The sequence below is a fragment of the Stagnimonas aquatica genome (genome assembly GCF_003730135.1).
GTDB lineage: Bacteria > Pseudomonadota > Gammaproteobacteria > Nevskiales > Nevskiaceae > Stagnimonas > Stagnimonas aquatica.
Genome location: NZ_RJVO01000005.1, coordinates 56508 through 112733, shown reverse-complemented (window position 1 = coordinate 112733; position 56226 = coordinate 56508). Strand labels below are relative to the sequence as shown.

General features: G+C 68.5%; 51 protein-coding genes (2 of these 51 running past the window's edge). 22 read left to right on the top strand and 29 right to left on the bottom strand.

Features of this window, described 5'->3' with window-relative positions:
• The 11 genes in view from nuoL to ndhC are tightly spaced (at most 55 nt apart) and all read right to left on the bottom strand, a layout consistent with a single transcriptional unit that may run on beyond the window.
• Positions 1 to 571: the start of an NADH-quinone oxidoreductase subunit L gene (gene nuoL, locus ED208_RS11820; protein ID WP_123212114.1), read on the bottom strand. 1340 nt of this gene lie to the left of the window's left edge; only the first 571 of its 1911 coding nucleotides appear in the window; it begins with the start codon at positions 569 to 571; its stop codon lies off the left edge, out of view.
• Between the two features lie 4 nt (positions 572 to 575).
• A complete protein-coding gene (gene nuoK, locus ED208_RS11815; protein ID WP_123212113.1) occupies positions 576 to 893 on the bottom strand; it encodes an NADH-quinone oxidoreductase subunit NuoK in 318 nt (105 codons plus the stop codon).
• A gap of 4 nt (positions 894 to 897) precedes the next feature.
• Positions 898 to 1392: an NADH-quinone oxidoreductase subunit J gene (nuoJ, locus tag ED208_RS11810; RefSeq protein ID WP_123212112.1), complete on the bottom strand. Its 495-nt coding sequence runs from the start codon at positions 1390 to 1392 to the stop codon at positions 898 to 900.
• Between the two features lie 10 nt (positions 1393 to 1402).
• The gene (nuoI, locus tag ED208_RS11805; RefSeq protein WP_123212111.1) at positions 1403 to 1948 is read right to left on the bottom strand and encodes an NADH-quinone oxidoreductase subunit NuoI; all 546 of its coding nucleotides are present in this window, start codon (positions 1946 to 1948) and stop codon (positions 1403 to 1405) included.
• 55 nt (positions 1949 to 2003) lie between these two features.
• Positions 2004 to 3017, bottom strand: a complete 1014-nt coding sequence (gene nuoH, locus ED208_RS11800) for an NADH-quinone oxidoreductase subunit NuoH (protein ID WP_366512234.1) — start codon at positions 3015 to 3017, stop codon at positions 2004 to 2006.
• A 17-nt stretch (positions 3018 to 3034) separates the two neighbouring features.
• Positions 3035 to 5734: an NADH-quinone oxidoreductase subunit NuoG gene (nuoG, locus tag ED208_RS11795; protein ID WP_123212109.1), complete on the bottom strand. Its 2700-nt coding sequence runs from the start codon at positions 5732 to 5734 to the stop codon at positions 3035 to 3037.
• Positions 5735 to 5747: 13 nt separating this feature from the next.
• Positions 5748 to 7136, bottom strand: coding sequence for an NADH-quinone oxidoreductase subunit NuoF (gene nuoF / locus ED208_RS11790; protein ID WP_199720605.1), 1389 nt, complete (start codon positions 7134 to 7136; stop codon positions 5748 to 5750).
• Positions 7133 to 7651 carry an NADH-quinone oxidoreductase subunit NuoE gene (nuoE, locus tag ED208_RS11785; RefSeq protein ID WP_123212108.1) on the bottom strand — a complete coding sequence of 173 codons (519 nt, stop codon included), beginning with the start codon at positions 7649 to 7651 and terminating at the stop codon, positions 7133 to 7135. The genes nuoF and nuoE overlap by 4 nt, the downstream gene beginning before the upstream one ends.
• A gap of 3 nt (positions 7652 to 7654) precedes the next feature.
• Entirely contained in the window at positions 7655 to 9457 is a 1803-nt protein-coding gene (nuoC, locus tag ED208_RS11780) for an NADH-quinone oxidoreductase subunit C/D (RefSeq protein WP_123212107.1), read from the bottom strand.
• 4 nt (positions 9458 to 9461) lie between these two features.
• On the bottom strand, positions 9462 to 10136 hold the full coding sequence (locus ED208_RS11775) for a NuoB/complex I 20 kDa subunit family protein (protein WP_123212106.1): 675 nt from the start codon (positions 10134 to 10136) through the stop codon (positions 9462 to 9464).
• A 3-nt stretch (positions 10137 to 10139) separates the two neighbouring features.
• The gene (gene ndhC, locus ED208_RS11770; protein ID WP_366512233.1) at positions 10140 to 10577 is read right to left on the bottom strand and encodes an NADH-quinone oxidoreductase subunit A; all 438 of its coding nucleotides are present in this window, start codon (positions 10575 to 10577) and stop codon (positions 10140 to 10142) included.
• A 144-nt stretch (positions 10578 to 10721) separates the two neighbouring features.
• Between ndhC and ED208_RS11765 the strand changes: the two genes are divergently transcribed.
• The 6 genes from ED208_RS11765 (at position 10722) to ED208_RS11740 (ending at position 15615) form a co-directional block, all read left to right on the top strand.
• Positions 10722 to 11900, top strand: a complete 1179-nt coding sequence (locus ED208_RS11765) for a class I SAM-dependent rRNA methyltransferase (protein WP_123212105.1) — start codon at positions 10722 to 10724, stop codon at positions 11898 to 11900.
• Between the two features lie 5 nt (positions 11901 to 11905).
• A complete protein-coding gene (gene lgt, locus ED208_RS11760) occupies positions 11906 to 12694 on the top strand; it encodes a prolipoprotein diacylglyceryl transferase (protein WP_123212104.1) in 789 nt (262 codons plus the stop codon).
• 4 nt (positions 12695 to 12698) lie between these two features.
• Entirely contained in the window at positions 12699 to 13493 is a 795-nt protein-coding gene (locus ED208_RS11755; RefSeq protein WP_123212103.1) for a thymidylate synthase, read from the top strand.
• Between the two features lie 10 nt (positions 13494 to 13503).
• Complete coding sequence (locus tag ED208_RS11750) at positions 13504 to 14019, top strand: dihydrofolate reductase (RefSeq protein WP_123212102.1); 516 nt, start codon at positions 13504 to 13506, stop codon at positions 14017 to 14019.
• A complete protein-coding gene (locus ED208_RS11745) occupies positions 14000 to 15283 on the top strand; it encodes a BamA/TamA family outer membrane protein (RefSeq protein ID WP_123212101.1) in 1284 nt (427 codons plus the stop codon). Before ED208_RS11750 ends, ED208_RS11745 begins: the two co-directional genes overlap by 20 nt.
• Before the next feature lie 65 nt (positions 15284 to 15348).
• The gene (locus ED208_RS11740) at positions 15349 to 15615 is read left to right on the top strand and encodes an acyl-CoA-binding protein (RefSeq protein ID WP_123212100.1); all 267 of its coding nucleotides are present in this window, start codon (positions 15349 to 15351) and stop codon (positions 15613 to 15615) included.
• 166 nt (positions 15616 to 15781) lie between these two features.
• On the opposite strand, the gene ED208_RS11735 is transcribed toward ED208_RS11740, so the two are convergent.
• The gene (locus tag ED208_RS11735; RefSeq protein ID WP_123212099.1) at positions 15782 to 16222 is read right to left on the bottom strand and encodes a hypothetical protein; all 441 of its coding nucleotides are present in this window, start codon (positions 16220 to 16222) and stop codon (positions 15782 to 15784) included.
• Between the two features lie 186 nt (positions 16223 to 16408).
• On the opposite strand from ED208_RS11735, the gene ED208_RS11730 reads away from it, so the two are divergent.
• Entirely contained in the window at positions 16409 to 19099 is a 2691-nt protein-coding gene (locus ED208_RS11730) for a protein kinase domain-containing protein (protein ID WP_123212098.1), read from the top strand.
• A gap of 10 nt (positions 19100 to 19109) precedes the next feature.
• Here the strand turns inward: ED208_RS11730 and ED208_RS11725 are convergent, their stop codons facing one another.
• Positions 19110 to 19883: an ATP-binding protein gene (locus tag ED208_RS11725; protein ID WP_123212097.1), complete on the bottom strand. Its 774-nt coding sequence runs from the start codon at positions 19881 to 19883 to the stop codon at positions 19110 to 19112.
• Between the two features lie 194 nt (positions 19884 to 20077).
• Here ED208_RS11725 and ED208_RS11720 point away from each other — a divergent pair, with 194 nt between their 5' ends.
• Together ED208_RS11720 and yedA are read left to right on the top strand one after the other, a co-directional pair.
• Complete coding sequence (locus tag ED208_RS11720; RefSeq protein ID WP_123212096.1) at positions 20078 to 22447, top strand: purple acid phosphatase family protein; 2370 nt, start codon at positions 20078 to 20080, stop codon at positions 22445 to 22447.
• Between the two features lie 58 nt (positions 22448 to 22505).
• Positions 22506 to 23408, top strand: a complete 903-nt coding sequence (gene yedA, locus ED208_RS11715) for a drug/metabolite exporter YedA (protein ID WP_123212095.1) — start codon at positions 22506 to 22508, stop codon at positions 23406 to 23408.
• A 49-nt stretch (positions 23409 to 23457) separates the two neighbouring features.
• Here yedA and ettA read toward each other — a convergent pair whose 3' ends face one another.
• Positions 23458 to 25122 (bottom strand): energy-dependent translational throttle protein EttA, encoded by a 1665-nt coding sequence (gene ettA, locus ED208_RS11710; RefSeq protein ID WP_123212094.1) that lies wholly within the window; start codon positions 25120 to 25122, stop codon positions 23458 to 23460.
• 124 nt (positions 25123 to 25246) lie between these two features.
• Here ettA and ED208_RS11705 point away from each other — a divergent pair, with 124 nt between their 5' ends.
• The 3 genes from ED208_RS11705 to ED208_RS11695 are packed head-to-tail and all read left to right on the top strand — an operon-like array spanning position 25247 to position 27404.
• Entirely contained in the window at positions 25247 to 25735 is a 489-nt protein-coding gene (locus ED208_RS11705) for a DUF4124 domain-containing protein (RefSeq protein ID WP_123212093.1), read from the top strand.
• Positions 25732 to 26967, top strand: coding sequence for a threonine ammonia-lyase (locus tag ED208_RS11700; protein ID WP_123212092.1), 1236 nt, complete (start codon positions 25732 to 25734; stop codon positions 26965 to 26967). The genes ED208_RS11705 and ED208_RS11700 overlap by 4 nt, the downstream gene beginning before the upstream one ends.
• Positions 26967 to 27404 carry a hypothetical protein gene (locus ED208_RS11695; RefSeq protein WP_123212091.1) on the top strand — a complete coding sequence of 146 codons (438 nt, stop codon included), beginning with the start codon at positions 26967 to 26969 and terminating at the stop codon, positions 27402 to 27404. The genes ED208_RS11700 and ED208_RS11695 overlap by 1 nt, the downstream gene beginning before the upstream one ends.
• Positions 27405 to 27555: 151 nt before the next feature.
• Here ED208_RS11695 and ED208_RS11690 read toward each other — a convergent pair whose 3' ends face one another.
• Positions 27556 to 28689, bottom strand: a complete 1134-nt coding sequence (locus ED208_RS11690) for an acyl-CoA dehydrogenase family protein (protein WP_123212090.1) — start codon at positions 28687 to 28689, stop codon at positions 27556 to 27558.
• Between the two features lie 49 nt (positions 28690 to 28738).
• Positions 28739 to 30109, bottom strand: a complete 1371-nt coding sequence (gene xseA, locus ED208_RS11685) for an exodeoxyribonuclease VII large subunit (RefSeq protein ID WP_123212089.1) — start codon at positions 30107 to 30109, stop codon at positions 28739 to 28741.
• A 91-nt stretch (positions 30110 to 30200) separates the two neighbouring features.
• On the opposite strand from xseA, the gene guaB reads away from it, so the two are divergent.
• From guaB to tadA, 4 genes are all read left to right on the top strand, one after another.
• Positions 30201 to 31664, top strand: coding sequence for an IMP dehydrogenase (gene guaB, locus ED208_RS11680; protein WP_123212088.1), 1464 nt, complete (start codon positions 30201 to 30203; stop codon positions 31662 to 31664).
• Positions 31665 to 31719: 55 nt separating this feature from the next.
• Positions 31720 to 33291 (top strand): glutamine-hydrolyzing GMP synthase, encoded by a 1572-nt coding sequence (guaA, locus tag ED208_RS11675; RefSeq protein WP_123212087.1) that lies wholly within the window; start codon positions 31720 to 31722, stop codon positions 33289 to 33291.
• 718 nt (positions 33292 to 34009) lie between these two features.
• On the top strand, positions 34010 to 35449 hold the full coding sequence (locus ED208_RS11670; protein ID WP_123212086.1) for a GGDEF domain-containing protein: 1440 nt from the start codon (positions 34010 to 34012) through the stop codon (positions 35447 to 35449).
• 69 nt (positions 35450 to 35518) lie between these two features.
• The gene (gene tadA / locus ED208_RS11665; RefSeq protein ID WP_366512227.1) at positions 35519 to 36040 is read left to right on the top strand and encodes a tRNA adenosine(34) deaminase TadA; all 522 of its coding nucleotides are present in this window, start codon (positions 35519 to 35521) and stop codon (positions 36038 to 36040) included.
• Positions 36041 to 36077: 37 nt separating this feature from the next.
• On the opposite strand, the gene ED208_RS11660 is transcribed toward tadA, so the two are convergent.
• Complete coding sequence (locus ED208_RS11660) at positions 36078 to 36734, bottom strand: ankyrin repeat domain-containing protein (RefSeq protein WP_123212084.1); 657 nt, start codon at positions 36732 to 36734, stop codon at positions 36078 to 36080.
• A 101-nt stretch (positions 36735 to 36835) separates the two neighbouring features.
• Here ED208_RS11660 and ED208_RS11655 point away from each other — a divergent pair, with 101 nt between their 5' ends.
• The 4 genes from ED208_RS11655 (at position 36836) to ED208_RS11640 (ending at position 40449) form a co-directional block, all read left to right on the top strand.
• Complete coding sequence (locus ED208_RS11655; protein ID WP_123212083.1) at positions 36836 to 37318, top strand: hypothetical protein; 483 nt, start codon at positions 36836 to 36838, stop codon at positions 37316 to 37318.
• A gap of 27 nt (positions 37319 to 37345) precedes the next feature.
• The gene (locus ED208_RS11650) at positions 37346 to 38134 is read left to right on the top strand and encodes a crotonase/enoyl-CoA hydratase family protein (RefSeq protein ID WP_123212082.1); all 789 of its coding nucleotides are present in this window, start codon (positions 37346 to 37348) and stop codon (positions 38132 to 38134) included.
• Positions 38135 to 38267: 133 nt separating this feature from the next.
• A complete protein-coding gene (locus ED208_RS11645) occupies positions 38268 to 38834 on the top strand; it encodes a hypothetical protein (protein ID WP_123212081.1) in 567 nt (188 codons plus the stop codon).
• A gap of 10 nt (positions 38835 to 38844) precedes the next feature.
• On the top strand, positions 38845 to 40449 hold the full coding sequence (locus ED208_RS11640) for a GMC family oxidoreductase (RefSeq protein WP_123212080.1): 1605 nt from the start codon (positions 38845 to 38847) through the stop codon (positions 40447 to 40449).
• A 202-nt stretch (positions 40450 to 40651) separates the two neighbouring features.
• Here ED208_RS11640 and ED208_RS11635 read toward each other — a convergent pair whose 3' ends face one another.
• Positions 40652 to 41182 (bottom strand): GNAT family N-acetyltransferase, encoded by a 531-nt coding sequence (locus ED208_RS11635; RefSeq protein ID WP_123212079.1) that lies wholly within the window; start codon positions 41180 to 41182, stop codon positions 40652 to 40654.
• A gap of 123 nt (positions 41183 to 41305) precedes the next feature.
• Between ED208_RS11635 and ED208_RS11630 the strand changes: the two genes are divergently transcribed.
• The gene (locus ED208_RS11630) at positions 41306 to 42769 is read left to right on the top strand and encodes an amidase (protein WP_123212078.1); all 1464 of its coding nucleotides are present in this window, start codon (positions 41306 to 41308) and stop codon (positions 42767 to 42769) included.
• Here ED208_RS11630 and ED208_RS11625 read toward each other — a convergent pair.
• The 5 genes from ED208_RS11625 to ED208_RS11605 form a co-directional block, all read right to left on the bottom strand.
• Positions 42766 to 43518: a ferritin-like domain-containing protein gene (locus tag ED208_RS11625; protein ID WP_199720604.1), complete on the bottom strand. Its 753-nt coding sequence runs from the start codon at positions 43516 to 43518 to the stop codon at positions 42766 to 42768. The two genes, ED208_RS11630 and ED208_RS11625, sit on opposite strands and share 4 nt — an antisense overlap.
• 26 nt (positions 43519 to 43544) lie before the next feature.
• On the bottom strand, positions 43545 to 44171 hold the full coding sequence (locus ED208_RS11620; RefSeq protein ID WP_123212076.1) for a fumarylacetoacetate hydrolase family protein: 627 nt from the start codon (positions 44169 to 44171) through the stop codon (positions 43545 to 43547).
• 56 nt (positions 44172 to 44227) lie between these two features.
• Complete coding sequence (locus ED208_RS11615) at positions 44228 to 46018, bottom strand: alpha/beta hydrolase family protein (RefSeq protein ID WP_123212075.1); 1791 nt, start codon at positions 46016 to 46018, stop codon at positions 44228 to 44230.
• A gap of 165 nt (positions 46019 to 46183) precedes the next feature.
• Positions 46184 to 47992 carry an amidase gene (locus ED208_RS11610; protein WP_158608530.1) on the bottom strand — a complete coding sequence of 603 codons (1809 nt, stop codon included), beginning with the start codon at positions 47990 to 47992 and terminating at the stop codon, positions 46184 to 46186.
• 120 nt (positions 47993 to 48112) lie between these two features.
• Positions 48113 to 49705: a phosphoenolpyruvate carboxykinase (ATP) gene (locus ED208_RS11605; protein ID WP_233575055.1), complete on the bottom strand. Its 1593-nt coding sequence runs from the start codon at positions 49703 to 49705 to the stop codon at positions 48113 to 48115.
• 312 nt (positions 49706 to 50017) lie between these two features.
• Between ED208_RS11605 and ED208_RS11600 the strand changes: the two genes are divergently transcribed.
• Positions 50018 to 50344, top strand: a complete 327-nt coding sequence (locus ED208_RS11600) for a hypothetical protein (RefSeq protein WP_148044746.1) — start codon at positions 50018 to 50020, stop codon at positions 50342 to 50344.
• Here the strand turns inward: ED208_RS11600 and ED208_RS11595 are convergent.
• The 6 genes from ED208_RS11595 to ED208_RS11570 all read right to left on the bottom strand — a co-directional run.
• Positions 50338 to 52305 carry a methyl-accepting chemotaxis protein gene (locus tag ED208_RS11595; RefSeq protein ID WP_123212071.1) on the bottom strand — a complete coding sequence of 656 codons (1968 nt, stop codon included), beginning with the start codon at positions 52303 to 52305 and terminating at the stop codon, positions 50338 to 50340. The two genes, ED208_RS11600 and ED208_RS11595, sit on opposite strands and share 7 nt — an antisense overlap.
• 3 nt (positions 52306 to 52308) lie before the next feature.
• Positions 52309 to 52677 (bottom strand): response regulator, encoded by a 369-nt coding sequence (locus ED208_RS11590; protein ID WP_123212070.1) that lies wholly within the window; start codon positions 52675 to 52677, stop codon positions 52309 to 52311.
• 79 nt (positions 52678 to 52756) lie between these two features.
• Positions 52757 to 54019: a dihydroorotase gene (locus ED208_RS11585; protein ID WP_123212069.1), complete on the bottom strand. Its 1263-nt coding sequence runs from the start codon at positions 54017 to 54019 to the stop codon at positions 52757 to 52759.
• Positions 54016 to 54966: an aspartate carbamoyltransferase catalytic subunit gene (locus ED208_RS11580; RefSeq protein ID WP_123212068.1), complete on the bottom strand. Its 951-nt coding sequence runs from the start codon at positions 54964 to 54966 to the stop codon at positions 54016 to 54018. Before ED208_RS11580 ends, ED208_RS11585 begins: the two co-directional genes overlap by 4 nt.
• Positions 54963 to 55373, bottom strand: a complete 411-nt coding sequence (gene ruvX / locus ED208_RS11575) for a Holliday junction resolvase RuvX (protein ID WP_123212067.1) — start codon at positions 55371 to 55373, stop codon at positions 54963 to 54965. Before ruvX ends, ED208_RS11580 begins: the two co-directional genes overlap by 4 nt.
• Before the next feature lie 3 nt (positions 55374 to 55376).
• Positions 55377 to 56226 carry the 3' portion of a DUF3667 domain-containing protein gene (locus ED208_RS11570; protein WP_158608529.1) on the bottom strand. 287 nt of this gene lie beyond the right edge of the window, so the window shows 850 of its 1137 coding nt (coding positions 288–1137); its start codon lies off the right edge, out of view; the stop codon is at positions 55377 to 55379.

Here is a 56226-nt window from a genome sequence, read left to right as displayed (position 1 = left end):
AGAGGATGAACAGGCCGATGGCCATGAAGGTGTCGCCGACACGGGTGATGACGAAGGCCTTGCGGGCCGCCGCGCCATTGGCCGGGTCCTGATACCAGAAGCCGATCAGCAGGTAGGACGCGAGGCCGACGCCCTCCCAGCCGAAGTACAGGAACAGCAGGTTGTCGCCCAGCACCAGGAACAGCATGCTGGCGACGAACAGGTTCATGTAGCTGAAGAAGCGCCCGTAGCCCTCGTCGCCGCGCATGTACCAACTGGCGAACAGGTGGATGAAGAAGCCGACGCCGGTGATCACGCCCAGCATGGTCAGCGACAGCGCGTCCAGCCGCAGTGCGAAGCTGGGGGTGAACTGGCCGACGCTCATCCACTGCCAGAGGTGCTGGGTGTAGGCGCCACCCTCGGGCATGTGGTGCAGAAAGTCCCAGCCGACGATGGCGGTGGTCAGCGCCGAGATGCCCACCGAGCCGACGCCGACGACCGCCGCCGCGTTCTCGGAAATGCGTCCGCGCGCAAAGGCGAGGATCAGGAAGCCGAGCAGCGGCGCGAGGAAGGTGAGGAAAAGAAGGTTCATGTGCTTAGCCCTTCATGGTGCTGGCGGCGTCGATGTCCAGCGTCTTGAAGCGGCGGTAGAGCTGGATCAGCAAGGCCAGGCCCACCGAGGCTTCGGCGGCCGCCAGGGTCAGTACCAGGATGAACATGATCTGCCCATCCGGCTGCGCCCAGCGCGCGCCGGCGACCACGAAGGCGAGCGCGGCGGCGTTGAGCATGATCTCCAGCGACATCAGCATCCACAGGATGTTGCGGCGGGTGAGCAGGCCGAACAGGCCCAGGGCGAACAGCGCGGCGGCCAGCAGCAGGCCGTGTTCCATCGGGATGGCTTGGACGGTGTTCATGGCTTCAGTCGTCGTGGCGGCCGAGGTGGTAGGCCGCGACCAGGCCGGCCAGCAGCAGCATGGAGGCCAACTCCACCGCCAGCAGGTAGGGGCCGTAGAGGGCGATACCGACCATCTTGGGAGTGACTTCCTGCAGGCCGGCGGCGGTGATGTAACCGCGTGGCCAGAGCTGGGTGCCCAACTGCCAGAGCAGTACCGCCGACAGCGCCGCCGGCAGGACCATCGCCGGTGCCGACAGCCAGCGGCGTTCCTGGTCTTCGGTCTTGGCGCCGAGGTTGAGCATCATCACCACGAACACGAACAAGACCATGATCGCGCCGGCGTAGACGATCACTTCGAGCGCGGCGGCGAAGTGCGCGCCGAGGGTGAAGAACACGGTCGCCACCGACAGCAGCGACAGCACCAGGTAGAGCAGGGCGTGCACCGGGTTGGTGTTGATCACCACCATGATGGTCGCGAACAGCGCGATGGTGGCGGCGATGTAGAAGGTCAGATCCATGGTGGCGGCCTCAGGGCAGCAGCGACTTGACGTCGACCGGTGCCGATTCGTTCTGCGCCTCGCCCTTGGCCTTGTTTTTGATGGCCATGCCCGACACGCGATAGAAGTTGTAGTCCGGGTACTTGCCAGGGCCGGAGATCAAGAGGTGCTCCTTCTCATAGACCAGGTTCTGGCGGTTGTACTCGGCCAGTTCGTAGTCGGGGGTGAGCTGGATCGCGGTGGTCGGGCAGGCTTCCTCGCAAAGGCCGCAGAAGATGCAGCGCGAGAAGTTGATGCGGAAGAACTCCGGATACCAGCGGCCGTCTTCCTTCTCGGCCTTCTGCAAGCTGATGCAGCCGACCGGGCAGGCGACCGCGCAGAGGTTGCAGGCCACGCAGCGCTCTTCGCCATCGGGGTCGCGGGTCAGCACGATGCGACCGCGATAGCGCGGCGGCACGTAGGGCTTCACCTCGGGGTAGGGCACCACGTCGCGCTTGGCGAAGCTGTGCATGAAGACCAGGTAGATGCTGCGCAACTGGGTGTAGATGCCGTGGAGCACGGCCTTGAACTGGTTCATAGGACTTCCCATGGCGCATGGCGCCATCCGGTACGGATGAAACGGGGTTTCATCCTTAGGCTCCCGCACGCCAGAGCACGACGGCCCCGGTGATCAGCAGGTTGATGAGGGCGATCGGCAGGCACCACAGCCAGGCGGCGCTCATGATCTGGTCGTAGCGCGGGCGGGGCAGGGCGGCGCGCACCAAGATGTAGCCGGCCATGAAGATGAAGGTCTTGGCGGCGAACCAGACAAAGGGAATCTGCTCGCCCAGGAAGGCGCCGATGCCCGGAATGCGATCAAACCACAGCGGTGCATCCCAGCCGCCGAAGAACAGGGTCACGGTCAGCCCCGAGACCATCACGATGCCGACGTACTCGCTGACCATGAACATGCCGAACTTCATGCCCGAGTACTCGGTGTGATAGCCCTGCACCAGTTCCGACTCCGCTTCCGGCAGGTCGAACGGCGTGCGGTGCACCACCGCCAGCGCCGCCGGCACCCAGGCGATGAAGCCGAGGATCTGCGGGAACACGTTCCACAGGCCGTCCTGCGCGGCGACGATGTCGCGCAGGTTGAAGCTGCCGGCCTGGATCACCACGCCCATCAGCGCCAGACCCATGAACACTTCGTAGCTGATGGTCTGCGCGGTGGAGCGCAGGCCGCCGAGCAGCGAGTACTTGCTGTTGCTGGCCCAGCCGCCGAGCATCACCGCGTAGACCGCGAGACCGGCGATGGCGAGGAAGAACAGCAGCGCCATGTTGGTGTTCGACACGCCCCAGTTCGGGGTCATGGGGATGAACACGAAGGCCAGCATCATCAGGCTCATCGCCAGGAACGGCGCCAGCACGAAGGTGAACTTGTCGGCGAACGGCGGCATCCAGTCTTCCTTGAAGAAGATCTTGATCATGTCCGCGATCACCTGGCCGAGCCCCAGGGGGCCGACCCGGTTCGGGCCGTAGCGGTCCTGCCAGAGCGCCAGCAGGCGGCGCTCCAGCCAGATCATGTAGGCGGCGGTCAGCACCATGCCGAGCAGGATGATGATGGCCTTCACCATGCCCCAGACGATGGCGATCAGGTCGGGAGTGATCCAGGAGAACATGGCGCTTAGCCTCCCTTGCCGAGACGCACGGCGGCACCCGCCACCAGCGGCGGGATGCCGGCCAGGCCAGCCGGCAGGCCGACGCTGCCCGCAGGCAGGTCAACGCGCACCTTGGCGGGCAGGCTCAGCGAGTAGTCACCGAACTCCACCCGGGTCTGCGACTGGTGCTCGATGCCCAGGCGCTGGGCGTCGGCGACGTTGATCGCGACATAGGCTTGCGCGGTGCGCTCCTGGATCGGCGCCGCCTTGGCCGACAGCTCCTCGCTGCCGAAGTGCTGGTGCAGGGGCAGCAGGCGCAGGCCGTCCTGCCCGGCGGCGCGCAGCGGGAAGTAGGGCGCGGCGCCGTTGTGGCGGAACAGGTGCACGCCGGAGTCACCGCCCTTCATGGCTCCGCCGACTTCGGCCTGGAACTTGTTCCAGGCCGAGGGGCTGTTCCAGCCCGGCGACCAGGCGAAGGGGATCAGCGCCGCCGGGCGTTCCACCGCGTGGGTGCTGTTGATGCCTTCCATCGAGAACGCCAGCGGCGAGTCGGGATCCTGGGTCGCCTTCGGTTCGTGCACGAAGATGTTGGCACGCGCGGCGGTGCGGCCAGACTGCCGCTGCGGCGCGCGCGCCAGCTTGGCGCCGTCGATGCGGAACTCGGCGTTGGGCGCGGCCTGGGCGATGCCTTTCAGCGCCGGGATCGCGGCTTCGGCGTCGGCGATCACCTCGTCGAGCTTGCTCCAGGCCGGCTGGCCCAGGGCGGTGCGCAACTGGGCGATCCAGCGCCAGCTTTCCTGGGTGGCGACGTGGCGGTCGTAATAGGCCGGGTCGTAGGTCTGGAAGCTGCGCTGGGCGCGGCCTTCGAAGTTGACCCAGGTGCCGTCGCCTTCGGCGAAGCTCGCTGCCGGCAGCACCAGTGCTGCGGTGGCGGTGGTGGCGGTCTGCTGGTGGTCGATGGCGATCACCGTGCTCTGCGCGAAGGCGGCGTCGAGCGCCGAGGCGCTGGCGCGGCGCGAGAGGTCGTTCTCCAGCACCAGCACCACCGCTTCCTGGCCATTGAGGCGGGCGAGGGCGGCGTCGAGGTCGGGGGCGCCGAACATCGCCAGGCCCAGGCTGTTGGCTTCCGGCACCGCCAGGCTGATGGCGGTTTCGGCGTTGAGCTTGGCCAGCGCGTAGGCAACGTTCGCGGCGGCTTCGATCACGGCGGCCGAACCGCAGCCGGTGCCGGAGACGATCAGCGGCTTCTTCGCGGCCTTCAGGGTGTCGGCGATGCGTTGCGCCAGGGCGGCGGTGTCGGCATCGGCGCTCACCGCTGGTGCGCTGGCGTCCAGCGCGTGGGCGACGGCGTTGCCGAGCGCGGCGAGGCCGTCGGCATCGGCGCGGAGGGTGGCGGCGGCGATCTCGTCCAGCTTGGTCGCCATCGGGGTGGCGATGAACAGCGGGTTGAGCTCGTGCTGGGCGATGTCGGCGGCGGAGGCAGCCTGCCAGTCCGGCACCTTCTTCTCGGTGGACATCGTCTGCAGCTTGCCGCGCGCCGCCTGTCGCAGGGCCAGGGCGACGCGGGCAGCGGTGCCGAGGGTGTCTTCACCCAGCACCAGCACGGCGTCGGCCTGGTCGATGCGCTTGATGGTGGCGGCCGGCACCGGACCTTCGCGCAGCACCTTCAGGCACAGCGCGGTCAGGCTCGCGTCCTGGGCACTGGCGCCGGAGTAGAAATTGCCGGCACCGACCAGCGAGCGCAGGGCGTGGTTGGCTTCCAGGCTGGCGCGTGGCGAGCCAATGCCGATCACGGTCTTGCCGGACTTCAGCAACTGGGCGCCGAGATTGACGCCTTCGCCACGGTGCTTGGTGACGAAGCTGTCGCCCTCGCGCACCAGCGCGTGGGTCGGACGGTTCTTGAGGTTGGCGTGGCCGTAGCCGAAGCGGCCACGGTCGCAGAGGAAGTAGCCGTTGAGCTCGCTGTGGTAGCGGTTCTCGATGCGGCGCACCTCGCCGTAGCGCTCGCCGGGCGAGATGTTGCAGCCCACCGCGCAGCCGGTGCAGATCGCCGGGGCGAACTGCATGTCCCACTTGCGGGTGTAACGCTCGCTGTGGGTCTTGTCGGTGAACACGCCGGTGGGGCAGACCTCGGTGAGGTTGCCGGAGAACTCGCTTTCCAGCACGCCCTCGGTCTCGCGGCCGAAGTAGACGTTGGCGGCGGAGCCGAACACGCCCAGATCCTTGCCGCCGGCGTAGTCGCGGTAGTAGCGCACGCAGCGGTAGCAGGAGATGCAGCGGTTCATCTCGTGGCCGATGAAGGGCCCGAGATACTGGTTCTGGTGGGTGCGCTTGGTGAAGCGGTAGTCGCGGCTGTGATGGCCGGTCATCACCGTCATGTCCTGCAGATGGCAGTGACCGCCTTCCTCGCAGACCGGGCAGTCGTGCGGGTGGTTGGTCATCAGCAGGCTGACGATGGTCTCGCGGAACTCCTTGGCCTCGTCGTCGGCGATCGAGATGTAGGTGTTGTCGCTGGCCGGGGTCATGCAGGACATCACCAGGCGACCGTTCTTGTCGTCGGCGTCCTTGTACTGCTTGACCGCGCACTGCCGGCAGGCGCCTACCGAATCCAGCGCCGGATGCCAGCAGAAATAGGGGATGTCGAGTCCCAGGGAAAGACAGGCCTGGAGCAGATTGTCTGCGCCATTGACCTCGTAGGTGTTGCCGTCAACGTGAATCTTGGCCATTGCTCATCCGTCCCTAGGCGTTCACCCACTTCATGCGTTCCTTGGCGTAGGCCGCCTTCGGGCCTTCACCGTGGTCGGGCAGGATGCAGGCGTCGCCTTCCTTGGGAATGTGGTTCACCGCCAGGCCGGCTTCGAACTCGGCGCGGAAGTACTTGAGGGCCGACTGCAGCGGCTCCATCGCGCCCGGGGCGTGGGCGCAGAAGGTCTTGCCCGGGCCCAGCCAGCGGGTCAGCTTGGCGAGATGGTCGATGTCTTCCGGCACGCCCTCGCCACGCTCGATGGCGCGCAGCAGCTTGACGCTCCAGGGCAGACCGTCGCGGCAGGGCGTGCACCAGCCGCAGGACTCGCGGGCGAAGAACTCTTCCAGATTGCGCACCGCCGAGACCATGCTCTGGTCTTCGGCGACCACGGTGATCAGACCGGTGCCCATGCGCGAACCGGCCTTGGCGATGGTGTCGAAGTCCATCGCCAGGTCGAGGTGTTCCGGCAGCAGGAAGTCGGTGGAAGCGCCGCCCGGCAGCCAGGCCTTGAGCTTCTTACCCCCGCGCATGCCGCCGGCATGTACTTCCAGCAGTTCGCGGGCGCTGGTGCCGATGGGCAGCTCCCAGACGCCGGGCTTGTTGGCGCGACCGGAGCAGCCATAGAGCTTGGTGCCGCCGTCCTTGCTCTTGCCCTGGTTCAAACCCTTGAACCAGTCGGCGCCGTTCAGGACGATGTGCGGGATGTTGCAGAGCGTCTCGACGTTGTTGACGATGGTCGGACGGCCCCAGAGGCCGGCGATCTGCGGAAACGGCGGCTTGGCGCGCGGGTTGGCGCGACGGCCTTCCAGCGAGTTGATCAGCGCGGTTTCCTCGCCGCAGATGTAGCGGCCGGCGCCGGTGTGCACGTAGAGCTCGAAGCTCCAGGCGCCACCGAGGATGTTCTTGCCGAGATAGCCGGCAGCCTTGGCTTCGTCGATGGCGCGGTTGAGGCGCTCGGCGGCAACCACGTATTCGCCGCGCAGGAAGATGTAGCCGGTCTGCGCGCCGATGGCGTAGGCGGCGGTGGCCATCGCCTCCACCAACTGGTGCGGCGCCTGCTCCATCAGCAACCGGTCCTTGAAGGTGCCCGGCTCCATCTCGTCGGCGTTGCAGACCAGGTACTTCGCACCTGCGTCCGGTCCCATCGGGATCAGCGACCACTTGATGCCGGTGGGGAAGCCGGCGCCGCCACGGCCGCGCAGGTTGGCGTCCTTGACCCGCGCCTGGATGTCCTGCGGCTGCAACTCCTTCACGGCGGTCTTGAGGGCCCGGTAGCCACCCTCGGCCTCGTAGCCGGCCAGGCCCAGCGGGCCGGCGGCAACGTCGATCAGCCGGGTCAGCGGCTTCTGGTAGTTGGGGTCGGTGGCGCTGCGCAGGCTCACTTGTAGCTCTCCAGAATCGCCTTCACGTCGGCCGGCTCGACCGGACCGTGCAGGTCGTCGTCGATCATCATCGTCGCGCCACGGTCGCAGGCGCCCAGGCAGCAGATCGGCAGCAGGGTGTAGCGGTTGTCGGGCGTGGTCTGGCCATACTGCACGCCGAGTTGCTTGACCAACTCGTCGCGTAGCTCTTCATAGCCGGTCAGGTGGCAGGAGATGCTGTCGCAGACCTTGATGACGTGGCGGCCGACCGGGCGGCGGAAAATCAGCGAGTAGAACGTCGCCACGCCTTCCAGGTCGGCGGCGCTGATGCCGATGGCCTTGGCGATCTCGGGGATGGCCTCGTCCGGCACCCAGCCACGGTGCTTCTGCACCGCCTTCAGGGCGTCGATGCTGGCGGCGCGGCCGTCCGGGTAGTGACCGAGCGCGTGCTCGATCTCATGGCGCTCTTCCTCGCTCAGAGCAAAGCCCTGCGCCTTGGGGAGGTCGGCGAGTTTCAGTACGGGAGTGTCTGACATGGTTTAGCGATCCACGTCCGCCATCACGAAGTCGATGGAGGCGATGTAGGCGATCAGGTCCGGCACCATCTGGCCGCGGATCACCGAGGGGATCTGCTGCAGATGGGCGAAGCTGGGCGTGCGGATGCGGGTGCGGTAGCTGGCGGTGCCACCGTCGGCGACCAGGTAGTAGCTGTTGATGCCCTTGGTGGCCTCGACCATGAACGAGGTTTCGCCGGCCGGCATGATCGGACCCCAGCTCACTTGCAGGAAGTGGGTGATGAGGGTCTCGATGTCGTTGAGCGTGCGGTCCTTGGGCGGCGGCGTGGTCAGCGCATGGTCGGCCTTGTAGGGGCCGGACGGCATGTTCTTCATGCACTGCTCGATGATCCGCAGCGACTGGCGGATCTCTTCCTCGCGCACCACGATGCGGTCGTAGATGTCGCCCTTGTGGCCGAGCGGAACCTCGAAGTCGTAGTTCTCGTAGCCGCAGTAGGGGCGGACCTTGCGCAGGTCGTAGTCGCAGCCGGTGGCGCGCAGGCCGGGACCGGTGACGCCCCATTCCAGCGCCTCGGCGGTGTTGTAGGCGGCGACATCGACGCAGCGGGCCTTGACGATGGAGTTTTCCAGGCAGGCCTTGCGGTAGCCATCGAGGCGCTTGGGCATCCAGTCCAGGAACTCCTGCACCTTCTGCTCCCAACCCTTGGGCAGGTCGTGGGCGACGCCGCCGATGCGGAACCAGGCCGGGTGCATGCGGAAGCCGGTGATCGCCTCGATCACGTCGTAGGCCTTCTGGCGGTCCACGAACATGTAGAACACCGGGCTCATTGCGCCGACGTCCTGCGCCATGGTGCCGTAGAACAACAGGTGCGAGGTGATGCGGAAGAACTCGGTCATCATCACCCGGATGCACTGCACGCGCTCCGGCACCTGGATGCCGGCGAGCTTCTCCAGCGCCATCACGTAGGGCAGGTTGTTCATCACCCCGCCCAGGTAGTCGATGCGATCCGTGTAGGGGATGTAGCTGTGCCAGGACTGCCGCTCGCCCATCTTCTCGGCGCCACGGTGGTGGTAGCCGATGTCGGGCACGCAGTCGACGATCTCCTCGCCATCGAGCTGCAGCACCACGCGGAAGGCGCCGTGCGCGGCCGGGTGATTGGGGCCGAGGTTGAGGAACATGAAGTCATGCTCCTCGGTGCCGCGCTTCATGCCCCATTCCTCGGGATTGAAGCGCAGGGCCTCCTGCTCCATGTCCTGGCGCAGGGCGGTCAACTGGTAGGGGTCGAATTCGGTGGCGCGCGCCGCGTGTTCCTTGCGCAGCGGGTGCCCGCCCTTCCAGGACGGCGGCAGCAGGATGCGGCGCAGGTTGGGGTGGCCGTCGAAGACGATGCCGAACAGATCCCAGACCTCACGCTCGTACCAGTTGGCGTTCGGGTAGATGCTGGTGACGCTCGGCAGGTGCGGGAAGTTGTCGGTCGTCCCCCCCTGCAAGGCCACCTTCAGGCGCAGATCGCCGGCGGCGGTGCGCGGGGCGGCGAGGTCGCGCTCCACCGACAGCAACTGGTACACGACCGAGAAGTCGGCGGCCGGCTGGCCCAGGCGATTCTTCCTCAGCCGCTCGTCGATGGCGGTGAGGTCGTAGAGCATCTTGTAGGGCTTGGGCGCCTCGTTCTTCAGCCAGCGCAGCACCTCCTGCAGGCGTTCGACCGCGACCCACAGGGTCGGCATGCCGTCGGCGGTGCGCTGTAGCGTGAAGGCAGCGTCGCCAAAGCGCGCGTTCAGCTCCCGGACGATCTCCGGGACGGTGCTCGGGGTTCCGTCGGCCATGGGCTTACACCGAATCCGGCGTGCGCAGGATGGTCTGCGCCTGACGCTCGGCGTGCTTGCTGTCGCGCTGCGAGGGCAGGTTGGCCTTGTAGATGCCCTGATCGCCGACCACCCAGGACAGCGGGCGCTGCTCCTTGCCGATCGAGTTCTGCAGCATCAGCAGGCCTTCGAGGAAGGCCTCGGGACGCGGCGGGCAGCCGGGCACGTAGAGATCGACCGGCAGGAATTTATCGACGCCCTGCACGACCGAATAGATGTCGTACATGCCGCCGGAATTGGCGCAGGAGCCCATCGAGATCACCCAGCGCGGTTCCAGCAACTGCTCATACAGGCGCTGCACCACCGGCGCCATCTTCATGAAGCAGGTGCCGGCGATCACCATCAGGTCGGCCTGACGCGGCGAGGCGCGAATGACTTCGGAGCCGAAGCGGGCGAGGTCGTGGGTTGGCGTGAAGGTGGTGGCCATCTCCACGTAGCAGCAGGAGAGACCGAAGTTGTAGGGCCAGATCGAATTCTTGCGGCCCCAGTTGACCAGGTCGGAGAGCTTGGCGGTGAGCACATTTCGCTTCACCTGCTCCTCGGTGAACAGGTCTTCCTGCGGCTTCTGCGTGTAGTCGTCGGTGAGCGGCGAAACGCCGGTCTTGTAGTTGGGCTCGATACGCTTGAGCGTGTACTGCATGGCTTACTCCGACTTGCCGGCGGCTTGCGCGGCGATCCGCGCGGCACGGCGCTTCTTCTGGTGCGGCGTCCAGTCCAGCGCGCCGATGCGGGCGAGATAGACCAGGCTGGCGGTGAGGATGAAGATGAACACGGCGACCTCGATCCAGCCCATCCAGCCGACTTCCTTGGCGGACACTGCGTAGGCGTAGAGGAACAGGGCTTCGACGTCGAAGATGACGAAGAACATCGCCACCAGGTAGAACTTCGCCGACAGGCGCAGCCGCTCTGGCGAGGCCGAGACCACGCCGGACTCGAAGGGCTCGTTGCGGGCGCGGGCCTGGCTCTTGCCGCCCAGCAGGGCCGAGCCGATCAGCATGATCGCGCAGATGGCGAACACCGCGACCACGTAGAGGGCGGTCGACCAGAATTCCGGCCCAAGGCGGGTGATGAGCGCGACTATGGCGTCCACGCGGGGGCTCGCTCCTTAAGTTGCTGGCGGATGGCGCGCCCACCGGGCACGCGTTCGTGTGACAATCATCATACGTCAGCGAGGCTAGTTAAATCACGGCTTGCGCCGAGCCCAAGTTTCTGAACTAGAACAGTAATGCACAGCCTTCGACTAAAGGCTCATGAGGAGCGCCGGCTGCGTGCCGGCCATCTGTGGGCCTACTCCAACGAGATCGACACCGCCGTCACCCCGCTCAAGGGGCTCAAGCCCGGCACGCTGTGCCGGCTGGAAGACGCCCGTGGCAAGGCGCTAGGGGTCGGCTATGTGCATCCCAACGTGCTGCTCTCGGTGCGGCTGCTCAGCGGCCAGGCCGACGCGCTGATCGACCGCGAGTGGTTCGAGCGGCGCCTGCGCCAGGCCCTGAGCCTGCGCGAGCGCCTGTACCCGAGTCCGCATTATCGCCTGGTGTTCGGCGAGTCTGACGGTCTTCCGGGCCTGGTGATCGACCGCTACGGCGATCTGCTGTCGGTGCAGTTGACCACGGCCGGCATGGAGGCGCTGAAGGAGCCGCTGCTCGAGGCCCTGCAACGCCTGCTCAAGCCCAAGGGCATCCTGTTCCGCAACGACAACGCCATGCGCCAGACCGAGGGCCTGCCCTCGGAGGACGAGGTCTGGGGCGAGGTGCCGGAAGAGGTCGAACTGCTGGAGTCCGGCGTGCGCCTGCTGGCGCCGCTCAGGGCCGGGCAGAAGACCGGTTTCTTCTACGACCAGCATGCCAATCGCGACCGGGTGCTGCCCTATGTGCGCGGCGCGCGGGTGCTCGACGTGTTCAGCTACGTCGGCGGCTGGGCCGCGCGGGCGGCGGCGGCCGGGGCCACCAGCGTCGCCTGCATCGACTCCTCGGAACTGGCGCTGGACTATGCCGCCCGCAACATGGCCGCCCAGGGCGCCGCGCCCGAGACCCTGCGCGGCGATGCCCTGGATCTGATCAAGCAGTTGCGCGCCGAGGGTCGGCAATTCGATGTGGTGGTGGTCGATCCGCCGGCGCTGATCAAGCGCAAGAAAGACGAGGAAGCCGGCCAGGCCCACTACGCCGCGCTCAACCGCGCGGCGATGCACCTGCTCGCCGCCGACGGCATCCTCGTCTCCTGCTCCTGTTCACACCATTTAAGCGAAGAACAGCTACAACGCATCCTGCTGCGGGAGTCGCGCCAGGCCGGCCGGCGCCTGCAGATCCTGGAACGGGGCGGGCAGGGGCCGGATCATCCGGTACACCCCGCCATTCCCGAAACGCTTTATCTGAAAGCCTTCTACTGCCGCGCGACCGTCGGCTGAAACCCATGCTCCATCACCCCAATATCGACCCCGTCGCCCTGCACCTGGGCCCGCTGCAAATCCATTGGTACGGCCTGATGTACCTGCTCGGCTTCTGGGGCTGCTGGTGGCTGGCGGTGCGCCGTGGCCGCATGGCCCATGTCGGCTGGAGCGAGCAGCAGGTCTCCGACGTGCTGTTCTACATCGTCATGGGCGTGATCCTGGGCGGCCGCATCGGCTACACCTTCTTCTACAACTTCAGCGGCTTCCTCGCCGATCCGCTGGTGATCGTTCGGATCTGGCAGGGCGGCATGTCCTTCCACGGCGGCCTGCTCGGGGTGACGGCGGCGATGTGGCTGTTCGCCCGCAACAAGGGCCTGTCGTTTTATGAGGTGGCGGATTTCTGCGCGGTGGTAGTGCCTTTCGGACTGCTCACCGGCCGCATCGGCAATTTCATCAACGGCGAGCTCTGGGGGGCGACCACCGACCTGCCCTGGGGCATGGTGTTCCAGACCGGCGGCCCGCTGCCGCGGCATCCTTCGATGCTCTACGAAGCCTTCCTGGAAGGCGCGGTGCTGCTGGCCATCCTCTGGTGGTTCGGCAAGAAGCCGCGACCGGCGCCGGCCATCGCCGCGCTGTTCCTGATCCTCTATGGCGCGTTCCGCTTCGCCATCGAGTTCGTGCGCATGCCCGACGCCCACATCGGTTATCTGCACGGCACGACCTGGTTCACCATGGGCATGCAGCTCTGCGTGCCGATGATCGTGGTGGGCCTGTTCTTCTTCGTCTACGCCTACCGGCGCAAGGGGGCTTAAGGCCATGCGGCAATACCTGGACCTGATGCAGCATGTGCTCGACCACGGTACCGACAAGTCCGACCGCACCGGCACCGGCACCCGCTCGGTGTTCGGGCACCAGATGCGCTTCGATCTGGCGCAGGGCTTCCCGGTGCTCACCACCAAGAAGCTGCACCTGCGCTCGATCATCCACGAGCTGCTGTGGTTCCTGAAGGGCGAGACCAACATCCGCTACCTGAAGGAAAACGGGGTTTCGATCTGGGACGAATGGGCCGATGCCAATGGCGAGCTGGGGCCGGTCTACGGCTCGCAGTGGCGCAGCTGGCCGACCGCCGACGGCCGCCACATCGACCAGATCAGCCAGGTGCTGGCGCAGATCAAGGCCAATCCGGACTCGCGACGGCTGATCGTCTCGGCCTGGAACGTCGGCGAGATCGACAAGATGAAGCTGCCGCCCTGCCACGCCTTCTTCCAGTTCTACGTCGCCGACGGCAAGCTGAGCTGCCAGCTCTACCAGCGCTCCTGCGACATCTTCCTCGGCGTGCCCTTCAACATCGCCAGCTATGCCCTGCTGACGATGATGGTGGCCCAGGTCTGCGATCTGAAGTACGGCGATTTCGTCTGGACCGGCGGCGACTGCCATCTGTACTCGAACCACTTCGAGCAGGCGCGCGAGCAACTGTCGCGCACGCCGCGCAAGCTGCCGACCCTGCGCATCAATCCGGAGGTGAAAGACCTGTTCGCCTTCCGCTTCGAGGACTTCGAGTTGCAGGGCTACGACCCGCTGCCGCACATCAAGGCGCCGGTCGCCATCTAGTCTCAGGCCCATGTCCGCCACCACCACGCTCGCGCTGCTGGTCGCCCACGATCTGGGCCGGGTGATCGGTCGCGATGGCGATCTGCCCTGGCGGCTGCCCAACGATCTCAAGCAGTTCAAGCAGCGCAGTCTGGGCAAGACCGTGCTGATGGGGCGGCGCACCTGGGAGTCGCTGCCGCGCAGGCCGCTGCCGGGGCGCGACAACTGGGTGCTCAGCCGCGATCCGGACTATGTCGCCGAGGGCGCTCGCTGCTTCCAAAGCCTGGAGCAGGCGCTCGCCGCGCATGCCGGCGGCGAGCTGCTGGTGATCGGCGGTGGCGAGCTGTACCGCCAGGCCCTGCCGCAGGCGCAGCGCATCTACCTCACCCTGGTGCAGACCCGGGTCGATGGCGATACCTGGTTCCCGGACTACGATCCGGCCGATTTCCGGGAAACCGAGCGCCTGGATCATCCGGCCGACGCCCAGCATGCCCATGCCTACAGCTTCCTGACCCTGGAACGGCGGGATGCGGCGCCTCGCGCCTAGCCTCTGTCTGCTGACGGCCCTGCTGGGGCCGGCACCGCTGCCCTGTCTGGCGCAGGAGGCCGGTGTCGCCCAAGGCCCGGATGCCGCCAAGGCGTTGCCGGTCAGCGCCATCGAGTTTGCCGGCAATCACACCACCCGGCCGCGGGTGATGTTGCGCGAGCTGCCGTTCGCCCTCGGCGAGCCGGCCGATGCGGCGGCGGTCGAACGAGGTCGCCAGGCCATCCTCGACCTCGGTCTGTTCAAGGCGGTGCAGGCGGAGAGCCGTGTTGTCGACGGCGGTCTGGTGGTCACCTACACCGTGGTCGAGAAGTTCTACATCCTGCCGCTGCCCAGGGTGGACGCCAACACCGACGGCCAGTACGCCTATGGCATGCAGTTGCGCTGGAGCAATCTCTGGGGACTCAACCACACCCTCAGGGTCACCGGCCTGCAGCGCGAGGCGCAGCGGCAGGGCGTGGGCAAGGAGAACCAGTACAGCTTTTCCTACGGCGCCCCGTTCGTCGCCGAAAGCCGCTGGAGCCTGGGCCTGTCGGCCAGCTACACCGACCGCCCCGTCGAGGCCAGCGGCGGTAGCTATAACGAGGAGTTCCAGGCACTGCAGTTCATCGGCATCCGCGCGCTTTCGGACGGGCCGCCCAGCCAGGGCTGGAGCCTGGGCACGGGTCTGCTCTGGCAGCGCCAGGACACCAGCGGCCTGGTGGCTCCCTACGGCGAAGCGACCGCGCCGCTGTTGAGCCTGGGCTACCGCGATCTGCGCTTCCGCGTCTACAGCGAAGAGGGCCTGGTGTTCGGCAGCCGGCTGGAGGTGGCGCGGAGCGGCCTCGCCTCCGACTACGACTACACCCGGCTCAGCGCCGGCGCGACGCGGTACTGGGCCGTGGGCGACAAGCCCTATCAGACCTTCCACCTCCTGGGCGAATTCGGCTTGCGCTGGCAAGGGCCGGCGGGGACCACCAGTTATGGCCTGGGCGGTTCCAGCGCCCTGCGTGGCTACGACAAGGACTTCATCGAGGGCGACGCCTACTACCGGCTGGCCACCGAGTTCGTCCACCCGGTCGGCTGGCGCTGGCTGCGCGCGGTGCTGATCACCGAAGTCGGCGCGCTCAGCGAGGAACCCGGCCAGTTGCTGGGCAGCCGGGTGTATTCCAGCATCGGCCTGGGCCTGCGCCTGCGCCTGCCCACCCTGGTGGATTTCGAGATCGAAGCCGGGGTGGCGATGCCGCTGACTGGCGGCGCCGTGCGGGTGTTCGGCGGCAAGGTTTGAACCCGCTCGGGCGAGCGCGTATAAGGCTCGCTCCGCCATCCAACAACAAACCTACAGGAGCCCCCATGGCCGATCTCAAGAAGGCGTTCGCGCAGGCCCAGGAAGACGTCAAGACCATCACCAAGCGCCCCAGCAACGACGATTTCCTGTTTCTCTATGCCCACTTCAAGCAGGCGGAAAAGGGCGATGTCAGCGGCAGCCGCCCGGGCATGCTGGACATGGTCGGCCGCGCCAAGTACGACGCCTGGGCCAAGCTCAAGGGCACCGCCGCCGAGGCGGCGATGAAGGCCTACATCGAAAAGGTCGGCTCCCTGCTGCAGACCCACAAGTAAAGCCAGAAAAAGAAAAGCCGCCGGAGTTGCCTCCGGCGGCCAAGTTGCAGCCATATCGACGTCTCCCTTCAAGCGCCGATATGGTTTTCGGAAGAGCGACGCGCCGCGTCCCTGGTCTTCCGTCCCTCCCCAAGAGAGACCGTTGAAATGCTGTTTCGGGCCGACCTCAGGCGGCCATGGAGAACGCTTGCCCGCCGGCCTTCAGGCCTTGAGGCGTGTTGATCAGTTGTCCGGTGTTCTGCACCGACACCGAGACGTAGCCGGCGGATAGCAGCGAGGACGCCGCCTGCACCCGCGCCGCCACCGGCGGGGTCGGCAGTTCCAGCGCGGCGAGGCTGCCTAGCCAGGCCTGGGCCAGCTGCGCCAGTTCCAGCCGGCCGCGGGCTTCCAGCACCGCCGACTCGGCGCTCCAGGTGGCGAGCAGGCTGTTCTGTGCCAGGCTCAGGCTCAGCTGGATCGTGCCCAGGCGATAGTCGCGGGCGTTGGTGCCATGGATCAGGCATTGCGCCGGCAGCTCCTGCATGGCGGCGTCCAGTTCGGTCCAGAACGCCACCGCCTTCAGCGTCTTGCTGGGCAGGGCGGACTGGGCGAGGGTGATGGCATCCATGGTCTGGTCGGGCGGGGCCGTTTGGCGATGGAGGCATGCTGGGGTTTGCCGATCTAAAAAGCCTGAAGCCCGGCAGGAGAAATGCTGAAGAAAAGCTGAAATCCGCTTTTTTATTGGAAAACAGGCAGTTAAAGTCCCTGTCAGCACTTTCTTCCTGTTCCGTCGTTCGCATACTCCGGTCCTGAAATGGATGTCATCGCGGCCTCAGCCCCCCTGGTTTGGCACTTCGACCACTGCCGGTTCGAGGAAGCCAGCCTGGAGCTCTGGGTGGCTGGTGAGCTGGCGGAGCTGGAACGCAAGCCGCTGGAAGTGCTGCGCCACCTGCTGCGCCATGCCGGCGAGGTGGTGACCAAGGACGAACTCCAGAACGCCATCTGGCCTGCCCGGGTGCTGTCGGACACCGTGCTCACCAAGGCCATCAGCCGCATCCGCGAGGTCTTGCAGGACGGCGAGCAGCGGATCATCCGCACCGTCCACGGCTACGGCTACCGGCTGGTGGCGGCGGTGTCGGTGGCGGCCACCGTCAGCAGCCCGCCGCCGGCGCCCAGTCTTGGCCTCAAGGTCGGGGACACACCGCCGCTGCGACCGCACTGGAATCTGGTCGAGCATCTCAACAGCGGCGGCTTCGGCGAGGTCTGGCGGGTGGTGCAGGGCAAGACCGGCGAAACCCGGGTCTACAAGTTCGCCCTGAGCGTCGAGGCACTGACCGCGCTCAAGCGCGAGATCACCCTGCTCCGTCTGCTGCGCACCCAGTTGGGCGACAGCGCGCCGCTGGCGGAGATCCGCGACTGGAACCTCGAAGAGGCGCCGTACTTCCTGGAAATGTCCGACTACCCGGCCGGCAACCTTGCCAGCTGGCTGGCGGCGCAGGGTGGTTGTGAGGCCCTGGATATGGCGGCGCGGCTGGCGCTGTTCGCCGACATCGCCGAGGCGGTGGCGCAGGTGCACGCGGTCGGCGTGCTGCACAAGGACATCAAGCCCTCCAACATCCTGATCGCCCTGGTGGACGGCCGGCCGCGGCCACTGCTGTCGGATTTTGGTGGCGGCGGCGTGCTGGCCGACGACCTGATCGCCAACGCCGGCATCACCCAGCTGGGCTTCACCCAGACCCTGGCGGCGGGCAGTCTGGGCACGCCGCTGTATGCCGCGCCGGAGCTGATGGAGGGCCAGCCGCAGACCGTGCGCAGCGACGTCTACGCGCTGGGCGTGCTGCTCTACCAGCTGCTGATCGGCGACTTCCGCAAGCCCCTGGCCTCCGGCTGGGAACGCCGCATTGACGACGAGCTGTTGCGCGAAGACATCGACGCCGCCGTGCAGGGTGCACCGGAGCGGCGGCTGGCCAGCGCCCAGGAGCTGGTCGAGCGCATCCGCAATCTCGAAGCCCGCCGTGCCGCGCGGCAGAGCGAGCGCGCCGAGCAGCAGCGCCGCGCCGATGCCGAGCAGGCGCTGGCCAGCCTGCGCCTGCGGCGGCGCTGGATGCTGGCGACGATGGTGGCCTTGGCACTCGGCCTGGCGGTCGCCTGGGTGCAGTTTCTCAAGGCCGACCGCGAACGCCGCCGTGCCGAGGCCGCCGCCGCCACCGCGCTGGAAACCGGCCGCTTCATGTTCGAGGGTCTGCTGTCGGCGCTGGACCCGGGCCAGCAGGGGCGCACCCGCGCCACCACGGTCAAGGACCTGCTCGACAACGCCCGCCGCGCCGCCGACGAGCGCCTGATGGATCAGCCGGAAATCAGCTTCCACGTCCGCACCGCTCTGGCCTCGGCCTACAACCAGATCGACGACGGCGTACCCGAGGCCAAGCGCCAGGAGCAGCTGGCGCACCAGGCCCTGGCCCGGCTGGCCAAGGACGATCCGCGCCGGGCGGTGCAGCTGATCCCCTCTGCCGGGCTCTGGGTGGTCTCGGCCGAGGATCACGCCCTGTTCGAGTCGCTGCTGGTCACCGCCCGGCACGAGTTCGGACCCGATCACCCCGGCGTCCTCGGCCTGCTGGCGGCGCTCAGCGATGCCGAGTTCCGCTACGGCTCGCTGCAGGCCGCGCGGCAGCGGGTGCAGGAAGCGCTGGAACTCTCCGAGCGCCACCGCGACGTGGTCAACGCCGAGGACAACATCGCCTTCGGCATCCGGCTGGCGCGCGAGGACGCCGACTTCGCCACCGCCGAGGCCCTGCTGCCGGCTTCGGAAAAATGGGTTGCGCTGCGCCAGCCGGCGCCACCGGTGAGCCTGGCCTATCTGCCGCTGGACCGGGGCATCACCCGGGTCATGCACGGCGAGCCGGAGCGGGGGGCCGCCGACCTGGAAGCCGGCTTCGCACGGATGCGCGAGTTGCAGGCCGAAGCCACCTGGTACTACCGCTATCCGCTCGCCTACCTGGCGATGCTGCGCGCCGATCAGCAGCGCCGGGGCGAGGCCAGGCAGCTGGTGCAGGAATGGTGGGACATCCTGCAGCGCACCTCCCCGAAGCTGGTCGACATGCCGCTGGAGGCGCTGACCGTCGCCGAGACCGCCTGGCGGATCGGCGACGAGGGCGCGGCCCAGGCGCTGCTGGTGAGTCTGGTGACCGCCCCGGAGGGACGTCGTGGCCGCTGCTTCGCCAATCATGCACGTCTGCAGCTGGCGACGATGGCGGCCGAGGCGGGTGATTTGCCGGTGGCGCAGGACTGGTTGCAGCAGCTACGGCCGGCCGACTGGTACGACTATCGCGCCGGGCATCCGCGCGAGGCCGCCGAGGCCGAGGCGCGGGCGCTGTTGCTGCGCGCCCAGGGCCGTCCTGGCGAGGCGCAGGTGCTGCTGCGAAGGGCGCAGAAGCTGTACGCGGCCAGCTACGCGCGCGGGCATTGGCGCAATCGGCGGATCGCCCGTCTGCTCGCCGCCGACTGAGCGCCGCCGCCTACTGGCGGCCAGCGTGGTCGCGGGCGAACTGGCGGGCGACGCGGCCGGAGCGGGAGGCGCGGTTCAGCGCCCAGCGCAGGGCGGCCTTCTCGGTCGCCTCGTCCCAGTCGGCATGGCCGAGCAGGCGCAGGTGCAGGCGCACCAGCTCCAGATACTGGTCCTGGCCGAAGGCCTGGAACGACAGCCAGAGGCCGAAGCGCTCCGACAGTGAAATCTTTTCCTCGGTGGATTCGCCGGGGTGCAGCTCGTCGTCGATCCAGCGGTACTCGCCGTTGTCGCTGCGGCTCTCCGGCATCAGGTGCCGGCGGTTGCTGGTGGCGACGATCAGTACATTCTCCGGCGGCTCCTCGACACCGCCGTCGAGCGCGGTCTTCAGCGCGGTCAGCGCCGGGTCGTTGTTGGCGACGCTGAAGTCATCGACGTAAAGCAGGTAGCGCTCTGCGCGCTCGCGCAGCGGCGCGACGATTTCCGGCAGATCGGCAAGGGCGTGCGCGGGTACTTCCACCAGGCGCAGGCCCTGCGGCGCGAACTCGGTGAGCAAGGCCTTCACCAGGGAGGACTTGCCGGTGCCGCGCGCGCCGGTCAGCAGCACATGGTTGGCTGGCCGACGGCTGACGAACTGGGCGGTGTTCTGCACCAGCGCCGCCTTCTGGCGCTCGATGCCCAGCAGCTCGGCCAGCGGCTGGCGCTGCACATGGACGATGGGCTGTAGCCGGCCGTGATGCCAGCGGTAGGCGAGAGCATCGGTGAGCGGTGAAATCGGGGCGTCCATGTCCGTGGGAGGTCATCAAAAACGGGCGCCATGGTAGCGGTTCCGGCGGCACGGGCATTGCTATCTGTTTGCGGGCGGCGGTGGAGAGGCGCAGGGAAGGCGCAGGTCTCAAACCCGACCGTCGCGTCATCAAGCTGTTGCTTGGCACGCCTACGCTCGCGCCTTTTCCAGCCGTCCTGCGGAACTCCAAGGCCATGTCCACGCTGAAAGTCCTGTCGCTGTCCACGCTGTTGCTGCTGAGTGCCTGCGGTCCGGGCAGCAAACCGGAGGGCACGGAGCCGGCGCCCGGCAAGCCCCCGGTGCTGGTGGAACCGCTCAGCGGCTTTCTGGTGAATCCCTATCTTCAGAACCCGGGGCCGGACCGGATGACGGTGATGTTCGAGCCGCAGCCGGAGAGCATCGGCGAGACCATGGCCGTCGATTACCGCGAGTTGGGCGGCGCCGACTACCAGCGCGTGTCGGCGCAGGCGGAATCCATCCCGCGCAATCTCGATGCCGGCAGCGATACCGGCCTCGCGGTCTACGCCGCGCGCCTGAGCGGACTGCGCTCCAACACCGTCTACGAGTATCGGGTGACCACCGCTGCCGGCACCACGCCGGCGCTGCGCTTCAAGACCTGGCCGGCCGAGGGCGACGGCGTCGTGCAGGGGCGCTTCCTGGTGATCTCCGACGTGCAGGCCAATCACCCGGAATGGCTGCCGCGCATCTTCGAGCAGGGCGTGATCCCGCGCGACTGCGGCGGCAAGGCGCTGAACTGCATCGAACAGTTCGCCGGGATCATCATCACCGGCGATCTGGTCAACGACGGCGATGACCTCAACCAGTGGCGCAACGAGTACTTCAAGGGTGGCGACAGCCTGTTCCGCTACCTGCCGCAGTTGATGATCATCGGCAACCACGACTACGCGCTGGCCAACTACCTCTACTACGCCGCGCCGCCGTCGAACGGCACGCTGGGCAACGAGGAGGAGTGGTATCGCCTCGACTACCTCAACTTCCGCTTCCTCGGCCTGCAATCCAACGTCACCGTACAGGGTGCGGCGCAGAGCGTGCTGGCGCAGTCCACCTGGTTTGCTTCCGAGCTGCTCAAGGCCAGCGGCAACGACAAGCCGGACTACCTGTTCGTCGGCATCCACGCGCCCTGCAAGTCCGAGCTGTGGCTGGATGGCGAGAGCCCGCTGACCTGCGGCTTCGTGCGCCAGTTGGAAGCCTATTCCCAGCAGACCGGCGTGCTCAGCGCCCACCTGTTCGGCCACACCCACGGCTACAGCCGTGGCCAGTCGCGCGACGTGCCGCACCTGTGGATGAACGCCGCCGCCGCTGGCGGCAACATCGACGACTTCGGCGATTACGCGCAGGCCGACTACGACGAGTTCGAGAGCACCTGGGACGAGTACGGCTACTCGGTGCTGGAGTTCAGCACCCAGGGCACGCCGGAGATCCGCAGCGTGCGCCGCGCCGGCGGCGACGATCACGGCGATCTCGCCAACGGATTTACCGCCGAGACCGACCGCGACAGCTTCGTGATCGGCGGCGACAACCAGGCGCCGGCGCAGCCCAAGGCCCTGACGCCGCTCGGCCAGCAGCAGACCGCCGATGTGCTCCTGCACGCCGACTACAGCGACGCCGACGGCGATGCCCTGCACGAGGCGCACTGGCAGCTGCGCCGCGCCGCCGGCAGTTATGCGCTGCCGCTGATCGACGAATGGGGCAATGAAACCCGCGCGCGCAACGACTGGTTCCGCGTCAATCTCAACGCCGGGGTCGATCTGCGCTACTGGCGCGTGCCCTTTCTCGAAGCCGGCGACTACTGCTGGCGGGTGCGCTACCGCGATGCCCGCCTGGCCTGGTCGGCGTTCTCGGAGGACGCCTGCTTCAGCGTTGCCGACGTGGTGGTGAGCGACAACCTGCTGGTCAACGGCGACGCCGAGAGCGGCACCGAGGGCTGGGAGCTGCAACAGGGCGCCTTCGAGTCACTCAACAGCCTGACCGCGCTGCCCGCCCTGCTGCGCGCCACGCCCGGCGCCTGCGGCCTGGGCCTGCCCAGCCAGGGTCTGCACTGGTTTGTGGTCGGCGGCTGCGTGGCGCTGGACGCGGTCGTCGATCCGGAGAGCGAGAACGAGTTCGGCTACAGCATCGTCAGCCAGACCGTGCCGCTCACCGCGCAGGCGGCGGAGGTTGCCGCCGGTCAGGCGCTGGCGGTGCTGCGCGCCGACCTTGCCAACAACCTGATCGACAACGATGTCCCGGCCGCGCGCCTGCGGGTGCTCGACGCCAGCGGCAAGGAGCTGATGGTGTCCAAGCCGATCACCACCCAGAGCGCCGGCTGGCAGCAGAAGACCACTTCGCTGCTGCTGCCGCCGGAGGCGGCGGCGCTGCGGGTGGAACTCACCGGCCTGCGCCAGGGTGGCGCCGAGGGCGATGCCTATTTCGACAACGTCCGTCTCAACATCGTCCGCTCGCCGCTGGCACGCCCGGCCCACGATCCCGCCGCGCCCAAGCTCAGCCCCGGCAATGGCATGGCGCTGCGACCGAAGAAGACCATCCAGGCCCAGAGTTACTGAGCGAGGCGGGGCAGGGCGCGCGCGTAGAATGCGCGCCTGTTTGCTCCGGGCCCAGTGCATGTCTTCCTCTACCGCCACCGCTCCGGTGGCCGCCTCCCGTGGCGCTGTGGCGCTGGCGCTGGCCATCGTCTATGTGGTCTGGGGCTCCACCTATCTGGCGATCCGTCTGGCGCTGGAAGGCGGCTATCCGCCGCTGCTGATGGTCTCCGGTTGCCGCTTCGTGCTGGCCGGCAGCCTGATGTACGCCTTCCTGCGCTGGCGCGGCGTGCCAGCGCCGACCCCTGCGCAGTGGCGGAGCCTGGCGGTGATGGGCCTGCTGCTGTTGCTGATGGGCAATGGCCTGGTGGTGCTGGCCGAGCAGAGCGTGTCTTCCGGTCTGGCGGCGGTGGCGATTGCCTCGGTGCCGCTGTGGTTTGGCCTGTTCGGGGCGCTGCGTGGCGAGCACCCCAGCCGTGGCGAATGGTTGGGCATTGCCGTCGGCCTGATCGGCGTGGTCTGGCTGAACGCCGGCAGCGCGCTGAGCGCAACGCCGTTCGGCCTGGTCTGCCTGCTGATCGCGCCGCTGGCCTGGGCCTATGGTTCGGTGTGGTCGCGCGGCCGGGATCTGCCGATGCCGTTCATGGGCGCCGCCGGCCAGATGCTCTGCGGCGGTGTTGCCCTGGTCGTCTTCGGCCTGCTGCACGGCGAGCGCCTGCAAGCGCTGCCCAGCCTCAAGGGCAGCCTGGCGCTGGGCTATCTGGTGCTGTTCGGCTCCATCGTCGCCTTCTCCAGCTACACCTGGCTGCTGCGCCAAGTACGACCGGCGCTGGCCGGCAGCTATGCCTACGTCAATCCGGTGATCGCGGTCGCCCTCGGCGCCTGGCTGGCCGGCGAGCGTTTTGGCGCCCACGAGCTGGGCTCGATGGCGGTGATCCTTGCCGGTGTGGTGCTGATCAGCCTGTCGCGCGCGCGGCGCGGCTGAGTCTCGGCGCACCCCCGTACCGGGCCATTGCCCGGTACGGGGGCCGAGGTCAGGCCAGCTTCTTGTGGCGGTTGCGGCGGTTGACGCCCGGCTCCGAGCCATAGCGGCGGCGGAAGTCCTCTTCGTAGTCCTGGTAGTTGCCCTCGTGGAACACCACCTCGCCGGAGTCCTCGAAGGCCAGGATGTGGGTGGCGACGCGGTCCAGGAACCAGCGGTCGTGCGAGATCACCATGGCGTTGCCGGGGAAGTCGAGCAGGGCTTCTTCCAGCGCGCGCAGGGTTTCCACGTCGAGGTCGTTGGTCGGTTCGTCGAGCAACAGCATGTTGCCGCCGGCGAGCAGCATCTTCGCCAGGTGCACGCGGTTGCGCTCGCCGCCCGACAGCTCCTTGATGCGCTTCTGCTGGCTCTCGCCCTTGAAGTTGAAGCGGCCGATGTAGGCGCGGGTCGGCATCTCGAAGTTGCCGACCTTGACCAGATCGCCACCGCCGCCGATCTCCTGGAACACGGTGTTGGCGTCGTTGAGCGATTCGCGGCTCTGGTCGATGGCCGACATCTTCACCGTCTCGCCGATGCGAATCTCGCCGCTGTAGTCCTTGTCCTGGCCCAGCAGCATGCGGAACAGGGTGGTCTTGCCCATGCCGTTGGCGCCGATGATGCCGACGATGGCGCCCTTGGGAACCCGGAAGCTCACGCCCTGGTAGAGCGTGCGGTCGCCAAACTTCTTGCTGAGGTTGTTGACCTCCACCACCAGATCGCCGAGGCGCGGGCCGGGCGGGATGTACAGCTCCTTGGTTTCGCTGCGGGTCTGGAATTCCTGCGAGGCCAGTTCCTCGTAGGCCTTGATGCGCGCCTTGCTCTTGGACTGCCGGCCCTTGGGGTTCTTGCGCACCCATTCCAGCTCTTCGGCCATCGCCTTCTGGCGCGCGTCTTCCTTGTTCTGCTCGTCCTTCAGGCGCTTGGTCTTCTGCTCCAGCCAGTTCGAGTAGTTGCCCTGCCAGGGGATGCCGTGGCCGCGGTCGAGTTCCAGGATCCAGCCGGCGACGTTGTCGAGGAAGTAGCGGTCGTGGGTGACCGCGATGATGGTGCCCGGGAAGTCCTTCAGGAACTTCTCCAGCCAGGCCACCGACTCGGCGTCCAAGTGGTTGGTGGGTTCGTCGAGCAGCAGCATGTCGGGCTTCGACAGCAGCAGCCGGCAGAGCGCGACGCGGCGGCGCTCACCGCCGGAGAGCTTGGTGACATCGGCGTCCCAGGGCGGCAGGTTGAGCGCCTCGCCGGCCTTGTCGAGGATCAGGTCGATGTTGTCGCCATCGGCGGCGGCGATCTTCGCCTCCAGATCGGCCTGCTTGGCGGCGAGCTTGTCGAAGTCGGCGTTCTCCTCGCCGTAGGCGGCGTAGACGGCGTCGAGCTGGGCCTTGAGGTCGAGCAGGTCGCCGAGGGCTTCCTCGACGTTGCCGCGCACGGTCTTGGTCGGGTCGAGCTTGGGCTCCTGCGGCAGGTAGCCCATCTTGATGCCGGGCTGCGGCCGCGCTTCGCCGACGAAGTCCTTGTCGATGCCGGCCATGATCTTCAGCAGCGTCGATTTGCCGGCGCCGTTGTAGCCAAGCACGCCGATCTTGGCGCCCGGGAAGAAGCTGAGCGAGATGTCGCGCAGGATCTCTTTCTTCGGCGGCACGATCTTGCCGCACTTGTTCATGGTGAAGACGTATTGGGACATAGCAGTCGCCGCCGCCGCTTTCGGGCCGCGTTGGGTGGGAATGGGACGGCGCGCATTGTAGCCAACCACCACCTTCCCCGGCGGTGTGGGCGGGCGCGTGGAGGGTCGCGCCTATAATCGCCGCATGCGTCCACTGCTCGGTCTGCTGGCCCTGCTGCTCCCGGCCGCCGCGCAGGCGGAGGTGTACCGCTGCACGCAGGACGACCGCACGGTCTACACCGACACCCCCTGCGCCGCCGATGCGGTCCCGGCCGAGCTGCCGGCGCTCAATCGCAGCGCCGCTGGCCCCAGCGCCGACCTCGCTGGCGAGCACGACGCCCGCATCGCCCGTGAAAAGCAGCGGCGCGATGCCGCCGACGCGCGCTTCGTCAAGGAGCAGGCCGAGAAGCAGGCGCGCGCCCGGCGCATCCGCGCCGCCATCCTCGACCACCGCGCCGAGGTCGGCATGAGCGCCAGCGAACTCGACAGCGCGCTCGGCGCGCCGGATCAGCGCAGCGGCGACAATGGCCGGGAAACCTGGACCTATCTGGAAGACGGCCATCGGCTGAGCGTGAAGCTCAGGGACGGCCAGGTCACCGCCATCAGCAAGAAAGAGGACCGCAAGAAGAAATGACCGCCACCGTCACCGCCGCCGACATCCGCGCCGCCGCCGAGCAGTTGCGCGGACAGGTGTTGCGCACGCCCTGCACGCATTCGCGGGTGCTGTCGAAGATCACCGGTGCCGAGGTCTGGCTGAAGTTCGAGAACTTCCAGTTCACCGCCAGCTTCAAGGAGCGCGGCGCGCTCAACAAGCTGCTGTCGCTGAACGCCGCCGAGCGCGCCGCCGGCGTGGTGGCGGTGTCGGCCGGCAACCATGCCCAGGGTGTCGCCTATCACGCCACCCGGCTGGGCATCAAAAGCGTCATCGTGATGCCGCGCAACACGCCGTTCACCAAGGTGCGCAACACCCGCGAGCTGGGCGGCGAGGTGGTGTTGCACGGCGAGACCCTGGCCGAGGCCGCCGATTTCATGCGCGCCGAGTACCTCGACCAGCGCGGCATGACCCTGGTGCATCCCTACGACGATCCCTATGTGATCGCCGGCCAGGGCACCATCGGTCTGGAGATGCTGGAGCAGGCGCCGGAGCTCGACACCCTGGTGGTTCCCATCGGCGGCGGCGGCCTGATCTCGGGTATCGCCATCGCCGCCCACGCGGTCAATCCGGCGATCCGGGTAGTGGGCGTGGAGTCGGCCGGCTACCCCAGCGCCTACGCGGCCTTGCAGGGCGACCTTTCGCTGGTGAAGGGCGGGCAGACCATCGCCGAGGGCATCGCGGTGAAGTACATCGGCCAGCTCAATCTGGAGATCATCCGCGAGCACGTCGCCGAGCTGATGCGGGTGGAAGAGGCCGCCATCGAGCGCGGCATCGCCCTGCTGGCGAACGTCGAGAAGGTGGTCGCCGAAGGCGCCGGCGCCACCGGCCTCGCCGCCCTGCTCACCGATCCGGCGCGCTTCGCCGGCCGCAAGGTCGGCCTGGTGATCTGCGGCGGCAACATCGACACCCGCCTGCTCGCCAGCGTGCTGATGCGGCAACTGGTGCACGAGTCGCGGTTGGTGGGCCTGTCCATCGACATTGAGGACCGCCCCGGCTTCCTGGCCCGCGTTGCCGGCCGTATCGGCGATTCCGGCGGCAACATCATCCAGGTGCATCACGAGCGCCTGCATTCCGGCACCCACGCCAAGCTGGCGACGCTGGAAGTGCTGGTGGAGGCGCAGGACGAAGCCCACGCCAAGCAGATCATGGACGACCTGCTGGCCGGCGGTTACACGGTGCGGCGCGGCACCGGCGGCATGGAGCTGGACTGATGGCCCGCACGCTGAGCTTGTTCGAGGCCGCCACCGGCAAGGGGCGACTGATCCGCCAGGGCGAAATCGTTCAGTTGGTGATGGACGGCGCCGGGGCCTTCGTCTGCTCGGCGCAGGACTTCATGACCGCGCAAAAGTGGGCGCAGGCCAAGACCGCCTCCACCAACCTGATCACCGACCGCGGCCGCTTCATCGAAAAGATCGAGGTATTGATCGCCCGCCCCAACAGCTTTGTCGCGACTCGCGGCAGCCAGGAGCCGCTGACCCGGCTGGCGAAGGCGATGAAGATGTCCGGCTACGACATGGGCGAATGGATGCTGCCGCCGGAAGTGAAGGAGGCGCTCAAGCCCAAGCTGCCGGTGTTCAAGAGCCAGGAAGAGAAGGACGCCGAGAAGGCCGCTGCCGCCGCTGCCAAGCCCGACACACCTCAAGCCTGAGTCCAGCACCGAACCTGAGAAGCAATCCTGGCGCGCATTGCCGGTGGCCAGGCGCGGGAGCGCAGCAAGCTCGGCGCGCTTGAGGGACTTACCAGGGTCGCGGCCGTTGCGCGAGACGGCAGCGGCCGTGTGGTGGAAACAACGAGGGCCTTCAGCGCCCCAGCATCGAGCGCGCGATGACTTCCTTCATGATCTCGCTGGTGCCGCCGTAGATGCGCTGCACGCGGGCGTCGAGGAAGTGCCGGCTGATCGGGTACTCGACCATGTAGCCGTAGCCGCCGAACAGTTGCAGGCAGCGGTCGGCGGTGCGGAACTGCATTTCGGTGGCGGCGAGCTTCACCTTGGCCGCCATCGGCACGTCCATCTTGCCCTCGGCGTAGGCGCGGGCGCAGCGCTCCACGTAGGCGCGCAGCATCTCGACCTGGGTCTGCATGTCGGCCAGCTCGAAGCGGGTGTTCTGCAGCGTCGACAGCGGCTGGCCGAAGGCCTTGCGGGTCTTCACGTAGTCGATGGTCAGCCCCAGCATGCCCTCGATGGCGCCGAGTGCGCCGATGGCGAGCGTCAGGCGCTCGCGCGGCAACTCGTCCACCAGGTGCCCGAAGCCGTTGCCGACCCGGCCCAGCACCGCGCTCGCCGGCACCCGCACGTTGTCGTAGAACAACTCCGAGGTGTCGCCGCAGTGCTGGCCGATCTTGTCCAGGTTGCGGCCACGGCTGAAGCCGGGGCGGTCGGTATCGACCAGGAACAGCGTGGTGCCCCGGGCGCCGGCCTTGGGGTCGGTCTTGGCGAAGCTGATCACTACGCCGGCGTGCTGGCCGTTGGTGATGAAGGTTTTCTGGCCGCTGATGAGGTAGTCGCCGCCGTCGGCGATGGCGGTGGTCTTCGCGCCTTGCAGGTCGGAGCCGGCACCCGGCTCGGTCATGGCGATGGCACCGACCAGCTCGCCGCTGACCAGCTTCGGCAGGTAGTGGGCCTTCTGTTCCGGCGTGCCCAGGTGGGCGATGTAGGGGGCGACGATGTCGGAATGCACGGCCAGATTGGCGCCCAGCGCGCCGTAGCCGGCCTTGCCGACCTCTTCCAGCACCACGCAACTGAACTCGAAGGGCGCGCCGATGCCGCCGTGTTCCTCCGGCGCATCGACGCAGAGCAGGCCGTTGTCGCCGAACTTGGTCCACAGCTCGCGCGGCACGATGCCGGCCTTTTCCCAGTCGGCGTAGTGGGGCTCGACCTCGGTCTGGAGGAAGCGCCGGACGTTGTCGCGGAAGAGTTCGAGTTCGGAGTTCATAGCCTGGTCGTTTCTGGGGTGTTGGTGCAGGTCGCGGGCAAGCCCGCTCCTACGGTTTGGCAATTGTAGGAGGGGCCTTGGCCCCGACCGGCGCCAGGCCCTGTACGACGGTGGTCACGGCGCCGCGTGCCAGCCGCACCTCCAGCCGGCTGCCCGGCGCCAGCGCGGTGGCCTCGGTGGCGACGCGGCCGTCGGCGGTGGTGGCGAGCGCGTAGCCGCGTGCCAGCACGGCCAGTGGATTGAGGGCTTGCAGGCGCGATGCCGCCGAGCCCAGCCGGTAGAGCCGCTGCTGCTGGCCGGCCTGGGCGGCCAGCAGCAGGCGCTGCTGGGCGTGGTCGAGCCGGCTGCGCAGTGCCGAGAGTTTCTGCCCCGGAGAGGCGGCGACCAGGCGCTGCTTGAGCGTCGAAAGACGCTGCTCGTCGCGCGCAGCGAGCTGGCCGCCGGCATGCAGCAGACGCTCGCTCAGCTCGTCCAGACGCTGGTTACGCTCCAGCAGGCGCCGCCCGGGGTGCAGGTTGCCCAGGCGCGCGGCCAGTTGCGCCAGCCGCTCGCGGCGGCGCTCGACGCCGTCCTCGACCGCCGCCCGCAGGTTCTCGCCCAGCTCATCGAGATGTTCGCGCCAGTCGGCGATGTCGGGGGTGACCCGCTCGGCGGCGGCAGTCGGCGTCGGCGCGCGCAGGTCGGCGGCGAAGTCGGCGAGGGTGAAATCGACCTCGTGGCCGATGCCGGACACCACCGGCTTTACGCAGGCGCGCACTGCCCGCACCACCGCCTCGTCATTGAAGGCCCAGAGGTCTTCCGGCGAGCCGCCGCCACGGGCCAGGATCACCACCTCCACCGGCGCCTGCCGGGGCAGTTCGGCCAGCGCGCGGACGATGGCGGGCGGCGCCTCGGCGCCCTGCACCGGCACCGGATAGAGCCAGACCGTCGCCAGCGGCCAGCGGCGGGCGAGGGTCGCGCGGATGTCCTGCAGGGCGGCGCCGGTGGCCGAGGTGATGACGCCGATGTGGCGGGGCAGGGCTGGCAACGGGCGCTTCAGTGCCTCGTCGAACAGCCCCTCGGCGGCCAGCTTCTTCTTGAGCCGCTCGAAGGCGGCGAGCAGGGCGCCGACCCCGGCCGGCTCCAGATGCTCGCAGATCAGTTGCAGGTCGCCACGGGCGGCGTAGAGCGTCACCTGACCGCGCACCAGCACCTGGTCGCCGTCCTTGGGCTGCGGCCGGATGCCGAAATTGGCGTTGCGGAACATCGCGCAGCGGATCTGCGCGCCGCCGTCCTTGAGGGTGAAATACCAGTGGCCGGAGGCCGGGCGCGAGAAGTTGCTGACCTCGCCCTGCACCCACATCCGGGGCAGACTGTCCTCCAGCAGGCCACGCAGCGCCTCGGCCAGTTCCGAGACCTGGAAAATCTGGCGCTCAGCCATACCGATAGCCGCGCCGTCGGCTGGTTGGGAGGGGTTGAGGGGCTGATCGGACCATTTCAAAGCGTATAATAGGTTTTTGCCGGAGCCGATTATGAGCCGCATCGTCCTCGAATCCCTGACTTTCGACGACGTACTCCTGCTTCCCGCCTATTCGGATGTGCTGCCTCGCTCGGTGGATACCGGCACGCAGCTGACCAAGTCCATCCGCCTGAACATCCCGCTGCTGAGCGCGGCGATGGATACCGTCACCGAGGCCAAGCTGGCCATCGCGCTGGCCCAGGAAGGCGGCATGGGCATCATCCACAAGAACATGACGCCGGAGCGGCAGGCCGCCGAGGTGCGCGCGGTGAAGAAGTACGAGGCCGGCATCATCGCCGACCCGATCACCGTGCCGCCGAGCATGACCATCGGCGAGGTGCTCAAGCTCACCCGCAGCAACCGCATCTCCGGCGTGCCGGTGGTGGACGGCAACAAGCTGGTCGGCATCGTCACCGGCCGCGACCTGCGCTTCGAGACCCGCTTCGACGCCCCGGTGTCGGTGGCGATGACCCCGCAGGACCGCCTGGTCACCGTGCGCGAAGGCGCCAGCAAGGAAGAGGTGATCGCCAAGCTCCACGCCCACCGCATCGAGAAGGTGCTGGTGGTCAACGACGCCTTCCAGTTGCGCGGCCTGATTACCGTCAAGGACATGCAGAAGTCCACCGACTTCCCGACCGCCAGCAAGGACGAGCGGGGTCGCCTGCGCGTCGGTGCGGCGGTCGGCACCGGTCCGGATACCGACGAGCGCGTCGCGGCGCTGGTCGAGGCCGGCGTCGACGTGGTGGTGGTTGATACCGCTCACGGCCACAGCCAGGGCGTGCTCGACCGCGTCACCGCCATCAAGAAGCGCTTCGGCGGCCTGCAGGTGATCGGCGGCAACATCGCCACCGCCGACGCCGCCAAGGCGCTGGTGGATGCCGGCGCCGACGCGGTCAAGGTCGGCATCGGCCCCGGCTCGATCTGCACCACCCGCATCGTCGCCGGTGTCGGCGTGCCGCAGATCAGCGCGGTGATGCAAGTGGCCGAGGCGCTGGCCAAGCAGGGCATCCCGCTGATCTCCGATGGCGGCGTGCGCTATTCCGGCGACTTCGCCAAGGCCCTGGCTGCCGGCGCCTACGCGGTGATGGTCGGCTCCATGCTGGCCGGCACCGAGGAGGCCCCCGGCGAGGTCGAGCTTTACCAGGGCCGCAGCTACAAGAGCTATCGCGGCATGGGCTCGCTGGGTGCGATGGCCGACGGCAGCAAGGACCGCTACTTCCAGGACACCACCCGCGAGGTCGAGAAGCTGGTGCCGGAGGGTATCGAGGGCCGCGTGCCCTACAAGGGTTCGATGAGCGCCATCGTCCACCAGCTGGTGGGTGGCTTGCGCGCCAGCATGGGCTACACCGGCTGCCGCACGGTCGAGGAAGTCCGTACCAAGACCCGCTTCGTGAAGATCACCTCCGCCGGCATGCGCGAGTCGCACGTCCACGACGTGACCATTACCAAGGAAGCGCCCAATTACCGGGTCGATTGAGTTTCCAGGCCCCGGTTCGCCGGGGCTTTTTCGTTGTGACGATCCAGCCAGTCTCATGAACATCCATTCCGACAAGATCCTCATCCTCGATTTCGGTAGCCAGGTCACCCAGTTGATCGCCCGCCGCGTGCGCGAGCTGGGCGTGTACTGCGAGCTGCATCCCTACGACATGAGCGAGGACGCCATCCGCGCCTTCGGTGCCAAGGGCGTGATCCTCTCCGGCGGCCCGGAATCGACGCTCGAAGCCGGTTCGCCGCGCGCGCCGGAGATCGTCTGGCAGCTCGGCGTGCCGGTGCTGGGCATCTGCTACGGCATGCAGACCATGGCCATGCAGCTCGGCGGCCAGGTGTCGCCGGGCAGCGTCAAGGAATTCGGCTATGCCGAGGTCCGCGCCCGTGGCCATTCCAAGCTGTTCGACGGCATCCAGGACCGCGCTGGCGAGGCCGGCGAGGGCCTGCTCGATGTCTGGATGAGCCACGGCGACTACGTCAGCCGCCTGCCCGAGGGCTTCAGCCGCATCGGCAGCACCCACGACCTCGACTACGCCGCGATGGCCGACGAGACGCGCGGCTACTACGCCGTGCAGTTCCACCCGGAGGTCACCCACACCACCCAGGGCAAGGAGCTGTACTCGCGCTTCGTGCACGCGATCTGCGGCTGCGGTAGCGCCTGGACGCCGCACAACATCGCCGACGACGCCATCGCCCGCGTGCGCCAGCAGGTCGGCGACAAGAAAGTCCTGCTCGGGCTCTCCGGCGGCGTCGATTCCAGCGTGGTCGCCGCCCTGCTGCACAAGGCCATCGGTGACCAGCTCACCTGCGTGTTTGTCGACAACGGCCTGCTGCGTCTGCACGAGGGCGATGCGGTGATGCAGATGTTCGCGCAGAACATGGGCGTCAAGGTCATCCGCGCCGACGCCGAGGCGCTGTTCCTGGAGCGTCTCGCGGGCGTGGCCGACCCCGAGGCCAAGCGCAAGATCATCGGCAAGACCTTCATCGACGTATTCGAGGCCGAGGCCACCAAGCTCAAGGATGTCGAGTTCCTCGCCCAGGGCACCATCTACCCGGACGTGATCGAGAGCGCCGGGGCCAAGACCGGCAAGGCCCACGTCATCAAGAGCCACCACAACGTCGGCGGCCTGCCGGCGCACATGCGCATGCAACTGGTCGAGCCGCTGCGCGAGCTGTTCAAGGACGAGGTCCGGGCGCTGGGCCTGGAGCTGGGCCTGCCGCGCGAGATGGTGTTCCGCCATCCCTTCCCGGGGCCCGGTCTCGGCGTCCGCATCCTCGGCGAGGTGAGCAAGCCGGCCGCCGACACCCTGCGCCGCGCCGACCACATCTTCATCGAGGAGCTGCGCAAGGCCGGCTGGTACGACCAGACCAGCCAGGCCTTCGCGGTGTTCCTGCCGGTGAAGAGCGTCGGCGTCACCGGCGACGGCCGCCGCTACGAACCGGTGATCGCCCTGCGCGCGGTGCAGACCATCGACTTCATGACTGCGCACTGGGCGCATTTGCCCTACGAGCTGCTTGATGTGTGCAGCCGCCGCATCGTCAACGAAGTGCCCGGCGTCTCCCGCGTCGTCTACGACATCTCCGGCAAACCGCCAGCGACGATTGAGTGGGAGTGAAGGACGAGCAGCGTGGAGGGGCCCCATGCGGAGCATGGGGATCCTAGCGTCGCGAGGACGCCGAGGAGCCGCGTGGAGGGGCCCCGCGCGCAGCGTGGGGATCCTAGCGTGCGATGCGCGCCGGGGAGCTTCCGACATTGCAGGTGCCGAGATCGCGGGGATCCTAGCGTCGCGAGGACGCCGAGGAGCCGCGTGGAGGGGCCCCGCGCGCCGCGTGGGGATCCTAGCGTGCGATGCGCGCCGAGGAGCTTCCGACATTGCAGGTGCCGAGATCGCGGGGATCCTAGCGTGCGATGCGCGCCGAGGAGCTTCCGACATGCAGGTGCCGAGATCGCGGGGATCCTAGCGTCGCGAGGACGCCGAGGAGCCGCGTGGAGGAGCATGTGAACCCCAGCCAGCATGCCCGCCGGAAAGCCGTGTGCACGAATCGCCGTCCCGGCTCGCTCTGGCGTCCTTGAGCGGCTAGCGAAACCGCGCCGCAGCTAGCGTTTCCCCGCCCGGTCCGCCGCTGCCTGACCAGCGGTGGTTTCCGCCGTCTTCTGCCAAGCCCCCTGCTGCAATAAGCTCGGCAGGCGGCCCGCCGGATGGCCGTGAGTGCGAAGATGCACCAAGCCAGGTGGGGATCTGGCGGAGAAATGCAGCGCCGCAGCCAGCCCATCGGGGATCAATCCCGGTCCGCAACGCCTGTCGGCTACGCCGCGTCACAGGGAGGTGGGTGATGTCAGAGCGCGAAGCGATTGAGGTCAGCCGCGGGGAGGTTTTTCTGGCTTGGCTACGCTCGGAGCCCGGAGCGGTCTGTCTGATCCTGCTGACGGTGTTCCTGGCCTGTCTGCTCGGCATCTACACGCGTCCGGTCGGCTTCCTGGCCAGCATCTGGCCCGCCAACGCGCTGCTGCTCGGCTTGCTGCTGCGGCTGCCACGCGCGGCGAAGCCACTGGGCTGGCTGGCCGGCGCCGTCGCCTACATGCTGGCCGATCTGCTGACCGGTTCGAGCTTGTTCAAGGCGGCGATCCTCAATTTCGCCAATCTGGTGAGCGTCGGCATCGGCTACGCGATCCTGGCCCGGCTGCCGCCCGAGATGATCCGGCTACGGCGGCCAGCCTCGGTATTCCACCTGCTGACTGCCTCGGCGGCGGCTGGTGCCGGTGCCGGCCTGGTCGGTGGTTTCGCCAACCCGATCCTGTTCAACAGCGGGGTGCTGAGCGGCTGGACCTTCTGGTTTTCGACCGAGCTGGTCAATCACCTGGCCTTCCTGCCGGTCGTTCTCTCGGTGACGCCGTTCCAGGTCGGACGCCTGTTCGACGGCCCTTTGCTGCGGCGTGGCGATCTGCTGCCGGCGGTGGTCTTGTTCCTGTCGGGTTTCGTCGCGGTGCTGGTCGGCGGTCCCGGCGCCATCGCCTTTCCGGTGCCGGCGCTGCTCTGGTGCGGCCTGGTCTATCCGGTGTTCCCGACGGCGGTCATGACCCTGATGTTCGGAATCTGGGCGATGGCGGTGATCTCGGTCGGCTACATCCCCAGCCTGGCGATCCCGAAGGGCGAAATGGCCCTGGTGTCGATTCGCCTCGGCGCCTCCCTGATCGCCCTGGCGCCGATCATGCTCGCCAGCGTCATGCAGAGCCGCAACGAATTGCTGGGCAAGCTGCACGATCTCGCGACCCGTGATCCGCTCACCGGCGCCGACAACCGTCGCGCCTTCCTGGAGAGTGCCCAGGAGATGATGCTAAAAGGCCGGCTCCCCCTCGCGGTGCTGATGCTCGATATCGATCATTTCAAGGCGGTCAACGACCACTATGGCCACGCCGGCGGTGACGCGGTGCTGGTCGAGATCACCCGTCGGACCCGGGATTGCCTGCGCACCGGCGATCTGTTCGGACGCCTGGGCGGTGAGGAATTCGCGATCTTCGTGCCCGACTGCTCGCAGACGGTGGCCTTGCAGGTCGCCGAGCGCATCCGCCAGGAGGTGGCGCGGGTGCCGGTGGCCTTGCAGGACGGCCGCTCGGTGCCAGTCACCACCAGCATCGGCATGGTGCTGGTCACTGCGGCGGGCGTGACCGGCCTCGACGGCCTGCTGGCCGAGGCCGACGCGGCGCTTTATCTGGCCAAGCACAACGGCCGCAACCGGCTGGAGACCCGGATTCTCGGCGTGACCGGCTCCTAGTCCGGCCTAGTCCGGCCGCGTATGAGAACATTCGCGCTGCTTGTTATCGACAACGGTGCGGACGACGCGGTGAGTACTGATCCTGTAGAGGTTTCCGGCCCTGCTTCCGAGGCAAGCAGGTTCGTCCCGGGCCAGCTTCGCCCCGAGGACGAAACCTGGATGCGCCGGGCGCTGGCGTTGGCCGCGCAGGCCGCCGCGCAAGGTGAGGTGCCGGTGGGAGCGGTACTGCTCGGTGCCGATGGCGCCTTGCTGGCCGAGGGCTATAACCGCCCGATTGGCGACCACGATCCCAGCGGCCATGCCGAGATGATCGCCTTGCGCGCCGGCGCCAAGGCGCTGGGCAATTACCGGCTCCCCGGCACCACCCTCTACGTCACGCTGGAGCCCTGCGTGATGTGCGCCGGTGCCATCGTCCATGCCCGCGTGCAGCGCCTGGTGTTTGGCGCGCCCGATCCCAAGGCCGGTGCGGTGAACGCGGTGTACGACGTGATCGGCAATCCCCGGCTCAACCACCGCGTCGACTGGACCGGCGGCGTGCTGGAGGCCGAGTGCGGGCAGATCCTGCGCGACTTCTTCCGCGCCCGGCGTTGATGCTGCCGCGCGGGCCGGAACGCCGGCGCGTGCTCGCCTAAGCCAGTTCCAGCGCCGCCGCCGTCGGCAGGTGGCCGCGTTCGCGCGCCAACTCGGCGGCGGTCTTGCCGTCCTCGGTCTTGGCCAGGCGGTCGGCGCCGCGCGCCAGCAGCAGCCGGCAGAGCGCCTCGAAGCCGCGCGTGGCGGCGAGGTGCAGGGCGGTGACGCCGCTGCCGCCGACGTGATTGGCATTGCCGCCCAGGGCCATCAGCAGCGGCGCCAGCGACTCGCCGGCGGCACCGGCGATGCCGGCGTGCAGCGGCGTGTTCTGCATCGGGTTCTGCGACACCGCTTCCAGCGAGGCGCCCAGGCCGATCAGCACCAGCACGGCGTTGCGCGAGCCGAAGAAGGCGGCGAGGTGCAGCGGCGTCCAGCCGTCCGGGCTGTGGCTGCTCAGCGCCGCCGGGTCGGCGAGCACGCAGGTGGCGACCCGGCGGGCGTCGTCGAGGGCGGCGGCCTCGAAGATGTTCGGCTCGCTGAAGCTGCGCAGCAGCTCGGCGATGTCACGGGCGCCGTTGTAGAGCGCGAACAGCAGCGGCGAGATACCGCCGGGGATGGCCTCGGTGGCCTGCGAGGCGTCGCGCTCCAGCGCCGACTTGGCGGCCGCCAGATCGCGGTTCTGGATGGCCAGCACGAGGGGACGGACGTTGGACATGGTACGGCTCGCATCGGGATCGAAGAGGCGCGCAGGCTACGCTGCTGCCTGCACGGGCTCAAGCGCCGGATGCCAGAATCCGGTCCCTGAGGAGAGCCCCAATGACCACGGTCGATGCCAATGACCTGCCGGCCCTGTCCGGCATTCGCAGCGCCCAGGCGCTGTTTGCCGGGCTGTCGCCGCCGGCCAGCCTGTCCGGCTGCTGGCGCGCGGAGTTCGTCGGCCCTGGCTGGCTGCGCCGGCTGGCGCCGCTGGGGATGCGGGTGTCGCCCCTGTACGGCTGGCGCGGCAAGCGCTTCGACGCCGAAGGGCAGGGGCTCAACCTGGTGCGGCGCCGTGGTCGGATCCAGGGCCTGATCCCGATGTCGCAGGAGGCCCGGGCTTCGCGCCTGGACGGCCGGCCGGTGCTGGCCTCGCGCTATGCCGCTGCCGCGCCCTGGCTGCTGCGCGGCGTCGCCGACGAGTTCCGGCAACTGCGCCCGGACTGCCTGCTCGGCCTGATGACCATCGACCGTCCCGGCTTGCGCGGCCTGGCACTGCCGTTTTTGCTGCACCGCGTGGCCGACGAGTCCTCGCTGGCCTGATCCCCACTTTTTCGGAGTCACCCGTCCATGAACGAGCCCAAACTCAGCGTCGAACGCCAAGGCCACCTGCTGCTGATGGGCTTCAACCGCCCCGCCAAGCGCAATGCCATGGATGTCGATCTCTACAAGGCACTGTGCCTGGCCTACGCCGAGCTGGACAGCAACCCCGAGCTGCGTTGCGGCGTGCTGTTCGGCCACGGCGAGCACTTCACCGCCGGCCTCGACCTGCCGCAATGGGCGCCGATCTTCGCCGGCGGCCAGTGGCCCATCGTCCCCGAGGGCGGCATCGAGCCGTTCGGCATCGACGAGTCGCGGCGCTGCCGCAAGCCGGTGGTGGTGGCGGCACGTGGCGTCAGCTTCACGGTGGCGGTGGAACTGATGCTGGCGGCCGACGTGCGCATCGCCGCGCCGGACGCGCGCTTCGGCCAGTTGGAAGTGCAGCGCGGCTTCTACGCCTGCGGCGGCGCCACCGTGCGGCTGGCGCGGGAGGTCGGCTGGGGACATGCCATGAAGATCCTGCTCGGCGGTCAGGAATTCAGCGGCGAGGAGGCCTACCGCATTGGCCTGGTACAGGAACTCGCACCCGCCGAGCAGGTGCTGGAACGCGCCATTGCCCAGGCCGAAATCATCGCCCGCCAGGCGCCGCTGGGCGTGCAGGCGAGCCTCAGGCTGGCGCGGCTGGCGCGCAGCCAGGGCGACCTCGCCGGCTTGGCGGCGATGCTGCCGGAGCTAGTGCCGATCATGCAGAGCGAGGATTCCAGGGAGGCGGTGCGCGCCTTCAGCGAGCGCCGGCCGCCGGTGTTTGTTGGCCGCTGAGGCAGGCGCGGTGCTTGGCGCGGGAGCGGGCGTGGCGCCATCCGACTGACGTTTCGGCTCTGGTTGATCAGTCGTTCAATTCCGCTTACAAAGGCGCTGCTCGAAAAACAGCATGCCAGGTTGAGGAGACCTCATGACCCCAGCAGCAGAGCCGACCGCGTTCGGCCGCCGTGACTTCCTGAAGCTGTCCGCCGGCAGCGCCGCCCTGCTTGGCGCCGGGGCCTTCACCGCCGGCCTCGCCGGCTGTGCCAAGCAGGAGGCGCCGGCCGCCGGCTACGCCTTTCTGCGGGCCGGCGATGCCGCGCTGTTTGCCGCCATCGCGCCGCTGGTGCTGGCCGACAGCCTGCCGCAGCAGGGCCGTGCCGAGCACCTGCAACAGCTGCTGAAGGCCATCGACGGCACCGGCGCGCGCCTGCAGGCGCCGACCCAGAAGATGCTCTACCAGCTGTTCGACCTGCTCAACACCGGCCTGACCCGGCGCCTCGCCGCTGGCGTCTCCAAGCCCTGGGCGGAGGCCGAGCCGGCGCAGATCGAGGCCTTCCTGAACCGCTGGCGCAACAGCTCCATCGGCCTGTTCAACGGCGGCTACCGGGCGCTCAACAAGCTGGTGGTCGGCAACTGGATTGCGCTGCCCGAGGGCCTGAAAGCGGTCGGTTATCCCGGCCCCTGGGCACCGATGTATTCCGCACTGAATTCCTGAAAGGACGCCCGTGGCCATCAACGACATCTATACCGACGGCATCGCTTCCGGCTGGGACGTGCGCGATGCCTCCAGCTTCACCGCGCCGACCACGCTGGAAGCCGACATCGTCATCGTCGGCACCGGCGCCGGTGGCGGCACCAGCGCCGAGATTCTCGCCAACGCCGGCTTCAAGGTGCTGCTGATCGAGGAAGGTCCGCTCAAGACCTCGGCCAGCTTCAAGGACATGAACGAGGCGCGCGCCTACGCCGAGCTGTACCAGGAGGCCAGCGGCCGCACCACCTCCGACGGCGCCATCACGGTCTTGCAGGGCCGCGCGGTGGGCGGCACCACTACGGTCAACTGGACCTCCAGCTTCCGCACCCCGCCGGAAACCCTCAGGCACTGGGCCGAGGCGCATGGCGTGAAGGGCTGGAGCGTGGACGAGGCCAAGCCCTGGTTCGACGAGCGCAGCGAGCGCCTGGGCATCGCGCCCTGGGGCGTGCCGCCGAACGCCAACAACGCGGTCTTGCAGAAGGGCTGCGAGAAGCTCGGCTGGGAATGGCATGTGATCCCGCGCAATGTCCGTGGCTGCTGGAACTCCGGCTATTGCGGCTTTGGCTGCCCGGTCAACGCCAAGCAGTCGATGCTGGTGGCGAGCATCCCCGCCGCGCTCGCCAAGGGCGCGACCCTGGTGCACCACCTGAGCGTGCGCAAGCTGCAATTCAGCGGCGACCGGGTCACCGGCCTGGAAGCGGTGGCGCTCGACGCCAACTGCATCCACCCCAGCGGCGTGAGCGTGCGCGTGCGCGCCAAGCACGTGGTGCTCGCCGGCGGCGCCATCAACAATCCGGCGCTGCTGCTGCGCTCCGGCGCGCCCGATCCGCACGGCCGGGTCGGCAAGCGCACCTGCATCCACCCGGTGGTGTTCACCTACGCGCAGATGCCGGAACGCATCGACGGCTGGTATGGCGCGCCGCAGTCGGTGGCCAGCGACCATTTCCAGTGGAGTGGCCAGTTCGACTTCGCGCCCGGCTTCAAGATGGAAGTGCCGCCGGTCTACCCGGCGCTGATCGCCGCGCTGTTCGGCCGCAGCGGCCCGGAGCTGAGCCAGAACATCGCCCAACTGCCGCAGTTCAACGTCATGCTGGCGCTGACCCGTGACGGCTTCCACGAAGACAGCCCTGGCGGCGAGGTGCGGATCGACGAGGCCGGCAATCCTCTGCTCGACTATGAGGTCAGCGACTACCTGTTCCGTGGCTTCAAGAACGCGCTGCTGCGCATGGCCGAGGCGCAGTTCGCCGGTGGCGCCAGCCAGGTGATGGCCGCGCATCTCGACGCCAGTTGGAGCCCGAACTGGACCGAGGCCAAGCGCCAGATCGAGAACCTCGCCTACAAGAAGTTCAAGCTCGCGCTCGGCACCGCCCACATCATGGGCGGCTGCGCGATGGGCGAGGACGCCAGGCAGTCGGTGGTCAACAGCGAAGGCAGCCACCACCAGTTGCAGAACCTCTCGATCATCGACGGCTCGCTGTTCCCGACCAGCATCGGCGCCAATCCGCAGTTGTCGATCTACGCCCTGGCGGCGCGCAATGCCACGCGGCTGGCGCAGCGCTTGAAGCCCGCTGCCGTCTGAGGGTTCAGGTCGGCGCCCGGGCGCGCTCTAGCCCCGGGCGTCGGCCTGGGGAAGGTCTGTGCAGGTTCGACACGGCCCGTCACGCCGGCGACCCCCCAGAAAAGCGGGGGCCAGGCGCCGGCATCGAGTACCAGTCAGTTCAACGCGGTATCAGGGACTGGATTCCGGCTTTCGCCGGAATGACGACTTGTGCGGGGTTTCTCTAAAACTCCCGGCAGAACAGCCGCACCGGGTTGGGCGCGGTGGTGGTGCCCAGTTCGAGCTGGCGCAGATAGGCGAAGCCCAGGGCTTGCAGCAGGCCGATGGAGCGCGGGTTTTCCAGCGAGGTGATCGCCAGCACCCGCGCCAGCCGGTAGCGCGTGCGCGCCAGCGCCAGCGTCGCCTCCGCCGCCTCGCGGGCATAGCCCTGGCCCTCGTACTCGGACAGCAGGGCGAAGCCGATGTCGGGGTCGGGCAGGCTGTCGCGCTTTATCAGGCCGCACAGGCCCAGCGGCAGGCCGTCGTCCAGGCGCTCCAGCAGCCAGAGGCCGAAACCCTCGCGCGCATACATCGCTAGCGGACCGTTGCGGAGGTAGTCGCGGGCCGCGTCCAGCGTGTGCACCTGCTTGTCGCCGATGTAGCGCAACCAGCCAGGCTCGTTGACCAGACGCAGGATGAAGGCGGCGTCGTCGAGCCGCAGGGGGCGCAGGCGCAGGCGGCGGGTTTCGGCGATGGCGGACGCGGTTTCGGACATGGATTCGGGGGGCGGTGGCTGGATGCGGCGGCCTGGCGCCGGAGCTGCATTTTTCTCCCTGCGTCGCCGGCCGGCTGGTTACTCTAGTCACCGGTCCCCCATTCTGCTTGCCGAGCGATCACGATGAAGGAATACGCGCAGTACGACGCCCTGGGTCTCGCCGAACTGGTGCGCAAGCGGGAGGTCAGCCCCGGCGAATTGCTGGAGGCGGCCATCGCCCGCGTCGAGGCCACCGAGCCGACGCTCAATGCCCTGCACCAGCGTCTCGACGCCGCCGGCCGCTCGGCTGCTGGTGGGCCGCTGATCGGGCCGTTCGCGGGCGTGCCCTTTCTGGTCAAGGACATCGCCCAGGACATCGCCGGCCTGCCCACCGGTGCCGGCAACCGCTTTCTGCTGACCAAGCCGGTGGCGCAGGACAGCGAGTACGTGCAGCGGCTGCGCCGCGCCGGCCTGGTGATCTTCGGCAAGACCGCAACGCCGGAATTCGCGCTCAAGGGCTACACCGAGCCGGAAGGCTTCGCGCCCACCCGTAATCCGATCAACCCGGCGCACAGCCCCGGCGGCTCGTCCGGCGGCGCGGCGGCGGTGGTGGCGGCCGGGGTGGTGCCGATGGCCGGCGCCAGCGACGGCGGCGGCAGCATCCGCATCCCGGCGGCCTACACCGGTCTGTTCGGCCTGCGGCCCTCGCGCGGACGCAACCCCTGCGGCCCGGCGTTCGGCGAGTTCTGGGACGGCGCCTCCAGCGAGCACGTGCTGAGCCGCAGCGTGCGCGATTCCGCCGCCATGCTCGACGTGCTGAGCGGGCCGCTGGCGGGCGATCCCTTCCGCATCCCGCCACCGCCGCTGCCGTTCGCCGAGCTGGCGCGGCGCGAGCCGGGGCGGCTGCGCATCGGGTTCTCCACCCGCTCGCCCATCGGCCAGGACGTGCACCCCGACGTGGTGCGGGTGATCCACGAGACCGCCAAGACCCTCGAAGGGCTGGGTCACCAGGTCGAGGCCGCCGAGCCGCTGATCGACGGTCTGGCCCTGGCCAAGAGTTTCATCACCATGTATTTCGGCCAGACCGCCGCCAATGTCGCCGCCGCCAAGGCGCTGGGCGCCCGCGACGAGGACTTCGAGCTGGACACCCGCGCGCTGGCGCTGCTCGGTCGCGGTCTCAGCGCCGGCGACTACGTCACCGAGCGCTGGCGCTGGAACGACTACGCGCGCGCGCTCGGCGCCTACTTCCAGCGTTACGACCTGTACCTGATTCCCGCCACCGCCTTCCCGGCACCGAAAATCGGCGAGCTGGTGACGCCCGGCTGGCAGCGCGCCAGCCTGAAGCCGATCCTGGCCCTGGGCCTGGGCAAGGCGCTGCTGAAGACCGGCGCGGTGGAGCGCATGGCACGCGAGAACCTGCGCTGGACGCCGTTCACCCAGCTCTCCAACCTCACCGGCACGCCGTCGATGAGTGTGCCCATGGGTTTGAGCGAGGCGGGCCTGCCGATTGGTGCGCAGTTCGTCGCGCCGCACGGCGAGGAAGGGCGGCTGCTGGCGCTGGCCACGCAGTTGGAGCCGCAGTTCCAGCGCGGCCGCAGCCAGGTCTAGAAGTCCGGCAGTTCCTCGGGCAGGAAGCCGGCGCGCGCCCGTGCCTCGCGGTTGAGCGGCGGGCGCAGGGCGATGCCCTGCTCCTGCAACAGCCGGCGGAAGGTGGCCGTCGGCTCCAGCTCGCGCTGGGCGCAGCACCAGCGGAACCAGCGGCTGCCGATCTCCACATGCCGCACTTCCTCGGCGAGGATCACTTCCAGCACGGCGATGGTGTCGGCGTCCCGCAATTCGCGCAGGCGGTGGATCATGCCGGGAGTCACGTCGAGGCCACGCGCCTCCAGCACCCGTGGCACGCAGGCCATGCGGACCAGCACGTCGTGGGCGGTCTTCTCGGCGGCTTCCCAAAGGCCGTTGTGGGCGCTGAAGTCGCCGTAGTCGTAGCCCAGCTCGCGCAGGCGGCCGCGCATCAACAGAAAATGCCGGGCCTCGTCCTGGGCGACGCTGAGCCAGTCGGCGTAGTACTCGGCCGGCAGGCCGGCGAAGCGCCAGCAGGCGTCGAGCGCGAGATTGATGGCGTTGAACTCGATGTGCGCCACCGCATGGCAGAGCGCCGCCCGGCCCTCGACGCTGCCGAGGCCCCGGTTGGGTACCTCACGCGGACTCACCAGTAGCGGCCGCACCGGACGGCCGGGCAGCCCGCCCGGCAGCCCGCGCTCGCGGCTGTGCGATTCGCCGCTAACCAGGGCGGCGACCAGGGCGCACTTGCGGTCCGGATCCGGCTCCAGCAGCGCGGCCAGCAGCGGTTCCACCGGACGGCCCCGCGGCGGTGCGTGACTCAGGCGCAGCGCCAGGTGAAACGGCCGATCTGTGGGCTGGCGAGCACCACCTCGTCGCCCGGCTCCAGCGCGGCGACGCCGGCCGGGGTGCCGGTAAAGATGGCATCGCCCGGTTGCAGCGCCCAGGTCTGCGAAAGGATGTGGATCTGCCGGGCGACGCTGTAGAGCATGTCCTTGGTCTGGCCGTGCTGGCGCAGCTGGCCGTTGACGTGCAGGGTGAATTCCAGCGCCTGGAGGTCCTGCTCCAGAAACGGCTTGAAGTCGCCCAGCGGCGCGGCGCCGTCGAAGGCCTTGGCCAGCTCCCAGGGCTTGCCCTTGTTCTTCAGCTGGGTTTGCAGGTCGCGCAGGGTGAGGTCGAGGCCGAGAGTGAGGCCGGCGACGCAGTCCAGCGCCTCCTCCAGCGGAATGTCACTGCCGCCGCCGGTGAGCAGCACCACCAGCTCGGCCTCGTGGTGGATGCTGCCCTTGCCGCGCGGCAGCACGATGGGCTCGCCCTCGGCGACGATGGCCGAGGCCGGCTTCATGAACACCACGCAGTTCCCATCCGGCGCGTAACCGAGATGCGCCAGCTCGGCGACATGGTCTGCGTAGTTCTTGCCGATGCAGAAAAGGCGTTCGACGTTCACGGGAGTCTCCTTGGGAAGCTGCGCAGTTTAGCGATGAGCAGGACGCCGCCGCGCCCTCAGCGCTCGAATTGCAGGTCCGCCAGTTGCAACTGCCCGCTGGCGGTGGCGCCGAAGCGCAGCTCCACTGCGGTGATCGCGCCACGGTCGACGCCGGCGAATGCCGCGAGCGGCAGATAGATGCCGTGCAGCAAGGTGCGTTGGCTGCCGCCGTCGGCATAGGGATCGCCGGGCGGCACGAACAGCGCGTCGCTCCAGTCGCGGGCGCGCAGGCTGGCGCTGCGGCCGGCGCGGTCGCGGAGCACCAGCTCGAAGTCCTGCCCGGCCGGGGGATTGGCGCCTTCGGCGCCGTTCAGGCCCAGGCGCAGCGCCAGTCGCCGATAGCCACGGACATCCTGGGCCGCGAACTCGGCGCGCAGGCTGGCGGCGCCGGTCCAGCTCAGCGCCAGTTGCGGAATGCGGCTGAAGGTCGGGTCGGCCGGGCAGCCGTGGCCGCCGCTGGGCGGGTTGTCGCCGCCATCGTCGGGCGTGCAGACGCTGACGCTGAGGTTTTCCAGCAAAACCAGCCCGCCCAGGACATTGCGGTCCGTTGCGCTGTCGGCGGCATAGCTCAGCACCGCGAGCCGCTCCCCGGGCAGCGGCCAGCGGCTGTAGTGGAAGCGGCCGGGGCAGTTCTGCTGCCCGCTGGCGCAGACGCTGTCGGGCACCGCCTCGCGACCCTGCCAGTAGCCGGCATAGGCGGCCTCGCCGCCGACGAACCAGCGGAAGTAGCTGGCCAGGAAGTACTGCAACTGCGCCTGCTGGTCCTCGACGCTGTCGCGCTCGCCGCTGCTGCTTCCGCAATGCGGGTCCTGGCCGAAGGGATCGGCCAGGCTCCAGTCGTCGCTGCCGGCCCACTCGGTGTTGTAGTAGTTGTGGTTGGCGCCCATCGCGATCAGCTGGTAGCGCGGCGCGGCGAGGTCGGCGCGCAGGCGGTTGCGGTCGAAGTAGTAGCTGCCGAAGAAGTCGCTGGCGTCGCCGTCGCAATAGCCGATCAGCGCCGCCCAGGCGGTGTCGGGTTCCAGCTCGTAGGCGGCGGTGCCGATGTTGAGGCCGGAGGTATCGGGTGCCAGGCCGAACAGGGCGCGAATGCCGTAGCGGGTCGCCGCCGGGCGTTTGGCGTTCTCCTGCGCGGTCTTGAGGATGCCGATGCCGCCGCGCGAGTGGCCCATCAAGCCGACATGCTGGAAGTCGAGATGCCCCTGCAGCGCGTCGAAGCCGGTGCCACCGGCGGCGTCGATGGCGCGGAAGCGGTCCAGGTGCTCCAGCGCCAGCTCGGCGCGGGCCAGGGCGCCACGGTCGGTGGGGGCGCTGTTGTCGTGGTCGTTGACATCGTTGAGGTCGATGGAGAGCACCACATAGCCCTGGGTTGCCAGCAATTCGGCGGCGGCGTCGTAGCCCCGGTAGCTGGGCGCGGACTCGAACAGCGGGATGCCGGTGGGGCAGTCGTCGTCGCCGACGCCCAGCAGCGGCAGGTCGCCGATCACCAACTGGCAGGTCTGGTGCCGGCCGTGCAGCCAGACCAGCACCGGCCGGCGCCCGGCCGGGGCCTGCGGATACCAGGCAATGCCGCGCACATCGGACTCGTAGCTGCCGCCGCTGACCTCGTCGTGCACGCTGATGCGGCCGAAGTCGTAGAGCTGGGAGCTGGCGGCATACAGGCCGGGCGCCGTGGGGTCGGCGGCGACGCGGTCGAACACCGCTGGGTTGGGGACTGGCTCTTCGGGAGTGCGGGCGTTGTCTGGTGGCACGGAACTGCCACAGGCGGCCAGCAGCAACATGGTGACGAACAGGCTGGAGATGCGGAGCATGGGCAATCCAAAACAGGCTTGAAGCTCCTTCCCCCGCTGGCGCGGGAGTCGGAGCACGGAGGGGTCTGACGGGATGGGGGCCTTGCCATCCAGGGCGGCGCCGGGATCGAACAAACGCCCCCTCCCTAGCCCTCCCCCGCAGGCGGGGGAGGGGACAGGACAGGCTCAGGGGTTGCCGGGGACTTCACTGAAGCCGCTGACGTACTCGCGGATCACCCGCAGGTAGTCCTCCATCGGCAGGGCGTAGGGGTCCTGGTCGAGCAGGCCCAGCAGCAGATCCTCGCGGGCGCGATTGAATTCGCTCACCAGCAGGCTGCCGGCCTGCGGGTTGGCGGCGAGCTTGGGCGGGGTGCGGAAGTGCGTGGCCTGTTCGTAGTCGTAGGCGATGCCGATGGCGGTGGGCTCGTCCCATTTGCGCGCCAGCACCTCGATGCCCTTGGGCACGCCGTCGCTGCTGAGGCCTACCGGCACCACCACCGAGGGATTCTGGGTGGTCGATCCGAAGTCGCAGGTGCGCGGGCTGGAGCCGGGGCGGATCAGCAGGGCGTCCAGCCGCACCGTGCCGCCGCCGGGCAGCGGGTAGGCGTCCATCAGCGCCTGCACGTAGTTGCGGGTGTCGATGTGCTGCTGGAGCAGGGTGGCGTCGGGCGGGGTGTCGGGGTCGCTGAGCGCGGCTGCGGCCACCGAGATCAGCGCCACCGGGCTGACCAGACCGGTATCGAGCACGCCATCGCCGAGGCTGCACTGGTTCTGGCCGGCATTGAGCGCGGTCAGGCAGCGGCGCGGCGCGGCGTAGCCGTTCTCGGCCTCGAACTGGCGGAAGTATTCGTTCCATTCGTAGTGCATCGCCGAGGCGGCGGCGGAGACGAAGTCGGGGAACTCCACCTCGTAGACCTCGGCGCCGAGGGCCTTCATCTCGGCGATGGCGGCTTCGATGAGCGCCAGATGCTCGCCGTCGCCGGCGGTGTCGAGCGTGCCCATCCGCTTCACGAAGCCGAGCTTGCGGCCCTTGAGGCCGTACTTGGCGCGATCCAGGAACTGGGTGTAGTCGGCCGGCCGCTCGGGGTAGCTGGGGTTGCTGTACTCCAGGGTCTTGGCGTCACGCGGATCGGCGCCAGCCATGGCGTTGAGCGCCAGCACCGCGTCGTGCAGCGTGCGCGCCATCGGCCCCGGCGCGTCGCGCGAGTGGGTGAGCGGGAACACCCCGTGCTGCGACACCAGGCCGACGCTGGGCCGGATGCCGGCCAGGCCGTTCACCGAGGAGGGATAGCGGATCGACATGCAGGTGTCGGTGCCGGTGCCGATGGCCGCGAAATTGGCGGCGATGGCGGCGCCGGTGCCGCTGCTAGAGCCACCCGGCGACTGCGTGGCGTCGTAGGGATTGCGGGTGAGCGGGCCACGGCCGCTGGTGCCCATGACGCTGAAGGCGAACTCGTCCTGATTGGCCTTGCCCAGGATCAGCGCGCCGGCCTTGCGCAGGCCGGCGACGGCATTGGCATCGACGCCGGCCTGATGGCCGAGCATCGCGTACGAGCCCGAGGTCGAGGGATGGTCAAAGGTGTCGTAGTTGTCCTTCAGCAGCATCGGCACGCAGTGCAGGGGGCGGTTGCCCAGTCCTTCCTGGGCGTACAGCGCGTCGAGCGCCTCGGCCTCGGCGCGCGCGGCGGGGTTGATGCGCAGCACCGCGTTCACCGGCAGGCCGCCGGCCTGCGGAAAGTCGTCGATGGCGGCGATGCGGGCGGTGTAGAGCGCGTAGAGCTTCACGCAGCTCAGGGCGCTGCCGTCTTCCAGGGTCTGCCTGCCGGCGAAGGCGGCGTGGATGTCGGCCACCGTGGCTTCTTCCAGCACGAAGGTCTTGCCGGTGGGTGGCGGCGGTTCCACCGGTGGCGGGGTACCGCTGTCACTGCCCGGTTGCGAGCGGCCGCAGGCCGTCAGCAGCAGTGCGATCAACAGGAGGGAAGGGCGAATCGGCATGAGAGAAGGCTCCAGGACTGCCGGAGCCTTCGCACAGGCCATGCCGAATCCACCGTCAGACGGCGGCGGAAACGAAAACGGCCACCGCGAGGGTGGCCGTCCGATGCCGCAGTAGCCTGCTTAGATGCGCGCCTCGATGCCGAAGGCGGCGAAGCCCTTGGACTCGAAGTTCTTGCGGAAGCTGTCGCGCAGCTTGGTGGCGGTGGCGTCGTAGGCTGCCTTGTCGGCCCAGGTGTTGCGCGGATTCAGCACGGTGGCGTCGGGGATGCCCGGGCAGGCGGTGGGGATCGTCAGGTTGAGGATCTCCAGCTTCTCGGTGGGCACGTTGTCGAGTTCGCCGTTGAGCGCGGCATTGAGCAGCGCGCGGGTGAGCTTGATGCTCATGCGCTTGCCGACGCCGTAGGGGCCGCCGGACCAGCCGGTGTTGAGCAGGATGCAGCGCGCCTTGTGCTCCTTCATTTTCTTCGCCAGCAGCTCGGCGTAGACGTTGGGCTTGTGGCTCATGAACGGGCCGCCGAAGCAGGCCGAGAAGGTCGGCTGCGGCTCGGTGACGCCGACTTCGGTACCGGCGACGCGGGCGGTGAAGCCGGAGACGAAGTGGTACATCACGTCCTCGGGCGTGAGGATCGACACCGGCGGCAGCACGCCGTAGGCGTCGGCGGTGAGCAGCACGATGGTCTGCGGGTGCGGGCCGCGGCCGTTGGGCATGGTGTTGGGCACCACTTCCAGCGGATAGGACAGGCGGGTGTTCTCGGCCAGCGAGCCGTCGTTCAGATCCAGCTCGTCGGGGTGGCATTCCTCGATCTTCTTGCCCGGCAGCGGCGGCACGTTCTCGATGATGCAACCGGCCTTCGACAGCGCCTCGGCGATCACCGGCTCGGCGTCCTTGTCGAGGTTGATGAGCTTGGCGTAGCAGCCGCCTTCGAGGTTGCACAGGCCGTTGTCGGACCAGATGGTCTCGTCGTCGCCGATCAGCTTGCGGCTGGCGTCGGCCGACAGGGTGGTCTTGCCGGTGCCGGAGAGGCCGAACAGGATCGCGCCGTCGCCCTTCTCGCCGACATTGGCCGAGCAGTGCATGGACAGGCGGCCTTCCTTCGGCAGCAGGTAGTTGCCGACGGTGAAGATGGTCTTCTTGTTGACGCCGCAGTAGTCGGCGCGGCCGGCGACGATGCACAGCTTGTTGCGCACGTCGATGATGATGGCGACCTCGCTGCGGCTGCCGTCACGCTCCGGCTCGCAGACATAGCTGGGCACGTTGAGCATGGTCCAGCGGCGGGCATCGACATCCTTCACGCCGACCAGGTCCTTCGGGAACATGTTGTCGACAAAGGCGGCGTGCACGGCGTACTCGCCGACGAAGCGGTAGGGCACCGCGAAGTCGGGGTCGGAGCCCATGAACACGTCCTTGACGTACAGGCTGGCCTGCTTGTCGTTGAGGTGCTTGGCGAGGTTCTTCAGCAGACCCTCGTACTTGGCCGGGTCGTACTTGCCGAGGTCGGCCTTGAACCAGATCTCGTTCTCGACTTCCGGCCAGGCCACCGCGAAGGTGTCCTTGGTGCGGCGGCCGGTGCAGTCCGGGTCGGTGTAGTACACCAGCGGACCCTTGTCGCCGAGCACGGTCGGGTAGGCCTTCTGCTCGTTGCTCGGACCGTCGCGGCGGACGCGGCCCTTGTCATTGGCGATCGCTTCGTGGAACAGCTCGGTTTTGCCCAAGTTGTATTTGTAGGAAACGGTTTTGAGTCCGAGCAGCTTTTCGAGATCGGCCTGGAAAGACATTGAGCACCTTGCGTGGCGGAAGAAAAAAGCGAGTCTGCGAATGAGCAAAATTTGCTCATGCGGGGAATAAAGGAGGCGCGCAGGATAGTCCCCCGACGCAGGGGCGGCAAGCGAACGGGAGGTTTTCTCGGCTGCCGGTGGTGAACTGGTTGGCGCTATGCTTTCGGGGCCTCTCCCACCCGGTCCGCCAACGTGATTCCGAGTCTCACCACGCCCCGCCTGTCGCCGCGTGCCGCCGGCCTTGTTGGCTTGCTGCTCGCGCTCGGCGCCCAGGCACAGCCGGGCTCGGCCCCGCCGGAACGCTATGGCGACCGCCAGAGCGGCCGTTTCGGTGATCCGGGGCAGGGGTACTTCGGCAATCCCGGGGCGGGTGACTTCGACAAGAACGGGGTCAAGCTGCCGCCGGTCGGCGCTCAGCCGATGGGCAAGGTCTATGCGAGCGGCGCCGCAGCGCCAGCGCCCTACATCAGCCTGCCGGCCCCAGTGGATGCCGCAGCGCCGGTCGAGGCCAAGAAAAAGCCCGCGACGAAGCGGGCTGATTCCACGGCGAAGACCAAATCCAAGCGCGATCAGTAGCTGAGATCGGTCGGCAGCTTGAAGCCGGCCACCGACTCGCGCAGCTTTTCCGACAGCAGGTTGAGTTCGCTGACCGCCTCGGCGGTCTGCTGGGCGGTGCTGGAGGTTTCCACCGCGACCTGACGGATGCCCTGCATGGTGTCGGCCAGGCGGGTGGTTTCCGCCGACTGGCCACGGGCGGCACCGGCGATCTCCTGGATCAGCTTGGCGAGATCCTGCGAGGTCGCCTCGATGCGGGTCAGCGCCAGACCGGCTTCTTCCGCTGACTTGGCACCACCCACCACGTTGGCGGTGGAGCGCTCCATCGAGGTCACCGCTTCCTGGGTATCGGCCTGGATGGTCTTGACCAGGGATTCGATCTGACGGGTCGCCGAGCCGGCGCGTTCGGCCAGCCGCTGCACTTCGTCGGCGACCACCGCAAAGCCGCGCCCCGCCTCGCCGGCCATGGCGGCCTGGATCGAGGCGTTGAGCGCCAGGGTGTTGGTCTGCTCGGCGATGTCGTTGATGAACTCGATGATGTTGCCGATTTCCTGCGAGGACTCGCCCAGCCGCTTGATGCGCTTGGCGGTGTCCTGGATCTGCTCGCGCAGGGTGCTCATGCCCTGGATGGTGCGACCCACAGTGGCGGCGCCGTTGTGCGCCACTTCCACCGAGGCCTTGGCCTGTTCCGCCAGCTTCTCGGCGCGGCCGGCGACGTCTTCCAGCGAGCGGCTGGCGTTGTTGATGGCGCGGGTGGCCTGCACCACCTCGCGGGCCTGGCCTTCGGAGCTGACGCTCATGCGGGTGGCGCTGTCGGCGGTGCCGGAAGCGGCGGCGGCAATTTCCACCGAGGTACGGTTGATGGTGCCGACCAGGCCGCGCAGGGTCTGCACGGTGTAGTTCAAGGAGTCGGCGATGTTGCCGGTGAAGTCCTCGGTGACGGTCAGCTCGCCGGTGAGGTCGCCGTTGGCGAGGTTGGTGATTTCATCCAGCAGATTGAGGATGGCGCCCTGGCGGATCGCGTCCTGCTCGCGCACGCGCTCCTCGCTGGCGCGGGTCTCGCGCACGGTCACCAGGATGTAGGCGGCGATCAGACCCAGCGACAGCGCGCCCAGCACCAGCCCGATCAGCGGCAGGGTATTGCTCTGGCCAGCCGCCGGCAGCGCGCCGCTGAGTTGCTGCTCGGTTTCACGGGCGACCGCCAGCGCGCGCTGCGACTGCTCCTTGAACGCCGCCAGCTGGCCGGCCAGCGCGGTGAGCGCGGGCGCCACCTCGACCAGCGCGGTCACCGATTCCTGCACCGGCGCCAGATCGCCGGACACCTTCTTGGCCAGCGATTCGGCGGTGCCGTCGCGGAGCATGCCGCTGCCGGTTTCCGGCTCGGCCAGCGCCTGGTTGGCCTGGGCGAAGGCCTTGGTTTCCTGATCCAGCAACTCGACGGCCGCCTGCGCGGACTCGGTGTGGGACGCACGCGCGGCGGCGTTGGCGATGCGCTCCAGACGCACCAGCTGGCCGGCGGCGATATAGATCTGGCCCGAGGGCGCGTTGCGCTGCGCCAGCCGGTCGGCGATCTGCTGATAGCTGCCGAACAGCGCCGGCACCGCCTCACCGATCCGCTGCGCCGCCTCGCCGGCCTTCTGCTGGCTGGCCTGGGCTTCGACGATGGCCTTGGCGCTGGTCTGCAGGGCGGTCCAGCTCTCGGTTGCTAGCCCGCCGAGATGGCCGAGGGCACGGAGTTGCTGCAAGGCCGCTTCGGCTGCCGGCAGTGCCGCCGCCAGTGCCGCGAAATCGGGACTGCCGCCGTGCGCGGCCGGGTCGCCGGCGATCGCCAGGTTGAGCAGGCGGCTGCTGGCCAGGCGGGCGGCGTCGAGTTCGGCGGGCGCGGCGCCCTGGCGCTGCGCCTGGTGCAGCACCACCACGGAAAGGATGCTGAGCAGACCGGCGATGATCAGCAGGCCGTAGCGTCGGACGATGGGATTCATGGCCTACTTGCCGCCCAGCGCCTGCGACAGCTTGCCGAGCAGGTCGGACTCCTTGATCGGCTTGGTGACGTATTCCTTGGCGCCCTGGCGCAGCGCCCACATGCGGTCGGATTCCTGGTTCTTGGAACTGATCACGACGATGGGGATGTTGGCAGTGCTGGGATCCTTCGACAGCATGCGGGTCGCCTGGAAGCCGTTCACCCCCGGCATCACCACGTCCATGATCACCGCGTCTGGCCGCTCGCTCTTGATGCGGTCGAGGGCGTCCTGGCCCGAGCTGGCTTCCAGCACTGCGTGACCGGCCTTGGTCAGGATGGACTTGATGTTGTGCACATCGGTCGGCGAGTCGTCCACGATCATGACGCGGGCCATGCGTTCCTCCCGGAAATATTGAGCAGCAGCGGTGATGCGCTGACGTTACACGATTCCACGCGCAGGCGGCAGCACGGGCTCAGGGAAAAACGCGCAGCACCCGGCCCTGGAAGCGCCGGCCGTCGAACAAGCTGTTGCGGCCGCGACTGCGCAGGTCCTGCGCACGCAGCGTCCACGGCGACTGCGGGTCGACCAGGACCAGCGGCAGCCGTGCGCCCGGCTGCAGCTCCGGCAAGCTCTGGCCGAGCACGCGGCTGGGGCCGAGGCTCAGGCGCTGGGCCATCTGCAAGGGCGTCAGCAGGCCCTCGTGCACCAGTTCCAGCGCCAGCGGCAGCAGGGTTTCGACGCTGCTGGTGCCGGGTTCGGTGAGCGGGAAGGGATTGATCTTGGCGTCCGGCTCGTGCGGCTGGTGGTCGGAGCAGAGCGCGCCGATCACCCCGCGCGCCAGCGCCGCGCGCAGGGCCTGGCGGTCGTCCTCGCTGCGCAGCGGCGGCAGCAGGTGCGCCTGGGCGTTGAACCCTTCCAGCGCGGCATCGGTGAGGAACAGCTGATGGATGGCGACGTCGGCACTGACCGGCAGGCCGCGCTGCTGCGCGCTTTCCACCAGCTCGGCGCCGCGCGCCGAAGACAGCCGTCCGAAGTGCACGCGGCCGCCGGTGTCCTCCACCAGCGAAATCCACTGGCGGATCGCCGCCACCTCGGCCGCCACCGGAATCGGCGCGAGCCCGAGTCGGGTCGCGATGGCACCTTCGTGGGCGCAGCCGCTGTTGGCGAGGGCCGGTTCCAGCGCCTGTACGTGCACGGTCAGGCCCAGGCCCTGGGCGTATTCCAGCGCGCGTCGCGCCACCAGGGCATTGGCCAGCGGTCGCTGGCCGTTGCTGACCCCGACCACGCCGGCGGCTTTCAGCGCCGACAGCTCGGCCAGCGCCTCGCCGGCCAGGCCCTGGGTCAGCGCGCCCAGCACCAGCACCCGGGCGGCGCCGGCCTGGGCGGCCTTGGCGTGGATGCGGTCGATCAGCGCAGGCGTATCGGCCACCGGCTTGGTGTCGGGCGGTACGCATAGGGTGGCTACACCGGCGGCGAGCGCGGCGCTGGCTTCCGAGGCGATGGTGGCCTTCTGGGTGGCGCCCGGTTCGCGCAGGCGCGCGGCGAGATCGGTGGCCGCCGGCAGCAGCCAGTGGCCGCCGGCATCCAGCGACTCGTCGCCGCCGGCGAGGGCATCGGCGCCGAGCGCGGCAATGGCGCCGTCGCGCAGCAGCAGGTTGGTGACGGTGTCACGGTCGCCGGCCGGGTCGAGCAGGCGGACGTTCTGGATCAGCAGGGAGGAGGGAGACTTGCTCATTGGGTGTTCGCCAGGATTTCCGCCATCACCGACATGCGCACGGCGACGCCGTTCCTGACCTGCTCGATGATCAGCGATTGCGGACCGTAGGCGACCTCGCCCTCGATCTCGACGCCGCGATTGATCGGCCCCGGATGCATCACCAGCACCTCGGGCTTGAGCCGCGCCAGCCGCTCGCGGGTGAGGCCGTAGTCGCGGTGGAACTCGCCCAGCGAGGGCAGGAAGGCGCCGACCATGCGCTCCTTCTGCAGACGCAGCAGGATGATCACGTCGACGCCGTCGAGGCCGCGCATCAGATCGTGCTCGACGCTGACCCCCAGTTCGACGATGCCGGCCGGGATCAGCGGCGGCGGGCCAACCACCCGCAGGTCGGTGCAACCGAGGCTGCGCAGGGCGTGGATGTTGGAGCGGGCGACGCGCGAGTGGACGATGTCGCCGACGATGGCCACCGACAGTCCCTCGAACTTGTGCTTGTGGCGGCGGATGGTGAAGGCATCCAGCAGGGCTTGCGTCGGATGCGCGTGGCGGCCGTCGCCAGCGTTGAGGATGGCCACGCCCGGCGCCGCATGTTCGGCAAAGAAATGCGCGGCACCCGAGGCTTCGTGGCGGATCACGAACAGGTCGGCCTGCATCGCCTCCAGCGTCTTGAGCGTGTCGAGCAGGGTCTCGCCCTTGGCGGTGGAGCTGGCCGCCACCTGGAGATTGACCACGTCGGCCGACAGTCGGGTGGCGGCCAGCTCGAAGGTGGTGCGGGTGCGGGTGGAGTTCTCGAAGAACAGGTTCACTACCGTCTTGCCGACCAGCAGCGGGTCTTTCTTGAAGCCGGCCTCGGCGGCGCGGGCATAGGGTTCGGCGCGGTCGAGCAGCCGCTCCAGCAGGCTGCGGGGCAGGCCTTCGGTGGTCAGCAGATGCTTGAGGCGGCCCTGTTCATCGAGCTGTAGATTCATTCTTGGGCGTTCGCGAGCCATTGTTCGAGGATGATTTTAGCCGCTAGCCCGTCCCTGTCGCCTTTGCGGACCCTGCGGTTCATCGCCCCCGAGGCGCGTGCCGAGCGCAGCACGTCGTCGGCGGCGCGTGAGGAATAGCGCTCGTCGGCGAGATGCACCGGCAGTTGGCAGCGGGCCTCCAGTTGTTTCACGAAGGCCCGGGTCTTTGTGGTGATCGCTTGTTCGCCGCCGTCCTCGTTGAGTGGCAGGCCGACGACCAGGGCCTTGGGCCGCCAGTCCTGGATCAGGCGCAGCACCGCGTCCAGGCCATCCAGCGTCGCCAGCGGTCGGGCGGTGCCGGTGATGCTGTCGCCGACCGCAGTGCCGATCCGCTTTTCGCCGTAGTCGAAGGCGAGATAGGTGGCCATGTCTCAGAGCAGACCGAGCAGGAACAGCAGCGTGCCGAACAGCAGCAGCACCAGCAGGATGGCGAAGCACAGCAGCGCCAGCCGCAGACGGGCGCCCCAGCGGGAAAGGCCGTAGGCGTCGCGGAGGTGGCGGTAGAGGTGCAGCGGCGGCAGGACCGTCAGCGCCGGGATCAGGATCCAGTTGCTGAGCCCCAGCGTTCCCAGCAGCGCGGCGACGACGCCCAGCAGCATCATGAAGCTGATCGAGTGCGCCACGAACACCGTGTGATCGTAGAGGAAGACATCGCGGCGCCAGAAGAACAGCAGCCACATGAACGGCAGGCTGAGCGGGATCAGCGCCCAGGAATACTTGTAGCCGTTCGTTTTCAGCTTGTAGGCGAGCAGCGCCGGGTTGTCGCCGAGATGCTTCAGCCGCGCCGACAGTCGTTCGTCCAGGCCGGGGAGGTCCAGGTCCAGACTGCCTCGGGAGGTGGAGGCCGGCTCGGAAACCGGCGCCAAGCGCTGCTCCTGGGCCAGCCGGTCGAGGCTGGCGTTGTCGCCGGCGGCGGCCGCCAGCAGGATCTGCCGCTTGCGATCCAGACGGCCGATCTCGTCTTCGAGCTTGGTCCGGTCGTCGGCATCCAGTGCTGGCAGGGCGAGATCCTGGCGGCGCTTCCGGAGCTTTTCCTCCAGGCGCTGCGCCTCAGCGCGTTGGGTACGACGCCATTCGTCGATCGAGTCGGTGATGCGGGCGATCTCGACCGGCTCGGAGCTGTCGCCGTCGCTGCCCAGATGGATGCCGCCAGTCCAGGACAACACCGCGAAGGTCAGGAACACCGAGAACAGGAACAACGCGAGCGGCGAGATGTAGCGG

Excerpts from the sequence above, each read along its gene's own strand:
- nuoK (WP_123212113.1), bottom strand. The coding sequence starts at position 893 with ATGAACACCGTCCAAGCCATCCCGATGGAACACGGCCTGCTGCTGGCC.
- nuoJ (WP_123212112.1), bottom strand. The coding sequence starts at position 1,392 with ATGGATCTGACCTTCTACATCGCCGCCACCATCGCGCTGTTCGCGACC.
- nuoI (WP_123212111.1), bottom strand. The coding sequence starts at position 1,948 with ATGAACCAGTTCAAGGCCGTGCTCCACGGCATCTACACCCAGTTGCGC.
- nuoG (WP_123212109.1), bottom strand. The coding sequence starts at position 5,734 with ATGGCCAAGATTCACGTTGACGGCAACACCTACGAGGTCAATGGCGCA.
- nuoE (WP_123212108.1), bottom strand. The coding sequence starts at position 7,651 with ATGTCAGACACTCCCGTACTGAAACTCGCCGACCTCCCCAAGGCGCAG.
- nuoC (WP_123212107.1), bottom strand. The coding sequence starts at position 9,457 with ATGGCCGACGGAACCCCGAGCACCGTCCCGGAGATCGTCCGGGAGCTG.
- ED208_RS11775 (WP_123212106.1), bottom strand. The coding sequence starts at position 10,136 with ATGCAGTACACGCTCAAGCGTATCGAGCCCAACTACAAGACCGGCGTT.
- ED208_RS11765 (WP_123212105.1), top strand. The coding sequence starts at position 10,722 with ATGCACAGCCTTCGACTAAAGGCTCATGAGGAGCGCCGGCTGCGTGCC.
- lgt (WP_123212104.1), top strand. The coding sequence starts at position 11,906 with ATGCTCCATCACCCCAATATCGACCCCGTCGCCCTGCACCTGGGCCCG.
- ED208_RS11755 (WP_123212103.1), top strand. The coding sequence starts at position 12,699 with ATGCGGCAATACCTGGACCTGATGCAGCATGTGCTCGACCACGGTACC.
- ED208_RS11750 (WP_123212102.1), top strand. The coding sequence starts at position 13,504 with ATGTCCGCCACCACCACGCTCGCGCTGCTGGTCGCCCACGATCTGGGC.
- ED208_RS11745 (WP_123212101.1), top strand. The coding sequence starts at position 14,000 with ATGCGGCGCCTCGCGCCTAGCCTCTGTCTGCTGACGGCCCTGCTGGGG.
- ED208_RS11740 (WP_123212100.1), top strand. The coding sequence starts at position 15,349 with ATGGCCGATCTCAAGAAGGCGTTCGCGCAGGCCCAGGAAGACGTCAAG.
- ED208_RS11735 (WP_123212099.1), bottom strand. The coding sequence starts at position 16,222 with ATGGATGCCATCACCCTCGCCCAGTCCGCCCTGCCCAGCAAGACGCTG.
- ED208_RS11730 (WP_123212098.1), top strand. The coding sequence starts at position 16,409 with ATGGATGTCATCGCGGCCTCAGCCCCCCTGGTTTGGCACTTCGACCAC.
- ED208_RS11725 (WP_123212097.1), bottom strand. The coding sequence starts at position 19,883 with ATGGACGCCCCGATTTCACCGCTCACCGATGCTCTCGCCTACCGCTGG.
- ED208_RS11720 (WP_123212096.1), top strand. The coding sequence starts at position 20,078 with ATGTCCACGCTGAAAGTCCTGTCGCTGTCCACGCTGTTGCTGCTGAGT.
- yedA (WP_123212095.1), top strand. The coding sequence starts at position 22,506 with ATGTCTTCCTCTACCGCCACCGCTCCGGTGGCCGCCTCCCGTGGCGCT.
- ettA (WP_123212094.1), bottom strand. The coding sequence starts at position 25,122 with ATGTCCCAATACGTCTTCACCATGAACAAGTGCGGCAAGATCGTGCCG.
- ED208_RS11705 (WP_123212093.1), top strand. The coding sequence starts at position 25,247 with ATGCGTCCACTGCTCGGTCTGCTGGCCCTGCTGCTCCCGGCCGCCGCG.
- ED208_RS11700 (WP_123212092.1), top strand. The coding sequence starts at position 25,732 with ATGACCGCCACCGTCACCGCCGCCGACATCCGCGCCGCCGCCGAGCAG.
- ED208_RS11695 (WP_123212091.1), top strand. The coding sequence starts at position 26,967 with ATGGCCCGCACGCTGAGCTTGTTCGAGGCCGCCACCGGCAAGGGGCGA.
- ED208_RS11690 (WP_123212090.1), bottom strand. The coding sequence starts at position 28,689 with ATGAACTCCGAACTCGAACTCTTCCGCGACAACGTCCGGCGCTTCCTC.
- xseA (WP_123212089.1), bottom strand. The coding sequence starts at position 30,109 with ATGGCTGAGCGCCAGATTTTCCAGGTCTCGGAACTGGCCGAGGCGCTG.
- guaB (WP_123212088.1), top strand. The coding sequence starts at position 30,201 with ATGAGCCGCATCGTCCTCGAATCCCTGACTTTCGACGACGTACTCCTG.
- guaA (WP_123212087.1), top strand. The coding sequence starts at position 31,720 with ATGAACATCCATTCCGACAAGATCCTCATCCTCGATTTCGGTAGCCAG.
- ED208_RS11670 (WP_123212086.1), top strand. The coding sequence starts at position 34,010 with ATGTCAGAGCGCGAAGCGATTGAGGTCAGCCGCGGGGAGGTTTTTCTG.
- ED208_RS11660 (WP_123212084.1), bottom strand. The coding sequence starts at position 36,734 with ATGTCCAACGTCCGTCCCCTCGTGCTGGCCATCCAGAACCGCGATCTG.
- ED208_RS11655 (WP_123212083.1), top strand. The coding sequence starts at position 36,836 with ATGACCACGGTCGATGCCAATGACCTGCCGGCCCTGTCCGGCATTCGC.
- ED208_RS11650 (WP_123212082.1), top strand. The coding sequence starts at position 37,346 with ATGAACGAGCCCAAACTCAGCGTCGAACGCCAAGGCCACCTGCTGCTG.
- ED208_RS11645 (WP_123212081.1), top strand. The coding sequence starts at position 38,268 with ATGACCCCAGCAGCAGAGCCGACCGCGTTCGGCCGCCGTGACTTCCTG.
- ED208_RS11635 (WP_123212079.1), bottom strand. The coding sequence starts at position 41,182 with ATGTCCGAAACCGCGTCCGCCATCGCCGAAACCCGCCGCCTGCGCCTG.
- ED208_RS11630 (WP_123212078.1), top strand. The coding sequence starts at position 41,306 with ATGAAGGAATACGCGCAGTACGACGCCCTGGGTCTCGCCGAACTGGTG.
- ED208_RS11615 (WP_123212075.1), bottom strand. The coding sequence starts at position 46,018 with ATGCTCCGCATCTCCAGCCTGTTCGTCACCATGTTGCTGCTGGCCGCC.
- ED208_RS11610 (WP_158608530.1), bottom strand. The coding sequence starts at position 47,992 with ATGCCGATTCGCCCTTCCCTCCTGTTGATCGCACTGCTGCTGACGGCC.
- ED208_RS11595 (WP_123212071.1), bottom strand. The coding sequence starts at position 52,305 with ATGAATCCCATCGTCCGACGCTACGGCCTGCTGATCATCGCCGGTCTG.
- ED208_RS11590 (WP_123212070.1), bottom strand. The coding sequence starts at position 52,677 with ATGGCCCGCGTCATGATCGTGGACGACTCGCCGACCGATGTGCACAAC.
- ED208_RS11585 (WP_123212069.1), bottom strand. The coding sequence starts at position 54,019 with ATGAGCAAGTCTCCCTCCTCCCTGCTGATCCAGAACGTCCGCCTGCTC.
- ED208_RS11580 (WP_123212068.1), bottom strand. The coding sequence starts at position 54,966 with ATGAATCTACAGCTCGATGAACAGGGCCGCCTCAAGCATCTGCTGACC.
- ruvX (WP_123212067.1), bottom strand. The coding sequence starts at position 55,373 with ATGGCCACCTATCTCGCCTTCGACTACGGCGAAAAGCGGATCGGCACT.